The 43,202-nt window shown below is 71.8% G+C and carries 43 protein-coding genes, 1 tRNA gene and 1 pseudogene; 24 read left to right on the top strand and 21 right to left on the bottom strand.

Annotated elements, in window-relative coordinates:
• Positions 1 to 601: 601 nt before the first annotated feature.
• The 4 genes from ACIP98_RS37835 to ACIP98_RS37820 all read left to right on the top strand — a co-directional run bounded on the left by ACIP98_RS37835 (position 602) and on the right by ACIP98_RS37820 (position 4,975).
• On the top strand, positions 602 to 1,588 hold the full coding sequence (locus ACIP98_RS37835) for a polyprenyl synthetase family protein (protein ID WP_319658413.1): 987 nt from the start codon (positions 602 to 604) through the stop codon (positions 1,586 to 1,588).
• A gap of 232 nt (positions 1,589 to 1,820) precedes the next feature.
• Positions 1,821 to 3,074 (top strand): outer membrane lipoprotein carrier protein LolA, encoded by a 1,254-nt coding sequence (locus ACIP98_RS37830; protein WP_401980836.1) that lies wholly within the window; start codon positions 1,821 to 1,823, stop codon positions 3,072 to 3,074.
• A 52-nt stretch (positions 3,075 to 3,126) separates the two neighbouring features.
• Positions 3,127 to 4,092: an ABC transporter ATP-binding protein gene (locus ACIP98_RS37825; protein ID WP_401980833.1), complete on the top strand. Its 966-nt coding sequence runs from the start codon at positions 3,127 to 3,129 to the stop codon at positions 4,090 to 4,092.
• Entirely contained in the window at positions 4,079 to 4,975 is an 897-nt protein-coding gene (locus ACIP98_RS37820; RefSeq protein WP_401980830.1) for an ABC transporter permease, read from the top strand. The genes ACIP98_RS37825 and ACIP98_RS37820 overlap by 14 nt, the downstream gene beginning before the upstream one ends.
• Before the next feature lie 27 nt (positions 4,976 to 5,002).
• Here ACIP98_RS37820 and ACIP98_RS37815 read toward each other — a convergent pair whose 3' ends face one another.
• The 4 genes from ACIP98_RS37815 to ACIP98_RS37800 form a co-directional block, all read right to left on the bottom strand.
• Complete coding sequence (locus tag ACIP98_RS37815) at positions 5,003 to 5,584, bottom strand: flavodoxin family protein (protein ID WP_401980828.1); 582 nt, start codon at positions 5,582 to 5,584, stop codon at positions 5,003 to 5,005.
• A gap of 118 nt (positions 5,585 to 5,702) precedes the next feature.
• Complete coding sequence (locus tag ACIP98_RS37810; protein ID WP_401980825.1) at positions 5,703 to 6,152, bottom strand: VOC family protein; 450 nt, start codon at positions 6,150 to 6,152, stop codon at positions 5,703 to 5,705.
• A gap of 148 nt (positions 6,153 to 6,300) precedes the next feature.
• Positions 6,301 to 7,245 carry an EamA family transporter RarD gene (rarD, locus tag ACIP98_RS37805; protein WP_401980823.1) on the bottom strand — a complete coding sequence of 315 codons (945 nt, stop codon included), beginning with the start codon at positions 7,243 to 7,245 and terminating at the stop codon, positions 6,301 to 6,303.
• A 211-nt stretch (positions 7,246 to 7,456) separates the two neighbouring features.
• Positions 7,457 to 8,320 (bottom strand): SDR family oxidoreductase, encoded by an 864-nt coding sequence (locus tag ACIP98_RS37800; protein ID WP_401980821.1) that lies wholly within the window; start codon positions 8,318 to 8,320, stop codon positions 7,457 to 7,459.
• A 106-nt stretch (positions 8,321 to 8,426) separates the two neighbouring features.
• Here ACIP98_RS37800 and ACIP98_RS37795 point away from each other — a divergent pair, with 106 nt between their 5' ends.
• The gene (locus ACIP98_RS37795; RefSeq protein ID WP_401980818.1) at positions 8,427 to 8,819 is read left to right on the top strand and encodes a winged helix-turn-helix transcriptional regulator; all 393 of its coding nucleotides are present in this window, start codon (positions 8,427 to 8,429) and stop codon (positions 8,817 to 8,819) included.
• Positions 8,820 to 8,858: 39 nt separating this feature from the next.
• Here ACIP98_RS37795 and ACIP98_RS37790 read toward each other — a convergent pair whose 3' ends face one another.
• From ACIP98_RS37790 to ACIP98_RS37770, 5 genes are all read right to left on the bottom strand, one after another.
• On the bottom strand, positions 8,859 to 9,944 hold the full coding sequence (locus tag ACIP98_RS37790; protein WP_401980816.1) for a 2-oxoacid:ferredoxin oxidoreductase subunit beta: 1,086 nt from the start codon (positions 9,942 to 9,944) through the stop codon (positions 8,859 to 8,861).
• On the bottom strand, positions 9,937 to 11,862 hold the full coding sequence (locus ACIP98_RS37785; protein ID WP_319658423.1) for a 2-oxoacid:acceptor oxidoreductase subunit alpha: 1,926 nt from the start codon (positions 11,860 to 11,862) through the stop codon (positions 9,937 to 9,939). Before ACIP98_RS37785 ends, ACIP98_RS37790 begins: the two co-directional genes overlap by 8 nt.
• A gap of 208 nt (positions 11,863 to 12,070) precedes the next feature.
• Positions 12,071 to 12,730, bottom strand: coding sequence for a response regulator transcription factor (locus tag ACIP98_RS37780; RefSeq protein ID WP_319658809.1), 660 nt, complete (start codon positions 12,728 to 12,730; stop codon positions 12,071 to 12,073).
• A 120-nt stretch (positions 12,731 to 12,850) separates the two neighbouring features.
• Positions 12,851 to 14,164, bottom strand: coding sequence for a sensor histidine kinase (locus ACIP98_RS37775; protein WP_401980813.1), 1,314 nt, complete (start codon positions 14,162 to 14,164; stop codon positions 12,851 to 12,853).
• Positions 14,165 to 14,336: 172 nt separating this feature from the next.
• A complete protein-coding gene (locus tag ACIP98_RS37770) occupies positions 14,337 to 15,497 on the bottom strand; it encodes a sensor domain-containing protein (protein WP_319658425.1) in 1,161 nt (386 codons plus the stop codon).
• A 202-nt stretch (positions 15,498 to 15,699) separates the two neighbouring features.
• Here ACIP98_RS37770 and ACIP98_RS37765 point away from each other — a divergent pair, with 202 nt between their 5' ends.
• The 12 genes from ACIP98_RS37765 (at position 15,700) to ACIP98_RS37710 (ending at position 26,704) form a co-directional block, all read left to right on the top strand.
• Complete coding sequence (locus ACIP98_RS37765) at positions 15,700 to 16,068, top strand: NADH-quinone oxidoreductase subunit A (protein ID WP_319658426.1); 369 nt, start codon at positions 15,700 to 15,702, stop codon at positions 16,066 to 16,068.
• Positions 16,059 to 16,664, top strand: a complete 606-nt coding sequence (locus ACIP98_RS37760; protein WP_401980811.1) for an NADH-quinone oxidoreductase subunit B — start codon at positions 16,059 to 16,061, stop codon at positions 16,662 to 16,664. Before ACIP98_RS37765 ends, ACIP98_RS37760 begins: the two co-directional genes overlap by 10 nt.
• Entirely contained in the window at positions 16,661 to 17,725 is a 1,065-nt protein-coding gene (locus ACIP98_RS37755) for an NADH-quinone oxidoreductase subunit C (protein WP_401980809.1), read from the top strand. Before ACIP98_RS37760 ends, ACIP98_RS37755 begins: the two co-directional genes overlap by 4 nt.
• A complete protein-coding gene (gene nuoH / locus ACIP98_RS37750; RefSeq protein ID WP_401980806.1) occupies positions 17,722 to 18,684 on the top strand; it encodes an NADH-quinone oxidoreductase subunit NuoH in 963 nt (320 codons plus the stop codon). Before ACIP98_RS37755 ends, nuoH begins: the two co-directional genes overlap by 4 nt.
• Positions 18,684 to 19,229, top strand: coding sequence for an NADH-quinone oxidoreductase subunit I (locus ACIP98_RS37745; protein WP_319658429.1), 546 nt, complete (start codon positions 18,684 to 18,686; stop codon positions 19,227 to 19,229). Before nuoH ends, ACIP98_RS37745 begins: the two co-directional genes overlap by 1 nt.
• Entirely contained in the window at positions 19,226 to 19,786 is a 561-nt protein-coding gene (locus tag ACIP98_RS37740; RefSeq protein WP_319658430.1) for an NADH-quinone oxidoreductase subunit J, read from the top strand. Before ACIP98_RS37745 ends, ACIP98_RS37740 begins: the two co-directional genes overlap by 4 nt.
• Entirely contained in the window at positions 19,786 to 20,175 is a 390-nt protein-coding gene (nuoK, locus tag ACIP98_RS37735) for an NADH-quinone oxidoreductase subunit NuoK (RefSeq protein ID WP_319658431.1), read from the top strand. The genes ACIP98_RS37740 and nuoK overlap by 1 nt, the downstream gene beginning before the upstream one ends.
• Positions 20,172 to 22,178: an NADH-quinone oxidoreductase subunit L gene (locus ACIP98_RS37730; protein WP_401980803.1), complete on the top strand. Its 2,007-nt coding sequence runs from the start codon at positions 20,172 to 20,174 to the stop codon at positions 22,176 to 22,178. The genes nuoK and ACIP98_RS37730 overlap by 4 nt, the downstream gene beginning before the upstream one ends.
• Before the next feature lie 3 nt (positions 22,179 to 22,181).
• Positions 22,182 to 23,753 carry an NADH-quinone oxidoreductase subunit M gene (locus ACIP98_RS37725; RefSeq protein WP_319658433.1) on the top strand — a complete coding sequence of 524 codons (1,572 nt, stop codon included), beginning with the start codon at positions 22,182 to 22,184 and terminating at the stop codon, positions 23,751 to 23,753.
• Entirely contained in the window at positions 23,753 to 25,267 is a 1,515-nt protein-coding gene (locus ACIP98_RS37720; RefSeq protein ID WP_401980800.1) for an NADH-quinone oxidoreductase subunit N, read from the top strand. The genes ACIP98_RS37725 and ACIP98_RS37720 overlap by 1 nt, the downstream gene beginning before the upstream one ends.
• A 132-nt stretch (positions 25,268 to 25,399) precedes the next feature.
• Positions 25,400 to 26,260, top strand: a complete 861-nt coding sequence (gene htpX, locus ACIP98_RS37715; RefSeq protein ID WP_319658811.1) for a zinc metalloprotease HtpX — start codon at positions 25,400 to 25,402, stop codon at positions 26,258 to 26,260.
• A 57-nt stretch (positions 26,261 to 26,317) separates the two neighbouring features.
• A complete protein-coding gene (locus ACIP98_RS37710; RefSeq protein WP_319658435.1) occupies positions 26,318 to 26,704 on the top strand; it encodes a YccF domain-containing protein in 387 nt (128 codons plus the stop codon).
• Positions 26,705 to 26,729: 25 nt separating this feature from the next.
• On the opposite strand, the gene ACIP98_RS37705 is transcribed toward ACIP98_RS37710, so the two are convergent.
• From ACIP98_RS37705 to ACIP98_RS37690, 4 genes are all read right to left on the bottom strand, one after another.
• Entirely contained in the window at positions 26,730 to 28,112 is a 1,383-nt protein-coding gene (locus ACIP98_RS37705; RefSeq protein ID WP_401980798.1) for an FAD-binding oxidoreductase, read from the bottom strand.
• Positions 28,113 to 28,209: 97 nt separating this feature from the next.
• Positions 28,210 to 28,662 carry a flavodoxin family protein gene (locus ACIP98_RS37700; protein WP_319658437.1) on the bottom strand — a complete coding sequence of 151 codons (453 nt, stop codon included), beginning with the start codon at positions 28,660 to 28,662 and terminating at the stop codon, positions 28,210 to 28,212.
• Between the two features lies 1 nt (position 28,663).
• Positions 28,664 to 29,983, bottom strand: coding sequence for a radical SAM protein (locus tag ACIP98_RS37695; protein WP_401980795.1), 1,320 nt, complete (start codon positions 29,981 to 29,983; stop codon positions 28,664 to 28,666).
• 251 nt (positions 29,984 to 30,234) lie between these two features.
• Entirely contained in the window at positions 30,235 to 30,723 is a 489-nt protein-coding gene (locus ACIP98_RS37690) for a YajQ family cyclic di-GMP-binding protein (RefSeq protein ID WP_319658439.1), read from the bottom strand.
• 187 nt (positions 30,724 to 30,910) lie between these two features.
• Between ACIP98_RS37690 and ACIP98_RS37685 the strand changes: the two genes are divergently transcribed.
• Positions 30,911 to 30,992 (top strand) — tRNA-Tyr (locus ACIP98_RS37685).
• A gap of 160 nt (positions 30,993 to 31,152) precedes the next feature.
• Here the strand turns inward: ACIP98_RS37685 and ACIP98_RS37680 are convergent.
• Positions 31,153 to 31,700 (bottom strand): annotated as a pseudogene (locus tag ACIP98_RS37680) (site-specific integrase); the annotation flags it as partial.
• Positions 31,701 to 32,134: 434 nt separating this feature from the next.
• Between ACIP98_RS37680 and ACIP98_RS37675 the strand changes: the two are divergent.
• The gene (locus ACIP98_RS37675) at positions 32,135 to 32,416 is read left to right on the top strand and encodes a hypothetical protein (RefSeq protein WP_401980792.1); all 282 of its coding nucleotides are present in this window, start codon (positions 32,135 to 32,137) and stop codon (positions 32,414 to 32,416) included.
• A gap of 219 nt (positions 32,417 to 32,635) precedes the next feature.
• Here ACIP98_RS37675 and ACIP98_RS37670 read toward each other — a convergent pair whose 3' ends face one another.
• A complete protein-coding gene (locus ACIP98_RS37670; RefSeq protein ID WP_401980790.1) occupies positions 32,636 to 33,202 on the bottom strand; it encodes a hypothetical protein in 567 nt (188 codons plus the stop codon).
• Between the two features lie 33 nt (positions 33,203 to 33,235).
• A complete protein-coding gene (locus tag ACIP98_RS37665; RefSeq protein ID WP_401980787.1) occupies positions 33,236 to 33,934 on the bottom strand; it encodes a YncE family protein in 699 nt (232 codons plus the stop codon).
• 678 nt (positions 33,935 to 34,612) lie between these two features.
• Between ACIP98_RS37665 and ACIP98_RS37660 the strand changes: the two genes are divergently transcribed.
• The 5 genes from ACIP98_RS37660 to ACIP98_RS37640 all read left to right on the top strand — a co-directional run bounded on the left by ACIP98_RS37660 (position 34,613) and on the right by ACIP98_RS37640 (position 38,657).
• The gene (locus tag ACIP98_RS37660; RefSeq protein WP_401980784.1) at positions 34,613 to 35,044 is read left to right on the top strand and encodes a DUF4259 domain-containing protein; all 432 of its coding nucleotides are present in this window, start codon (positions 34,613 to 34,615) and stop codon (positions 35,042 to 35,044) included.
• Between the two features lie 132 nt (positions 35,045 to 35,176).
• On the top strand, positions 35,177 to 35,530 hold the full coding sequence (locus tag ACIP98_RS37655) for a VOC family protein (protein WP_401980782.1): 354 nt from the start codon (positions 35,177 to 35,179) through the stop codon (positions 35,528 to 35,530).
• A gap of 152 nt (positions 35,531 to 35,682) precedes the next feature.
• On the top strand, positions 35,683 to 36,114 hold the full coding sequence (locus ACIP98_RS37650) for a hypothetical protein (protein ID WP_401980780.1): 432 nt from the start codon (positions 35,683 to 35,685) through the stop codon (positions 36,112 to 36,114).
• Positions 36,111 to 36,410, top strand: coding sequence for a hypothetical protein (locus ACIP98_RS37645; RefSeq protein ID WP_401980778.1), 300 nt, complete (start codon positions 36,111 to 36,113; stop codon positions 36,408 to 36,410). Before ACIP98_RS37650 ends, ACIP98_RS37645 begins: the two co-directional genes overlap by 4 nt.
• A gap of 282 nt (positions 36,411 to 36,692) precedes the next feature.
• Positions 36,693 to 38,657 carry a S9 family peptidase gene (locus ACIP98_RS37640; protein WP_401980775.1) on the top strand — a complete coding sequence of 655 codons (1,965 nt, stop codon included), beginning with the start codon at positions 36,693 to 36,695 and terminating at the stop codon, positions 38,655 to 38,657.
• A gap of 34 nt (positions 38,658 to 38,691) precedes the next feature.
• Here ACIP98_RS37640 and ACIP98_RS37635 read toward each other — a convergent pair whose 3' ends face one another.
• From ACIP98_RS37635 to ACIP98_RS37615, 5 genes are all read right to left on the bottom strand, one after another.
• Positions 38,692 to 39,471 carry a hypothetical protein gene (locus ACIP98_RS37635; protein ID WP_401980773.1) on the bottom strand — a complete coding sequence of 260 codons (780 nt, stop codon included), beginning with the start codon at positions 39,469 to 39,471 and terminating at the stop codon, positions 38,692 to 38,694.
• A complete protein-coding gene (locus tag ACIP98_RS37630) occupies positions 39,468 to 40,025 on the bottom strand; it encodes a SigE family RNA polymerase sigma factor (protein WP_319658446.1) in 558 nt (185 codons plus the stop codon). Before ACIP98_RS37630 ends, ACIP98_RS37635 begins: the two co-directional genes overlap by 4 nt.
• Before the next feature lie 31 nt (positions 40,026 to 40,056).
• Positions 40,057 to 40,746 (bottom strand): hypothetical protein, encoded by a 690-nt coding sequence (locus ACIP98_RS37625; RefSeq protein WP_401980770.1) that lies wholly within the window; start codon positions 40,744 to 40,746, stop codon positions 40,057 to 40,059.
• A 309-nt stretch (positions 40,747 to 41,055) separates the two neighbouring features.
• Complete coding sequence (locus ACIP98_RS37620; protein WP_319658448.1) at positions 41,056 to 41,601, bottom strand: hypothetical protein; 546 nt, start codon at positions 41,599 to 41,601, stop codon at positions 41,056 to 41,058.
• A 344-nt stretch (positions 41,602 to 41,945) separates the two neighbouring features.
• Positions 41,946 to 42,929 (bottom strand): ABC transporter permease, encoded by a 984-nt coding sequence (locus ACIP98_RS37615; RefSeq protein ID WP_401980767.1) that lies wholly within the window; start codon positions 42,927 to 42,929, stop codon positions 41,946 to 41,948.
• Between the last annotated feature and the right edge of the window lie 273 nt (positions 42,930 to 43,202).

The following is a 43,202-nucleotide window of genomic DNA, read 5'->3' as shown; positions in this document are numbered from 1 at the left end:
GTGACCTTCTGCGTCTCGTTCGCGCCCTGCACCTCGATCCGGCCGAGCCGGTCGTGGGGGGGCGGGGGGGGGGGGGGGGGGGGGGGGGGGGTTGTTGGGGGGGGGGGGGGGGGGGGCGCGCCCCCCCCCCCCCCCCCCCCCCCCGCCGTCCGGCGGCACGTCGGGGCCTCGCCGCCGCCCGTCCGTGTGCCCGCATGGGCCCGCACCCGCTCGCCCGCACGCAGGCACGCAGGCAACAAGGCGTCCGCTGCTGGCCGCTGGTCCTCACCGCATGCGGGTCGGCAGGGAACCGCGGCTCATCCGGGTGGCCCAGTGCGCCCGCCCCGAACGGCACCGCCCGGAGCGCCTCCGGGGCCCGGAGCACGCATGCGGAGGGCCGCGCCGGGGAAGGCGCGACAACGGCGACCGGAGGCCCGGCGGCCCGAACAGGCGGGCAAAACCGGCCGTAGTGGCCTGAGGGGGCCATGCCCTCGCAGTGATCGAGAGGCGACCGGTTACGCTGCCGGTGTAGTGCTGCGCCATGCCACACGCCGCAGAAGTGATCTCAGCGACAGGAGAATCCCAGGTGACGACCGTCGTCGGGCCCTTCGGGCTGAGTGTTATGGACGAGGGACTCGAGGCCGATGTCCGGGCCGGGCTGTCGGCCGTGGAGGAAGGCATCCTCGAGGCGACCAAGAGCGATGTGCCCTTCATCACAGAGGCGGCGCGGCATTTGGTGCATGCCGGCGGAAAGCGGTTCCGCCCGCTGCTGGCGATGCTGGCCGCGCAGTTCGGCGATCCGCACGCCCCGAAGATCGTGCCGGCGGCCGTGGTGGTCGAGCTCACCCACCTGGCGACGCTCTACCACGACGACGTCATGGACGAGGCCGCGGTGCGGCGCGGTGTGCCGAGCGCCAACGCCCGCTGGGACAACTCGGTTGCCGTACTCACCGGCGACTTCCTGTTCGCCAAGGCCTCGCACATACTGGCCGACCTCGGGCCGGAGGCCGTACGCATCCAGGCCGAGGCCTTCGAGCGGCTGGTCACCGGACAGATCCTGGAGACCGTCGGCCCCCGTGACGGGCGTGACCCCATCGAGCACTACATGGAAGTCATCGCGGGCAAGACCAGCTCCCTGATCGCCGTCTCGTGCCGCTTCGGCGCGATGATGTCGGGCGCGGGCGAGGCCGTGGTCGACATCCTCAGCCAGTACGGGGAGCGGGTCGGCACCGCCTTCCAGCTCGCCGACGACGTTCTGGACATCGCCAGCGACACGCACGAGTCCGGCAAGACCCCGGGCACGGACCTGCGCGAGGGCGTGGCGACCCTGCCGGTGCTGCATCTGCGTGCGGCCGTGGCAAAGGCCGACGGTTTTGCGCCGGCCGACGACCGCCGGCTGTGCGAACTGCTGGACGGGGACCTGACGGACGACCTCCGGCACGCCGAGGCGCTCGCCCTGATGCGCGCCCACCCCGCACTGCAGCAGGCCCGCCGGGACACCGTCCGGTACGCGGACGAGGCGCGGGCGCTGCTGGCGCCGCTGCCGGACTGTGCCGCCAAGCGGGCCCTGGAGGGGCTGTGCGACGCGGTGGTGCACCGCGCGGGCTGATCCGTGCCCGTTCCCGTTCGGACGCGGGGGGCCTCACCACGCCCTGAGCCGTTGTCAGGGGCCTCATCCCTGAGGTGTACGCCGAGTTGATCCCGCCGGGCGATGTGCTCGACCGGCCGGATTGATGGGATAAGAGGCACCACCACACGGCGGATCGGGTGACAATGGCCCAAGAGGTGGACGAGTGCGACGCTGACGACAACCCGCCGTTGACGACGGAGGTAGGGACGTAATGGCACCGATCCAGCCCTTGGACGACGACCGGGACCGCCGGCGCCGGACCAAGGCGATACGTTACGCGGTTCCGGTCCTGGCGGCCGGCGCCGCCGCGGCCACCATCGGGCTCGTACCCGCGCTCGCGAGCGCGGGCAGCCCCGAGCTGCCGAAGATCACCGCCGAGGAACTGATCGCCAAGATCGCCGCCTCGGACACCCGGACGCTCTCCGGCTCCGTCCGGATCACCACCGACTTCGGGCTCCCGTCCTTCATGAACGGGGTGGGCGGCTCCGCCGGCCCCTTCGGCGGCGGCCGCGGCGAGAGCCGCGGCGGGGACGGCTCCTCCGCCGCACCCCAGGAGCAGCTGACGCAGCTCCTGGCCGGTTCCCACACGCTGCACATCGCGGCCGACGGCCCCGACCGCCAGAAGGTCTCCATCGTCGAGGACGCCGCCGAGTACAGCGTCATCCACAACGGCGACGAGGTCTGGGCCTACGACAGCGCCACCAACTCGGCCTACCACCTCACCGATGTGCCTCAGGAGCGGGGCGCCGCCAAGGACAAGGGCGAGCACAAGCTGCCCGAGGGCTGGCCCACCAGCCCGCAGGAAGCGGCCAAGCGGCTCCTGGACGGGGTGGACGACACCACCTCGGTGTCGGTGGACGGCACGGCGCGTGTCGCGGGCCGCAGCGCCTACCAGCTGGTGGTCACGCCCAAGGCAGAGCACTCCACGGTCGGCTCCGTACGGATCGCCGTCGACTCCGCCACCGGAGTGCCCCTGAAGTTCACGCTGGCGCCCAAGGGCGGCGGCAAGGCCATCGTCGACGTCGCCTTCACCAAGGTGGACTTCGCCAAGCCCTCGGCCGCCACCTTCGACTTCACCCCGCCCAAGGGTGCCGAGGTGACGACGGAGAAGGCGGGCGAGCACGCCGCGGACGGCGCGCACGGCACCCGTCCGGCGCCCGGCGAGCTCTCCGGCCTCGACGGGCTCGGCGGCGTGGACGTCCTGGGCAAGGGCTGGGACTCGATCGCCGAGCTCCAGCTGCCGAAGGACGCGCTGAACCAGAGCCCCGACAAGGCCCGGGGCCAGGGCTCGGAGGGTCCGTCGCTGCTCAGCTCCTTCGGCAAGGACGTCAAGGGCGACTTCGGCACCGGCACGGTCGTCGGCACCCGCCTGGTCAACGCCCTGATCACCGACAGCGGCAAGGTCTACGTGGGCACCGTGAACCAGGACGCCCTGATCAAGGCCGCCAACGCCGGGGCCAGGTAAGTCACGTTCGGCCGGCAGACCGGCCGGCAGGGCAGCGAGCGAGGGAGCGCCGATGGGGGAACCGTCCGCCGACGCCCGTGAGGACGCGATCTCCACGAGCGGACTCACCAAGCGGTACCGCGGTGGGCAACTCGCCGTCGACGGCCTCGACCTGATCGTCCCGCGCGGCAGCGTGTTCGGCTTCCTGGGGCCCAACGGCTCCGGGAAGACGACCACGATCCGCATGCTGATGGGCCTCATCGAGCCGACTTCCGGCACGGCGCGGGTACTGGGCGAGCCCGTGCCCCGCGCCGTGCGCAGCGTGCTGCCCCGGGTCGGCGCACTGATCGAGGGCCCGGCCCTGTACGGCTTCCTGTCAGGCCGGGACAACCTGCTGCGCTTCGACTCGGCCGACCCGACCGCCGACCCGCGCACCCGCGGGTCCCGGGTCGGCGAGGCGCTGGAGCGCGTCGGTCTGTCTGCGGCGGCGGGCAAGAAGGCGCGCGCGTACTCGCTCGGGATGAAGCAGCGGCTCGGACTGGCCGCGGCCCTGCTGCGGCCGCGCGAGCTGCTGGTGCTGGACGAACCGACCAACGGCCTGGACCCGCAGGGCATGCGGGAGATCAGGGCCCTGGTCCGCGAACTGGCGGCGGACGGCACCACGGTCTTCCTCTCCTCTCATCTCCTCGACGAGATCGAACAGGTCTGCACGCACGCCGCCGTGATGTCCCGCGGCCGGCTGATCACCCAGGGCCCGGTCGAGGCACTGTCCTCCGGCGGCCGGCTGGTGGTCACCACGCCCGACCCCGCCGACGCCGTGCGCGTCCTCAAGGAGCAGGGCGTGACCGGCCTGGCCGCCGACGGCGAGCGGGTCACCGGCGAACTGCCGGCCGACCCGGCGGCGGTGCCGGATCTCGCCGACCTCAACGCGGCGCTGGTCGGGGCCGGTGTACGGGTGCGCGGCTTCGGCGTCGAACGCGCCTCACTGGAGGACGCGTTCGTCGCCCTGACGGGAGAGGGATTCGATGTCGCAGGCTGACACCGGCGCCGGGACCCCGCCCCGAGGGGCGGCCGGGACCGCACGACGGCCCCTGTGGTCGCTCGGACTGCTGCGCAACGAGCTGGTCACCGTGCTGCGCCGCTGGCGCACCCTCGCACTGCTGGCCGTCCTGGCCGGAGTGCCGGTTCTGATCGGCATCGCGGTGAAGATCGAGACCGGCGACGGGGGGAGCGCCGGAGGCGGAGGTGGCGGCCCCGCCTTCATCGCGCTGATCACCAACAACGGCCTGTTCCTGGTCTTCACCTCGCTCGCCGCGACCTTGCCCTTCTTCCTCCCGATGGCGATCGGGGTCGTCGCGGGCGATGCCATCGCGGGCGAGGCCAACGCCGGCACCCTGCGCTACCTGCTGGTCGCCCCGGCCGGGCGCACCCGGCTCCTGCTCTCCAAATACGCCTCCGTTCTCGCCTTCTGCGTGCTGGCGACCCTCGTCGTGGCGGCCTCGGCGCTGATCACCGGCGCGCTGCTGTTCCCCCTCGGTGATGTGACGCTGCTGTCCGGCACGAGCGTGTCCTTCTCCGAGGGCCTGCTGCGCGCGCTGCTGGTCGCCCTGGCCGTCGCCGCCTCCCTCACCGGGATCGCGGCGCTCGGCCTGTTCATCTCCACGCTCACCAACAGCGGCATCGCCGCCATGGCGACCACCGTCGGTCTGCTGATCACCGTGCAGATCGTGGACACGATCCCCCAACTGCACGGGATCCAGCCCTACCTCTTCCCCCACTACTGGCTGAGCTTCGCCGACCTCGTCCGCGACCCGGTCTACTGGGACGACCTGCGCCGCAACTTCGAGCTCCAGGCCCTGTACGTCGCCGTGTTCGGCTCCGCGGCCTGGGCCCGTTTCGCCGCCCGCGACGTCACCGCCTGACGCGTCGGGCGGCCTCCCCCGGCGTTGTCAGGCGAAGAAGGCCTTCGCCCGGCCCAGGGCCGCGGTGTCCCGCAGCACGTCCCCCGGCCGTTTCCCGTGCCCGAGCAGTGCTCCGCCCCAGCGCATCCCGGCGTACGCCGCGGTGTGGCGCAAGGTGCCCACCAGGGGCGCCGCCGTGGCCGGGTCCTGGCCGCCGTGCACGGTCACCGACCACAGGGTCTTGCCGCGCATCCGTTCCAGGAAGTCCAAGCCGGGTACGCGCATCCAGTCCGACCAGTGGTCCAGGTAGAGCTTGGTGCTGGTCGAGACGGTGTACCAGTGCAGCGGCGACACGATCACCAGGTCGGTCGCCCGCAGCGTGGCGTCGAGCAGCGTCGCGGCGTGCCCGGTCGGCGCGGGAGCGACGCCGTCCCCGTCGTGCCGGTGGTCCTCGAAGAGCGGCAGCGGCAGATCCCTCAGATGCACCCACCGCCGGTCGACCCCGGGAGGCAACTGCTCGGCGGCCCGCCTCGCCAGCGTCTCGGTGTTCCCCTCGGCGCGAGTGCTCCCCACCAGGAACAGGAACGTGCGCTCTGTCTCCGACAACCCGTCATCTCCTTGCGCATGCATAAATTGCGTATGCATGGAGACCTTTTCACCGTCGCCGTCCCGTCGTCAAGACGGGTGGCCACGGGGCCCTCGGGGCCGCGCGAGGGCGCGGAAGCCGTGCCGGCCGCCGCTCGCCGCGCTACTGGACGTCGAACTCGTTGCCCTCCGGATCGGCCATGGTGACCCACTCCCCGGAAGGCTCCTTTATGTGCCGCAGCACGGTCGCGCCCAGTCCCTCCAGTCGCGCGACCTCCGCCTCCATCCGCCCCGGCCCCGGGTGGAGGTCCATGTGCAGCCGGTTCTTCACCGTCTTGGACTCGGGCACGAGCTGGAAGAGGATGCGCCGCCCCAGTCCCATGCCGCTCTCCTCCTCGTACGGGTCCTCGGGGTGGCGCACCGCCGCCAGTTCCCGCCAGGCCCTGCGGCCACCGGTCTCCGTGAGCAGGTCCTGCGTCACCGCGCCGGCCCCCAGCAGCCGCTCGATGAGTGCGCTGTGGTCCTCGGTCTCGTATGCGAGCGCCGCCGCCCAGAAAGCGGCCTGCCCGTGCGGGTCGGCCGCGTCGATCACGAGCTTCCAGTGCACCGCCATCATTCGCTCCCCTGTTCGATGTGGAACCAGTTGTATGGGTTCCCCGCCGGAGCGCGCAATGGGGCTGGTCGCTCATTCACCCGAAGGGATGGCCCGCCTTCGGTCCCGGCCCGCAGGGCCCGGAGCCGCTGCCCGCGGAGAGGGCCGTTCAGCTCGCGACGGCCCCGCGCGGCGCGGCCCCGTCGGCCGGCACGGCGGCATCGCGCAGTGCGATCCGCCCCCGGCGGGCCGTGCGCAGCGCGTCCCAGGTGAGCAGGGCCAGCGCCAGCCACACCAGGGCGAAGCCCGCCCAGCGCTCGGCCGGCATCTCCTCGTGGAACCAGAGCAGCCCGAGCAGGAACTGGAAGACCGGCGCGAGGTACTGGAGCAGGCCGATCATGCTCAGCGGGATCCGGATCGCGGCCGCGCCGAAGAAGATCAGCGGTACGGCGGTCACGATGCCGCACAACGCCAGCAGGGAGGCGTGGCCCGCGCCGTGCGAGCCGAAGGTGGCCTCGCCCCGGCCGCCCAGCCACAGCAGGAAGCCCATCGCGGGCAGGAACTGCATGGCGGTCTCGGCGGCCAGCGACTCCAGGCCGCCCATGCCGACCTTCTTCTTCACGAAGCCGTACGTGGCGAAGGAGCAGGCCAGTGTCAGCGCGATCCACGGCAGCCGGCCGTAGCCGAGGGCCAGTACCAGCACGGCCGCGGCGCCGATGCCGACCGCGGCCCACTGCGCGGGCCGCAGCCGCTCGTGCAGCACCAGGACGCCGAGCCCGATGGTGACCAGGGGGTTGATGAAGTAGCCGAGCGAGGTCTCGACGACGTGGCCGCTGTTGACGCCCCAGATGTACAGGCCCCAGTTGACCGAGATGACCGCCGCCGCCACGGCGAGCAGGGCGAGCTTGCGCGGCTGCCGCAGCAGCTCGGGTATCCAGGCCCAGCGGCGCGTCGCGAGCAGGATCAGCGAGACGACGGCCAGCGACCAGACCATGCGGTGGGCGAGGATCTCGCCCGCGCCCGCGGGCTCCAGGAGCGGCCAGTAGAGCGGGAAGAGCCCCCACAGGCCGTAGGCGGCGAATCCGTACAGCAGTCCCGCGCGCTGCTCGCTCACTCGGTTCCTCCCCTGGGCGCCGTCCGACTGCTGCGAAGGTAGCGCGGGGGAGTTCGTTCGTCATCTGCGTATCGCATGACGGTCATGACAGGCGGCGGAGCGAGGCGGTGGCGGCGCGCTGAAGCGCGGGCCCCGCGGCCGGAGGGGAATCCGCCGCGGGGCCCGCGCGCTCTCGGGACGGGCCCCGGCAGGGCCCGCCAAGCCCTTCCCGTCAGCCCTTGAGCGCCTCCGCGATCGTGTCCGCGAGCGGGGTGGTCGGGCGGCCGATCAGCCGGCTCAGGTCGCCGCTGCCGCCTTCCAGCAGGCCGGGGGCGATGCCGTTGGCGTCGCAGTCGGCGAAGATCGCGGCGACCGGTGCGGGCAGGCCGGCGCCGACGAGGACCTCCGCGAACGCCGCCTCGGGCAGGTCGGTGTAGGTGACCGTGCGGCCGGACTGCCGGGACAGCTCCGCCGCGTACTCGGCGAGCGTCCAGGCGTGGTCGCCGCTGAGTTCGTAGGCCTTGTTCTCGTGGCCCTCGCCGGTCAGGACGGCGGCCGCCGCGGCGGCGAAGTCGCCGCGGGCCGCGCTGCCCACCCGGCCCTCGCCCGCGCTGCCGACGACGCCGTGCTCCAGGTGGACGGGGATCTGGGCGGTGTAGTTCTCGGTGTACCAGCCGTTGCGCAGCAGGGTGTAGGTCAGCCCGGAGTCGAGCAGCGCCCGCTCGGTTGCCTTGTGCTCGTCGCCGAGCGCGAAGTCGGCGGCCGGGCCGCCCAGGATGCCGGTGTAGACCAGGCGTGCGACGCCCGCCTCCTTGGCGGCGTCGATCACGGCCGCGTGCTGCGCGACACGCTGCCCGACCTCGCTGCCGGAGATCAGCAGGACGACGTCGCCCTCCTGGAAGGCGCCCTTGAGGGTGGCGGGAGCGCTGTAGTCGGCGACCCTCAGCTCCACACCGCGCGCGGCGATGTCCGCGGCCTTGTCCGCGTCGCGCACGACGGCCACGACACGGTCGGCCGGGACCCCGGCGCCGGCCAGCAGCTCGTCGATGACGAGACGGCCCAGGTGTCCGGTGGCTCCGGTGACGACGATGCTCATGAGGGGTTCACTCCAGTCGGGCGGTTCCATTGAATGCGGATGCGCAACTCACCCTAGGTGGGGTACTAACTCTGGGAAAGTACCCACTTCTGGGTAAGCTAGTGGCATGGACGTAAGGGAACAGCTCGCCGCCGTACTGGGGACGCCGGACGTGAACGCCCGCGACTGCCCCTCGCGTGTGATCCTCGAACACGTCACCAGCAGGTGGGGCGTCCTCGTGCTGGCCGCACTGATCGACGGCACCCGGCGCTTCAGCGAGCTGCGGCGCACCGTGGGCGGCGTCAGCGAGAAGATGCTCGCGCAGACCCTGCAGACCCTGGAGCGCGACGGTTTTGTGCACCGCGTGGCCTACCCGGTGATCCCGCCGCGCGTCGAGTACTCCCTCACCCCGCTCGGCAAGGAGGCCGCCGACCAGGTCTGGGGCCTGGCCCGGTGGGCCGAGAGCCGTACGGAGCAGGTCGCCGCGGCCCGCGAGACATACGACGGGGCCCGGGCCTGATCGACAGGCCCGGGCCCCGGACGAGGCGGGAGCGGCGCGTCAGCCGACGACCGTCCAGGTGTCGCCGCCGGCCAGCAGCGAGGACAGGTCGCCCTTGCCGTGCTGTTCGACCGAGCGCTCCAGCTGCTCCGACATCAGGTCGTCGTAGACCGGTCTGACGACGCTGCGGAGCACGCCGATCGGCGTGTGGTGCAGCGTGTCGGGATCGGCCAGGCGGGACAGGGCGAAGGCGGTGGTGGGCGACGCCGCGTGCGCGTCGTGCACCAGGATGTCGCCCTCGTTCGCGTCGGTGACCTCGACGACCTTCAGGTCGCCCGTGGCCGGGTCGCGTACGACGCCCTTGGCGCCCCCGGCGCCGAAGCGCACGGGCTGACCGTGCTCCAGGCGGATCACCGCCTCCTCGGCCGTGGCACGGTCCTTGAGCGCCTCGAAGGCGCCGTCGTTGAAGATGTTGCAGTTCTGGTAGATCTCCACGATCGCGGTGCCCGGGTGTGCCGCCGCCGCGCGCAGCACGCTCGTGAGGTGCTTGCGGTCGGAGTCGATGGTGCGGGCGACGAAGGAGGCCTCCGCCCCGATCGCCAGCGACACCGGGTTGAAGGGCGCGTCCAGCGAGCCCATGGGCGTGGACTTGGTGATCTTCCCGAGCTCGGACGTCGGGCTGTACTGGCCCTTGGTGAGCCCGTAGATCCGGTTGTTGAAGAGCAGGATCTTCAGGTTCACGTTGCGCCGCAGCGCGTGGATCAGGTGGTTGCCGCCGATCGACAGCCCGTCGCCGTCACCGGTGACCACCCACACCGACAGGTCGCGCCGCGAGGCGGCGAGCCCGGTCGCGATGGCCGGGGCGCGGCCGTGGATGGAGTGCATCCCGTAGGTGTTCATGTAGTACGGGAAGCGGGAGGAGCAGCCGATCCCGGAGACGAAGACGATGTTCTCCCTGGCCAGGCCCAGTTCGGGCATGAAGCCCTGGACGGCGGCGAGGATCGCGTAGTCGCCGCACCCGGGGCACCAGCGCACTTCCTGGTCCGACTTGAAGTCCTTCATGGACTGCTTGGTGTCGGACTTGGGCACCAGTGACAGCGCCGGCGCCCCCGGGCCGGGATGGTCGACGGCAGGAGCCTCAGACATCCGCACTCTCCTCCTGGATGGCGGCAGCGAGCTGCTCGGCCTTGAACGGAAGGCCGGTGACCTGGGTGTGGGAGCGGGCGTCGACCAGATACTTCGCCCGCAGCAGGTGGGCGAGCTGGCCGAGGTTCATCTCCGGCACCACCACCTTGTCGTAACGCTTCAGGACCTCACCGAGATTCCCCGGGAAGGGGTTCAGATGGCGCAGGTGGACCTGCGCGACCGCGCCCCCTGCGCCCCTGATGCGCCGGACGGCCGCCGTGATCGGCCCGTATGTCGAGCCCCAGCCGACGACCAGGGTGCGCGCGGCGCCGCCGGGGTCGTCCACGGTCACGTCCGGCACCTCGATGCCGTCGATCTTGGCCTGCCGGGTGCGCACCATGTGGTCGTGGTTGGCCGGGTCGTACGAGATGTGGCCCGTGCCGTCCTGCTTCTCGATGCCGCCGATCCGGTGCTCCAGCCCCGGCGTGCCGGGCACCGCCCAGGGGCGGGCCAGGGTCTCCGGATCGCGCTGGTAGGGCCAGAACTCCTCGGTGCCGTCCTCGGCCACATGGTTGGGCGTGGTGGCGAACTGCACGCGCAGATCCGGCAGTTCGTCCAGCTCAGGGACGCGCCAGGGCTCCGAGCCGTTGGCCAGGTAGCCGTCGGAGAGCAGCAGTACCGGCGTCCGGTACGTCAGGGCGATCCTGGCCGCCTCCAAGGCGGCGCCGAAGCAGTCGCCGGGGGTGCTGGGCGCCACGATGGGCACCGGCGCCTCGCCGTTGCGGCCGTACATCGCCTGCAGCAGGTCGGCCTGCTCGGTCTTGGTCGGCAGGCCCGTCGAGGGCCCGCCGCGCTGGATGTCGATCACCAGCAGCGGCAGTTCCAGCGACACCGCCAGGCCGATCGTCTCCGACTTCAGCGCCACACCGGGGCCGGAGGTCGTGGTGACGGCGAGCGAGCCGCCGAAGGCCGCGCCGAGCGCCGCGCCGATGCCGGCGATCTCGTCCTCGGCCTGGAAGGTGCGCACACCGAAGTTCTTGTGCTTGCTCAGCTCGTGCAGGATGTCCGAGGCCGGGGTGATCGGGTACGAGCCGAGGAACAGCGGCAGGTCGGCCTGGCGGCTCGCGGCGACCAGGCCGTAGGACAGGGCCAGGTTCCCGGAGATGTTGCGGTACGTGCCGGCCGGGAAGGCCTGCTCCGCCGGGGCCACCTCGTAGCTGACCGCGAAGTCCTCGGTGGTCTCGCCGAAGTTCCAGCCCGCGCGGAAGGCGGCGACGTTGGCCTCGGCGAGCTCGGGCTTCTTCGCGAACTTCTTGCGCAGGAAGTCCTCGGTGCCCTCGGTGGGCCGGTGGTACATCCACGAGAGCAGCCCGAGCGCGAACATGTTCTTGCTGCGCTCGGCCTCCTTGCGGGTCAGCGGGAAGTCCTTGAGCGCTTCCACGGTCAGGGTGGTCAGCGGCACCGGGTGCACCGCGTAGGCCGACAGCGAGTCGTCCTCCAGGGGCGAGACGGCGTAGCCGACCTTCGTCATCGCGCGGGTGGTGAATTCGTCGGTGTTGACGATGATCTCGGCGCCGCGCGGCAGGTCGCCGATGTTGGCCTTCAGTGCCGCCGGGTTCATGGCGACCAGCACGTTCGGGGCGTCACCCGGGGTGAGGATGTCGTGGTCGGCGAAGTGCAGCTGGAAGCTCGAGACGCCCGGCAGGGTGCCTGCGGGCGCCCTGATCTCGGCGGGGAAGTTCGGCAGCGTCGAAAGATCGTTGCCGAACGACGCCGTTTCCGAGGTGAACCGATCTCCCGTGAGCTGCATGCCGTCGCCGGAGTCCCCCGCGAAACGGATGACGACCCGGTCGAGTTTCCTGGTCTCCTTGGCCGGTTTGCGCTGCTCACCCAGAACGGGCTGATCGGTGCCTGACGCGCTGCTGACCTGGCTGGTCACTGAAACGGACCTCCTTCAGGCGGCGGCACACGGCCGGAGCCGTGACCTTTTGTCCCACGCGCCATCGTACGTGGGTAAGGGTCGCCTTCCCGGGTGTTCCCACAGGGTGAAATCCGTGCGGGGCACGAAGGCCCCACGCGCGGGGACGCCTGGCGTCCTCCCCGCAGGTCCGCGCACCCGCGACCGGATCTGACAAGATGTCAGCAGGCTACGAGTTCAGGTACGTCAGCACGGCCAGCACACGCCGGTGGTCCCCGACGCTGGGCGCCAGTCCCAGCTTCAGGAAGATGTTGCTCACGTGCTTCTCCACGGCCCCGTCGCTCACCACGAGCTGCTGGGCGATGGCGGAGTTCGTCCGCCCCTCGGCCATCAGCCCCAGCACCTCGCGCTCGCGCGGCGTCAGCCCGGTCAGCACGTCCTGCTTGCGGCTGCGGCCCAGCAGCTGGGCCACCACCTCCGGGTCCAGCGCGGTACCGCCCGCGGCCACCCGGACCACGGCGTCGACGAACTCCCGGACGTCGGCCACCCGGTCCTTGAGCAGGTAGCCGACGCCGCGGCTGCTGCCCGCCAGGAGCTCGGTGGCGTACTGCTCCTCCACGTACTGCGACAGCACGAGCACACCCAGCCCCGGATGGTCGCGGCGCAGCCGCACCGCCGCGCGGACGCCCTCGTCGGTGTGGGTGGGCGGCATCCGCACATCGGCGACGACGACATCGGGCAGCGCGTCCTCCGCCGCGAGCTCCGCGATCACCTTCAGCAGCGCCTCGGCGTCCCCCACCCCCGCCACGACGTCGTGCCCCCGGTCGGTCAGCAACCGGGTCAGCCCCTCCCGCAGCAGCACCGAATCCTCGGCGATGACCACCCGCACCCTGTCCTCCACGCTTTCGGCCCCCAGGTCGACGTCGACGTGTCCCTCCCCAGCATTCCAGCTTCCGGCGGAAGGCACACGGCCTTGCCGCGCCGGGGAGGGCGGGGACCGGATCGTCGCTCAGGTGCGCCAGGGCAGTTCCGCGGCGACGGTCGTCGGACCGCCGGCCGGGGAGTCCACGGCCAGCACGCCGTCCACCGCGCCCAGCCGCTCGGCGAGCCCGGCCAGACCCGACCCGGCGGCGGTGCTCGCGCCGCCGCGGCCGTTGTCGACGACGTGGATCATCAGCCGGTCGCCGGAGCGCCACAGGTCGACCGTGGCCCGCGAGGCCCCGCTGTGCTTGCTGATGTTCTGCAGCAGCTCGGAGACGGTGAAGTACGCGATGCCCTCGATCGCCGGCACCGGGCGGCCGGGCAGGTCGACGCTCACCTGGACCGGCACGGTGCAGCGGGCGGCCAGCGACGACAGGGCCGCGTCCAGGCCTCGGTCGGTGAGGACCGCCGGGTGGATGCCGCGGGCCAGGTCACGCAGTTCCTGCAGGGCGAGCTTCACCTCGCCGTGCGCCTCCTCGACCATGGTCGCGGCGGCCTCCGGGTCCTCCTGGAGCTTCTCCTTGGCCAGGCCGAGGTCCATGGCGAGGGCCACCAGGCGGGCCTGTGCGCCGTCGTGCAGGTCGCGCTCGATGCGCCGCAGGTCGGCTGCGGCGGTGTCCACGACCACCCCGCGGTCGGACTCCAGCTCCGTGACACGGCTGGCCAGCCGGGACGGGCCGAGCAGCCCGGCGACCAGGCCCCGGTCGACGTACGCCATGGCGCGGATCAGCCACGGCGTGGCCAGCACCAGCAGCAGCCCGACCGCGGAGGTCGCCGCCTGCTCGAAGGGGGAGTCCAGGTACCAGCCGCGGCCGTGCCCGTCCCCGTACAGCTGCAGACCGGGCTGGTCGGTGTAGGCCGGGAAGACCCACCGCCACAGCGGATAGGTGAGCATGCCCCACCCGTAGGTGAAGAACGAGACGGCCACGGAGAAGGTGAAGACGCCCCACGGGAAGTGCACGAAGCAGTAGAGGACGTGCCGCCAGGACGTGCCGTTGGTGAGCTGGCCGCCCAGCCACGCCAGGAAGCCCTGCCCCGGCTGCCGACGCAGCGGCGCCGGCTCGGCCACGTCCAGGTGCAGGCACTTGCGGGCCCGCTCGCGCTCCACCATGCCGAGGCCGCGGCAGCCGGCCAGCGCCACCGCGAGGACCGGCAGGCCGAGGAAGGTCACCAGCAGACCGGCGCCCAGGGACAGCATCGTCACCGCGAAGGTGAAGCCGATGATGCCCATCGGCAGATTGAGCAGCAGATAGAGGAGTTCGCGCCAGGTGCGGGCCTCGATCGGCGCGCGCACCGCCGCGGGCAGCCGGTGCTCTCGCGGCTCCGGAAAACCGTATGCCATGGTCACGTCCGTCCCTCTCTCCGTGTGCCTGTGGTGCCCTCGTGCCACTGGTCCGTGCACGCTTCCAGACTCGCCGCCCCGGCCACCGCGGCCCATGGTGCGGATCGGCCTCTTCGACCTGGGGAAAACCCCACCTCGGCCCCCCCGGGCCGCCGGCCCGGCCCGGCCCGCGTCAGTCGCGGTCGCGCCAGGGCAGCTCGGCCGTCACCGTCGTGGGGCCGCCCTGGGGGGAGTCGACGACCAGCAGGCCGTCCACGGAGCCCAGCCGCTCGCTGAGCCCGGCGAGACCGCTGCCGCTCGCGGTGCTGGCCCCGCCCCTGCCGTCGTCCCGCACCTGGATCATCAGACGCCCGTCGGACCGCCACAGCTCCACCGCGGCATGGTCCGCCCCGCTGTGCTTGCTGATGTTCTGCAGCAGCTCGGAGACGGTGAAGTACGCGATGCCCTCGATCGCCGGCGCCGGCCGGGACGGCAGGTCCACGCTCACCTGGACCGGCACGGTGCAGCGCGCGGCCACGGACGACAGGGCCGCGTCCAGGCCTCGGTCGGTGAGGACCGCCGGGTGGATGCCGCGGGCCAGGTCGCGCAGTTCCTGCAGGGCGAGCTTCACCTCGCCGTGGGCGTCGCCGACCATCCTGGCCGCCGCCTCCGGGTCCTCCTGGAGCTTCTCCTTGGCCAGGCCGAGGTCCATGGCGAGGGCCACCAGGCGGGCCTGTGCGCCGTCGTGCAGGTCGCGCTCGATGCGCCGCAGGTCGGCGGCGGCGGTGTCCACCACGGTGCCCCGGTCGGACTCCAGCTCGGCGATGCGGCGCTCCAGCTCGTCCGAGGGCGACAGCAGGGCGCGCACCATCGCCCGGTCCGCGTTCGCCAGCCCCCGTGCGATGAAGGGCAGCACCGGCCACGCCACGAACAGCGAGGTCAAGGCGATGGTGAAGGTCGCGATGCCCCACGGCAGCCGGGCGAGGAAGTACAGCCCGTGCCGCCACGCCACCGGGTCCTTCAGCGACGTCCACAGCCATGGGAAGAAGCCCATCCGCCCCGGCCGCAGCGGGCGCGGCTCGTCCACCGCGACCCCGAGCAGCCCACGGGCCCGGATCCGCTCCAGCCACCCCAGCAGCCGGCAGCCGGCCAGCCCCAGCGCCAGCAGCGGCAGGCCGACGACCGTGACCGACAGGCCGATGCCGAGGGACAGCACGACGACGACGTAGACAAAGCCCACGAGGTCGACCGCCAGGTTCGTCAGGAGATACGAGATCTCCTTCCACGTCACCGGGTCGAAGGCGAGCCGCGCCGGTGGGAGGGGGGCGTCCCCGCGCTGGGAGTTGGTGGTCATGGGGCCAAGCCTGCCGGTGGGCGGGGGGCTGCCGCCATGGGGTGCGCCTGCGGGGACGAGGTGGGGTTATCCGTACCCCGCTCACACGGGGTGGCTGCGACGCCTGAGGCAGGGCCTAGACTCCGTTCGTACAGATCGTCTAAAGATCCGCCGGGATCGCTGGACAACGCACGAACGACGAGAGAACGAGGGGCGGACGGACGTGGACTACTTCCACGGCTACTCGGTCGTCGGCCTGGTCGCGGTGCTCGGGGTGCTCTTCGTGGCCGTGGCCTTCGGGGCCGGCCGTCTGCTGCGGCCGGTCGTGCCCACGCAGGAGAAGATGCTCACGTACGAGTGCGGCGTCGACCCGGTCGGCGAGGGCTGGGCGCACACCCAGATCCGCTACTACGTCTACTCCTTCCTGTACGTGATCTTCGCGGTCGACGCGGTGTTCCTCTTCCCGTGGGCGACGGTCTACGCGGCCCCGGGATACGGCGGCACGACGCTGGTGGAGATGTTCGTCTTCCTCGGCTTCCTCGCCGTCGGCCTGCTCTACGCATGGAAGAAGGGGGTCCTGGAATGGACGTGACCACCCCCGAGCCCCAGTACCTGCCCGAGCCGCGCCGGCTCGGCACGCTGGCCCGCCTCGCACCCGAACCCATGAAGGTGGTCCTCAACTGGGGCCGCCGCTACAGCCTGTGGGTCTTCAACTTCGGGCTCGCCTGCTGCGCCATCGAGTTCATCGCCGCCTCCATGGCCCGGCACGACTTCATCCGGCTCGGCGTGATCCCCTTCGCACCCGGCCCGCGCCAGGCCGACCTCATGATCGTCTCGGGCACGGTGACCGACAAGATGGCGCCCGCCGTCAAGCGCCTGTACGAGCAGATGCCCGAACCGAAGTACGTGATCTCGTTCGGCGCCTGCTCCAACTGCGGCGGGCCCTACTGGGACTCGTACGCCGTCACCAAGGGCGTCGACCAGATCATCCCCGTCGACGTCTACGTGCCCGGCTGCCCGCCGCGGCCCGAGGCGCTGCTGCAGGGCATTCTCAAGCTGCAGGAGAAGATCGCCCGCGAGTCGCTGGGCGAACGCTACGGCGAGGGCGGCGCCCCGCAGGTGTCGGCCGAGGCGCTGCGCAGCGGCCTGGTGCAGGCACCGCCGCCGCCGGGGGAGGCCGCGAAGTGACCACCCCCTTCGAGCGGCTGACCGGTCCGGCGGCCGTCGCCGAGGTCTTCGGCCCGGAGGCCACGGCGGAGGAGGCGTACGGCCTGCTCACCGTGGACGTGCCCGCCGGTGCCTGGACCGGCGCCCTGCAGGCCGCCCGCGACGTGCTCGGCTGCACCTTCTTCGACTGGCTCAGCGCGGTCGACGAGCCCGGCGCCGGCTTCCGGGTCTGTGCCCACGTCGTCGCCCCGTCCGTCGGCTCCGTACGGCGGCTGCTGATCCGCACCACCGTCCCGCACGACGCGCCGGTGCTGCCGACCGCCACCGGTGTCTACGCGGGCGCCGCCTGGCACGAGCGCGAGACCCACGAGATGTTCGGCGTCGGCTTCACCGGCCACCCGCACCTGGCGCCGCTGCTGCTGCCCGACGGATTCGAGGGGCATCCGCTGCGCAAGGACTTCGTGCTGGCGGCGCGGGTCGCCAAGGCCTGGCCGGGCGCGAAGGAACCGGGGGAGCCCTCGGCGGGAGCGGCGCACGGCGGCCCCAAGCGGCGCCAGATGCTGCCGCCGGGCGTGCCCGACCCCAACGACTGGGGCCCGATGAAGGGCCAGCTCCCGCCCGCCCCGGCCCGCCCCGCCCGAACCCCGCGCGCGGCCGGTACCACGGGCGCGGCCGGTGCCCCCGGAGCCGCCGCTGGGGAGCGCCCCGCGCGGCGCACCCGCAGCGTCACGGAGGGCTCGGCCAGCCAGGCCGCGACCGCGGACGCCGCCTCCGCCGGTTCCGCGCGGCGCACCCGCGGCGTCACGGAGGGCCCGGCCGAGACGGCCGCGGACGCCCCCGCGGCGCCCCGCAAGCGCACGCCGGACGCCCCCTGGGAGGTTGCCCGGGACACCCCGGCACCCGCGCCCGCCGCCGCGCCGGCGACCCCGCCCGAGGGGGAGCCCGGGAGCGAACCCGCGCCGCCCGCGGAACCCGGGGACCGCCGCGGCAACGGCGACGGCGACCGCAACGCGAACGGCAACGAGCACGGCAACGAGAACGGCAACGACGGCGACACGGCAGAAGGAGGCGGCACCCCGTGAGCGACGCACTCGACGTGATCCTCCGCCTGCTCGCCGTCCTCGCGGTCTTCCTCGTGCTGCCCCTCGTCGTCGGCCAGACCGAGCACAAGGTGATGGCCCACATGCAGGGCCGCCTCGGCCCGATGTACGCGGGCGGTTTCCACGGCTGGGCGCAACTCGTCGCCGACGGCGTGAAGTTCGCGCAGAAGGAGGACGTGGTCCCGGCCGACGCCGACCGCAAGGTCTTCCAGCTGGCTCCGGCCGTCGCGCTGCTGCCCTACCTCCTCGTCCTCGCCGCGATCCCGCTCGGCCCGAACGGCCTGGTGGGCCAGACCATCGACGCCGGCCTGTTCTTCGTGCTGGCCGTGATGGGCGTCGGCGTCCTGGGCTCGCTCATGGCGGGCTGGGCTTCGGCCAACAAGTTCTCCCTGCTCGGCGGCCTGCGGACGGCCGCGCAGCTGATGTCGTACGAACTGCCGATGCTGCTCGCCGCCGCGTCCGTCGCCATGGCCGCCGGGACGCTCTCGCTGCCCGGCATCGTGGAGGCGTACCAGTGGTGGTGGACGCCGTGGCAGCTGATCGGCGCCGTCGTCTTCTTCACCGCGGGCCTGGCGGAGCTGCAGCGGCCGCCGTTCGACATGCCGGTGGCCGACTCGGAGATCATCTTCGGTGCGTACACCGAGTACACGGGCCTGCGGTTCGCGCTGTTCCTGCTCGCCGAGTACGCCGGCATCGTCGTGCTGTGCGGGCTGACCACCGTCCTGTTCCTCGGCGGCTGGCACGGCCCGTGGCCCGACAGCCTCGGCTGGCTGTGGACGCTGGTCAAGACCGGCCTGCTGGCCTTCGTCGTCATCTGGCTGCGGGTCACCTACCCCCGTATGCGCGAGGACCAGCTGCAGCGCTTCGCCTGGACCTTCCTCATCCCGCTCGCCCTCGCCCAGATCGCGCTCACCGGCGTGGTGAAGGTGGTGACCTCCTGATGGGCATCCCCGGTTCCGGCCTGGCCAAGGGCCTGGCCGTCACCCTCCGCACGATGACGCGGCGCTCGCACACCGCGCAGTACCCGGAGGCGCAGCCCGAACTCCCGCCGCGCAGCCGCGGCGTGATCGCGCTGTTCGAGGAGAACTGCACGGTCTGCATGCTCTGCGCGCGCGAGTGCCCCGACTGGTGCATCTACATCGACTCCCACAAGGAGACGATGCCGGCCGCCGCGCCCGGCGGCCGCGAGCGCAGCCGCAATGTGCTGGACCGCTTCGCCATCGACTTCTCGCTCTGCATGTACTGCGGCATCTGCATCGAGGTGTGCCCCTTCGACGCGCTGTTCTGGTCGCCGGAGTTCGAGTACGCGGAGACCGACATCCTCGACCTCACCCACGAGCGCGACAAGCTGCGCGAGTGGATGTGGACGGTGCCCGCCCCGCCGCCGCTCGACCCCGCCGCGGAGGAGCCCAAGGAGCTCGGCGCGGCGCGCAAGGCCGCGGAGAAGGCCTCGGCCGCCGCGCAGCAGGCGGAGGACGAGGCGTGAACCTCTCCGCAGCGGCCCACCCGGGCTTCCTGTCCCCGACGGGCGTCGAGATCGTCTTCGTGCTGGTCGGCATCGCCACGCTCGGCGCGGCCGCGGTCAGCGTCACCACCAAGCACCTGGTGCACGCCGCTCTGTGGCTGGTGGTGGCGCTCGGTGGGGTCGCCGTCGAATACCTCCTGCTCACCGCCGAGTTCATCGCGTGGGTGCAGGTACTGATCTACGTCGGCTCCGTCGTCGTCCTCGTCCTGTTCGGCCTGATGCTCACCAAGGCGCCCATCGGCCCCTCCCCGGACGCCGATTCGGGCAACCGGATCGCCGCGCTGACCGTCGCGACCGCGTCCGCCGGCACCTTGGTGTGGCTGGTCGTCGACGCCTTCCGGTCCACCTGGATCGACGTGGACCACGGCGTGCAGGGCTCCACCGAGGTCACCGGGCAGATCCTGTTCCGGCACTGGGTGCTGCCCTTCGAGGCGCTGTCGGTGCTCCTGCTGGCCGCCCTGGTCGGCGCCATCGTGCTGTCCCGCAAGCAGTCCCGTCAGCAGCCCGGGGAGCGCTGATGCATCTCGCCTATCCCGCCGTCCTGGCCGTCCTGCTCTTCTCCGTCGGCCTGTACGGGGTCCTGGCCCGGCGCAACGCCATCCTCGTCCTGATGTCGGTCGAGCTGATGCTGAACGCGGTCAACCTCAATCTGGTCGCCTTCGACGTGTGGCTGCGCGACACCTTGCACGCGGGGCAGGCGCTGACGCTCTTCGTCATCGTCATCGCCGCCGCCGAGATCGGCATCGGGCTCGCCATCGTCCTGCTCGTGTACCGCAACCGGGGCACCTCGGACATCGACCGGCTCACCGAACTCGTCACGGGGGACGGCGAGGACGATGGGGGCGTGTCCACCGCCGCACCGAAGACGCCCGAGAGCCCCGAGAAGAACGCCGAGGCCGCCGCGTGACCCTGACGACCCTCGCCGTCCTCGTCCCCCTCCTGCCCTTCCTCGGCGCCGCCGGCGCGCTGCTGCTCGGCCGCACCGCGCCCGGCTTCGTCCGGCCGCTGGCGGTCCTGCCGACGGCGACCGCCTTCGTGCTCGCGGTGATCGTCGCGACCCGCCAGGGCAGCGGCGCGGCCACCGACGCGGCCACCCGGCTCACCCCGACCGGCTCGGTGCCGATCGACCTCGCCCTGCACCTCGACGGCTTCTCGGTGCTCATCGCCGTGCTCGTCGGCCTGGTCGCGACCTGCGTGCAGCTGTACTCCACCGGCTACCTGCGCGACGACCCGCGCTACGCCTCCTACTCCGCGCTGGTCTCCCTCTTCACCGCCGCCATGTTCCTGGTCGTCTACACCGGCGACCTGATGGTGCTGCTGGTGGGCTGGGAGATCATGGGCATCTGCTCGTACTTCCTGGTCGGCCACTACTGGGAGACCGAGGTCGCCCGCGCCGCCTCCCTCAAGGCCTTCCTGGTCACCAAGCTCGGCGACGTCCCCTTCCTGATCGGCGTCTTCGCGCTGGCCGCCGACGCCGGGACGTTCCGGATCAACGGCATCCTCACCGCGGCGACCCACGGCGGCCTCGCCCACCCGACCGTGATCGGCCTGCTGCTGCTCGCCGGTGTGGCGGGCAAGTCCGCGCAGTTCCCGCTGCACACCTGGCTGCCGGACGCCATGGCCGGCCCCACGCCGGTGTCGGCGCTGATCCACGCCGCCACGATGGTCGCCGCCGGCATCTACCTCGTCGCCCGGCTGCTGCCGGTCTTCGAGGCGTCCGCCGCGGTGCTCACGGTGCTCGCGGTGACGGCCGCCGTCACCATGGTCGGCTCGGGCCTCGCGGCGTTCGCCCAGGACGACATCAAGCGGGTCCTGGCGTACTCCACGATCGGTCAGCTCGGCTACATGGCCGGCGCCCTCGCCGTCGGCGACCGCGGCGCCGCCGTCTTCCACCTCCTGTCGCACGGCGCCTTCAAGGCCCTGCTCTTCCTGGCCGCGGGCGTGGTCATCCACGCCGCGGGCACCAACTCGCTCGCCGCGATGTCCCGCATGAGCGACATCGGCAGGCGTGCGCCGGACGCCATGTGGACGATGGGCATCGCCCTGGCGGCCCTGGCCGCGATCCCTCCCTTCTCCGGCTTCTTCTCCAAGGAGTCCGTGCTGCGTGCCGCCGAGCACGCCTCCTCCGGCCACGCCAAGGGCGTCCCGGCGGGGGCCGGCTGGCTTGTCCTGATCGCTGCCCTGGTCACCGCCGTACTGACCGCGGGCTACGCCACCCGGCTCTTCCTGCTCGCCTTCCGCGGCCGCGGACCCGCCGCTCCCGAGGCGCACGCCAAGGAACCGGCCGTGATGAACGCCGTGCTGTGGGTGCTGGCCGTCCCCACCCTCGCCTTCGGCGCGGTCTCCCTGGTGCCCTCCCTCCTGGATCTGCCCGCCTGGTTCGACGGCCGAGAACTCGCCCCGACCCTGGTGACCTCGATCCTCGGCGTCGGCCTCTCCCTCGTCGGTGTGCTCGCCACCTACGGCGCCTGGCAGGCGATGTCCGCCCGCCGCGCCGCGCCGCTCGGCGCGGTCGTGACCGCCGGGGCGGCCGCCGAGGAGGAGCCCGCCCTCACCGAGGCAGCCGCGCTGCAGACGCACGAGCAGGTCTACGGGGACGTCGCCGCCGCCCACGACCCCGCCGACCCCGGGCGCCTGCTGCTCGGCCCGCTCTTCGGCCCCGCCTCGCACGGCTTCCGCCTCGACGCCGTCTACTCGGCGCTGTTCGTCCGCCCGGTGCTCGCCGCCTCGGGCCTGGTGCGCTTCCTCGACCGCGAGGTCGTGGAGACGTACGTGCGCGGTGCGGGCGGCCTGCCCCGGCTGATCGGCGCGGTGGTGCGGCGTACCCAGACGGGCAATGTGCAGACCTACATCAGCGTGCTGCTGGCCGGCTCCGTGATCCTCGCCGTCCTCGTCGCCGTCGGAGCGTGAGCCGTGAACGACACCGTCCTCCCGTACGTCCTCGCGGCCGTCGTCGTCCTGCCGCTGCTCGGGGCCGCCGGCGCCCTGCTGCCGCCCCCGCCCGGCCTCAAGGGCAAGAACCCCGACCAGGCCGTGCTGCGCCACGGCGTGACCGTCACCGGTCTGGTGCTCGCCCTCACCGTCGTCCTGGCCGCCGGGTTCGACCACGGCCGGCCGGCGACGATGCAGGCGACCACCGACATCAACTGGATCCCGGCGCTCGGCATCCACCTCCACCTGGGTGTCGACGGCATCAGCCTCCCCCTCCTCGTCCTGACCGCGCTGCTGACCTTCCTCTGCGCGCTCTACAGCTACTTCAAGATGCCCGCGGGCCCGTCCCCGAAGGCGTTCGTCGCGCTCCTGCTCCTGCTGGAGTCGGGCACGCTGGCGACCTTCGCCGTGCTCGACCTGGTGCTCTTCTTCCTGGCCTTCGAGACCGTCCTGATCCCGATGTACTTCCTCATCGCCCGCTGGGGCGGCGAGAACCGGGAGAAGTCCGCCCTCCGCTTCATCCTCTACACACTGCTGGGCTCCGTGGTCATGCTGCTCGGCCTGCTCCTCATCGGGGTGAAGGCCGGCACATTCGACATGGTGGCACTCGCCACTGACAGTGGCCCCGCTGCCGCACTCAGTCACTCCACGCAGCTGATCGCCGTCCTCGCCATTGGCATCGGTCTCGCGGTGAAGGCCCCGATGTGGCCGCTGCACAGCTGGCTCCCCGACGCCCACACCGCGGCCCCCACGGTCGGATCGGTGCTGCTCGCCGGCGTCCTGCTGAAGATGGGCACGTACGGCTTCGTGCGGATCCTGCTGCCGATCGCCCCCGACGGCATGCGGACCTTCGCGCCCTATCTGGCCGCCTTCGCCGTCGTCGGGATCATCTACGGATCGCTGGCGTGCCTGGCGCTGGCCCGCAGCGGCACCGGCGGCGACCTCAAGCGCCTGATCGCCTACAGCTCCGTCGGCCACATGGGCTTCGTCCTGCTGGGCATCGCCACCCTGACCCCGACCGGCGTCAACGGCGCGCTCTTCGCCAACATCGCCCACGGCCTGATCACCGGCCTCCTCTTCTTCCTGGTCGGCGCCCTGAAGGACCGCTACGGCACCACCGACCTGGACGGCCTGGCGGGCCGTACCGGCGCCGCGCTCTACGGCCGCGCCCCCCGCATGGGCGCGCTGCTCGCCTTCGCGGCCGTCGCCTCCCTCGGCCTGCCGGGCCTGGCGGGCTTCTGGGGCGAGATGCTGGCCATGTTCGGCTCCTTCGAGCCCGCCGCGGGCCTGGACCGGGGCGCGTACCTCACGTTCACCGCGATCGCCGCGTTCGGCACCCTGCTGACCGCCGCGTACCTCCTGGTCGTCGTGCGCCGGGTCTGCATGGGCGACCGCGACACCGTCACCGGTGCACCGGCCCTCGCCGACGTACGGGGCTACGAGTTCGCCGCCTGGACCCCGCTGGTCGCCCTCACCGTCCTGGCCGGCCTGTGGCCCGCCGTCCTGCTCGGCCTGACCGACCCGGCCGTGCGCTCCCTGCTTGGAGGCAGCTGATGAGCCCCCTCGCCACCTCCGTCATCCAGTCCGTCGACTGGGCGGCGATCGCGCCGCCCGCCATCGCCGCGGCGGCCGCGCTGGTCGTGCTCGTCACCGACCTGTTCCTGCCCGAGGGCCGCAAGCAGGTGCTCGCCTGGATCACCGTCGGCGGCCTGGTCCTGGCCGGGCTCGGCCTGCTGCCGCTGCTGGACGGCGACCGCACCACCTTCTGCCTGGCCGGCCGTCCCGGCGAGTGCTCCTACGTCGCCGACCACTTCACCCTGGTCGTGCAGTTGCTGGTGCTGGCCGGGGCGCTGGTCGCCGCGCTGCTCTCGGTCCACCTGACGGACCGGATGCCGGCCGGCGAGTTCTGGTTCCTGCTGCTGTCCTCGGCCGCCGGGGCGGCGCTGCTGCCGGCCTCCCGCGACCTGGCGACCCTCGTCATCGCACTGGAGGTCACCACACTGCCCTCCTTCGCGCTCGTGGGCCTGCGCCGCGGCGACCGCCTGTCGGGCGAGGCGGCGCTGAAGTTCTTCCTCACCTCCGTCGCCGCGACCGCGGTCACCCTGCTGGGCGTCAGCTTCGTCTACGCCGCCACGGGCAGCCTCCACCTGAACGCCATCGCCCGTGGCCTGGACGCGGTCGATCCGCGCCTGGACGCCCTCGCCGCCGCGGGCGCCGCCCTGACCGTCGTCGGGTTCGCCTTCAAGCTCGCGGTGGCCCCCTTCCACTTCTGGGTGCCCGACACCTACACCGGCGCCCCGCTGCCCGTCGCCGGCTACCTGTCGGTCGTCGGCAAGGCCGCCGGCTTCTCCGGCCTCATCCTGGTGACGGTCGTCGCCTTCGAGCCGTACGCGCACGTGTGGGGCCCCGTCGTCGCGGTCCTGGCCGCGCTCACCATGACCGTCGGCAACGTCGCCGCCCTGCGGCAGCGCCCCGGCCAGTCGCGCAGCGCGGTGCGCCTGCTGGCCTGGTCCTCCATCGGCCAGGCGGGCTACCTCCTGGTGCCGATCGCCGCCGCCGCGTACGCCGACCCGCAACGCCAGGTCGGCATCACCCTGGCGTACGCCCTGATGTACGGCGCCGTGAACCTCGGCGCCTTCGGCGTCGCCGCCCTCGTCGCCCGCACGGCGCCCGGCAACCGGCTCACCGACTACCGCGGCCTGTACGCCCGCCACCCGTTCGCGGCGCTCTCCATGGCCTTCTTCCTGCTGTGCCTGGCCGGTCTGCCGCCGGGCGTCATCGGCCTCTTCGCCAAGGTCGCCGTCTTCTCCTCGGCGGTCGACGCGGGCCTGGGCTGGCTGGCCGCCGTCACGGCCGTCAACGTCGTCATCGCCCTGGTGTACTACCTGCGCTGGACGGCCCTGCTCTTCACCCGCGCCGAGGCCCCGGCCGCGGGGCCGGCGGCCGCCGAGCGCACCCGTACCCCCGCCCCCCTGACGGCCGCCATCGCGCTCACCGCCGTCATCGGGGTCGCCCTGTCGGGTGCGCCGCAGCTCGTCCTGCGCTTCGCGTCGAGCACGCTGCTCTGAGCACTCGCTCCGAGCATCCTGTGGAAAGCGCACAAGGGAACTAACGTCCCCCCGGTGGCGTTGGCCCTTACAGGAGGTTCTCCTAGGAAAACGGAGAAAACGTCTTCCTGCTGCACATCTTGGAGGGTGACCGTGCACCGCCGGCACAACGGGCTGAAGACCGCCGCGCTCCTCGGCGGACTGTCGGCACTCATCCTGGTCATCGGCAGTTTCTTCGGCCGGACGGGACTGGTCGTGGCGCTCGTCATCGCGGTCGGCACCAATGCGTACGCCTACTGGAACAGCGACAAGCTCGCCCTGCGGGCGATGCGCGCGCGGCCGGTGAGCGAGTTCGAGGCCCCGGCCCTCTACCGGATGGTCCGCGAGCTCTCCACCGCCGCCCGGCAGCCGATGCCGCGGCTCTACATCTCCCCGACCGAGGCCCCCAACGCCTTCGCCACCGGCCGCAACCCGCGCAACGCCGCGGTGTGCTGCACCGAGGGCATCCTGCGCATCCTGGACGAGCGCGAGCTGCGCGGCGTCATCGGCCACGAGCTCAGCCACGTCTACAACCGCGACATCCTCATCTCCTCGGTCGCCGGTGCCCTGGCCTCCGTCGTGATGTTCCTGGTCAACTTCGCCTGGCTGATCCCCATCGGCCGCTCCGACGACGACGAGGGCCCCGGCCTGCTCGGCATGCTGCTGCTGATGATCCTGGGCCCGCTGGCGGCGTCCCTCATCCAGCTCGCCGTCAGCCGCTCCCGCGAGTACGAGGCCGACGCCTCCGGCGCCCGCCTCACCGGGGACCCGCTCGCCCTGGCCTCCGCCCTGCGCAAGCTGGACGCGGGCACCAAGCGCCTGCCGCTGCGGCCCGAGCCGCGGCTGGAGACCACCAGCCACCTGATGATCGCCAACCCGTTCCGCCCGGGCGACGCGTCCAAGCTCTTCTCGACCCACCCGCCGATGGCCGAGCGCATCGCCCGGCTGGAGGAGATGGCCGGTCACCGCCCCTGAGTGCCGGTCACCGATCCCTCGCGGGCACCGCCCGCGCTCCCGTGGGAGGCTGACAGCATGAAGCCGATCAACCTCGTCCTGAACGTCGTGTGGCTGATCATCTGGGGGCTGTGGATGGCCATCGGCTACGCCCTGCTCGGCCTGCTGATGTTCGTCTTCATCGTCACCATTCCGTGGGGCATCGCCTCGCTGCGCATCGCCAACTACGTGCTGTGGCCGTTCGGCCGCACCACGGTGGAGCGCCCCGGCGCCGGCGTCGCCTCGACCATCGGCAACATCATCTGGCTGATCTTCGCGGGTATCTGGCTCGCCATCGGTCACGTCGTCGCCGGCATCGGCTTCTGCCTGACGATCATCGGAATCCCCTTCGGCATCGCCAACTTCAAGATGGTGCCGATCTCCCTGGTGCCGCTCGGCCGCGAGATCGTCCCCGTCGAGGAGTGAGGCGCGGCGGTCCGCGGGGGAGGGCTCAGCCGGGCGCGATGTTGTGGTTGAGCCGGAAGACGTTGTCCGGGTCGTACTCGGTCTTCACCCGCGCGAGCCGGCTGAGATTGTGCGCGCCGAACCCGGCGATGACCCGCCCCGCGCCCTCGTCGCCGATGAAGTTGAGGTAGACGGCGCCGGTGGACCACGGCTTCATGTCCTCGCGCACGTCGTGGGCCCACTGCCGCGCCCGGCCGTCGTCCGCGGGGTTCTCCCACAGCCCGAAGGGGTGGGCCACCCAGGCGGCACGGCGCCAGGGCAGCGGGTAGTCGTCAGGGCCGTGCGTCATGGCGCCGCCGCAGGGGAAGAGGACCTGCTGCGAGGGGGAGGGGACGACCATCGCCCGGGACCTGGCGCAGAAGCGTTCCACGGCCTCGTCCGGCAGCGACTCCAGGTACTCCGCGGACCAGTAGTTGCGGTAGCCCGGCGGGTCGTCGAACATGCCCTGCAGCTCCGCGTACGGCAGTTCCGCGATCATGCTGCCCTCGGGGGAGAGGGCCAGCAGCGGCGCGATCAGCTCCCGCGCCGGCTCCTCCTGGCCGATGTACGTCACCAGGGCGGCCGCCACCATGGTGCCGGCCATGTGCGGCGGGACGAAGTCCTCCGGCGGGGCCGTCACATAGAGCATGGCGCCGCCGACCTCCGGTGGCGCCGACTCCATGAAGTCCCGGTAGGCGCGCAGCAGTTCCGGCCCCGCTTCGGGCGGCCACAGCAACAGGGCCGCGGTCATCCGCGGCACCTGGTGCAGCCGCAGCGTCAGCGAGGTGACGACGCCGAAGTTCCCGCCGCCGCCATGCAGAGCCCAGAACAGCTCGGGGTTCTCGTCCTGCGCGGCGCGCACCATGGTGCCGTCCGCCGTGATGAGCTCGACCTCCTCCAGGCTGTCGCAGGCCAGCCCGAACCTGCGCTCCAGCCACCCCGAACCGCCGCCCAGGGTGAAGCCGCACACCCCGGTCGTCGACACCCGGCCGCCGGTGGTGGCCAGGTCGTACGGCTGCGCCGCGCGGTCCAGATGACTCATCAGGGCGCCGCCGCCGACCCGCGCCGTACGCGCCCGGGGATCCACCACCACCGCGTGCATGCGCCGCAGGTCGACCACGAGACCACCGTCGGTCAGGGACGTACCGGCGACGCTGTGGCCGCCACCGCGCACGGCGATCTCCAGCTCGCGCCCGCGCGCGAAACCGACCGCCGACGCCACGTCCCCGGCCGACGCGCAGAGCGCGACGACCGCCGGACGCCGGTCGATCATCGCGTTGAAGACGGTGCGGTTCTCGTCGTACGCCGGATCGCCCGGAGTGACGACCTCCCCGTCGAGGCCGGAACGCAGCGCATCCAGTGCCGTGTCGTCGAGGACCCGGGGTGCCATCGCGTGCCCCTCTCTCCTCCTCCACGGTAGGACGGGGCCCCGGCGGCGGCACGTCGGGGCGGGGGCCCCGCCGGGCTCCGGGCGGGGCCCGGGCGGGCTAGGCGGACAGCCCGGCCGCCAGGGCGGCCCCCAGCTCCCAGCAGGCCTCCAGATCGCCCTTGGAGGGCTCGCCGGTGACCATGACCTCGGCCGCCGCCTGCTCCCAGCCCAGACCCGTGGTGATCGACCGGATCCCGCGCACGGTCCCCGTCAGGTCGCTCCCGCCGTGCACCCAGTAGCCGAAGGGGCGGCCGCGCGTCGCGTCCAGGCACGGGTAGTAGACCTGGTCGAAGAAGTGCTTGAGCGCCCCCGACATGTAGCCCAGGTTCGCGGTCGTGCCGAGCAGGTAGCCGTCCGCCGCCAGCACGTCGGAGGCGGTCGCGGACAGCGCCGGCCGCCGTACGACGTCCACACCCTCGATCCCGTCCGTCGTCGCGCCCGCGACCACTGCCTCGAACATCGCCTGGAGATGGGGCGAGGGCGTGTGATGGACGATCAGGAGCGTGGCCACCTCAGCCGACCGGGGCCGCGGCGGCGGGGATGCTGTCCATGAAGGAGCTGACGGAGAACACGGCGTTGCCGGGACCGGCCGGACCGTACCCGGGCGGCGAGGACAGGCCGTACTCCTCCAGCGTCGCGCGGTACACGTCCAGCAACCGGATGTGGTACTCCAGCGGCGCGCCCTCGGGGTTGGCCTTGCCGAGCGGCGTCGTCGGCTCCGGGCACCAGGTGGTGAAGCGCGGCGTGATGCCGCGCGACATGAAGAAGCGCAGGCCCTCGGCGGTGGAGTCGATCGCCTCGCCGACACTGGTGAAGCCGAACGGCTCGGCCATCTCCACGCCCGCCACGAAGTTCGGGATCACATTGCGCGGGCCGAAGATCTCGGCGGAGTCCAGGATGCGGCGGTGCCACTCGTCGCGGCCGACGTGCTGCTCCTTGCCGGGGCAGTACAGCTCGAACAGCCGGCGGTCCCACACCTCGTAGTTGGGGTGGTAGATCTGCACGCCGTAGTCCTTGAAGCGCTGCACGTCCTCCTTGGGCAGCGCCTGGGCGACGACCTTGCCGATCCAGCGGCCGGGGAAGCGCTCCTCGATGGCCTTGGCGTAGTGCCCGTAGAAGTCGGCCTCGTCGCGGCCCGCCACCTTGCTGGTGATGGCCCCGCCGGTGAGGGTGTACGCGGTGGAGGTCTTCGCCGTGTCGTACTTGTCGATGATCTCCAGCGCCTCCAGCACCTCCTCGACCGGCTTCACGCCCGTGTACGGACGGCCGGCCGCCTTGTGCTGGCGCCAGTTGTGGTTGATGTCGCAGTACTGGCACTCCGCCTTGGCGCCGAAGTACTGGCAGACGCGGAAGACCGTCAGGTAGATGAGGTAGCCCCACTGGATCGTCGGCGCGACCTCCATCACCGACTTCCCGTTCTCCAGGGTGTGCCGGTAGTAGTCCGGCATCGGCGGCAGGCCCACGTCCGCGATGCGCACCCCGTCCAGGTACAGCCCCAGCACCCCGCGGCCGCCGGCCTGGACCCGGTACGGCGAGGCCGGGTTGACGCGGACCGACACCACGGTGCGGCGCAGGTCGTACGGACCGCCGGTGAGCACGATCTCCTCGGGCGGGCGGTTCAGCGCGGCGGCGCCCAGCTCCGGCAGCGTGCGGTGGTCGAAGGAGAAGATGAAGTACGACTTCGGTTTCACGTCGCCGTCGTCACCACCGCTGAGCGCGGAATCGTCGAACGCGATCCCGCCACGCAGCAGGTCCTCCTTGATGACCGCTTCGCGTGGCACGTGCGGGAAGCGGCCCATCAGGTCTTCCACCACTGCGGTGCGGTTCTGCATTGCCCGGCTCCATCCTCGAGACGACTGCCCGGGTCCCACGTGGAGGGTGGGCCCGAGGAGACCTTCAACGAACGACCCTACGCATGCCGGGGCGGTTCACGATGGCGGCCCCTCCCGTTCACCTCGGTCTGCGTACGGGGAGGAACCCGCCCGAATCCACCCGTGCCGGCGCCCCGGCGACCTCGCGGACCCGTCGGCCTACGACAAAGGTCCCGGCCGCCTCCTCCGGCCGGGACCTCGGCGTGCCGCGGTCAGCGGTAGTTCACGAACTGCAGGGCGAAGTCCAGGTCCTTGCCCTTGAGCAGCGCGATGACCTCCTGAAGGTCGTCGCGGCTCTTCGAGCTCACCCGCAACTCGTCGCCCTGCACCTGCGCCTTTACGCCCTTGGGCCCCTCATCGCGGATGATCTTGGCGACCTTCTTCGCGTTGTCCTGGGAGATGCCCTCCTCGATCGACGCGAAGATCTTGTACTCCTTGCCGGACAGCTGGGGCTCGCCCGCGTCCAGCGCCTTCAGCGAGATCCCGCGCTTGACCAGCTTCGTCTCGAAGACGTCGAGGATCGCCTTGACCCGCTCCTCCGAGTTGGCCTGCATCGCGATCTTGTCCCCGGACCACGCGATCGAAGCGCCGACGTTCTTGAAGTCGTAGCGCTGCGAGATCTCCTTCGCGGCCTGGTTGAGGGCGTTGTCGACCTCCTGCCGCTCGACCTTCGAGACGATGTCGAAACTGGAGTCGGCCATCTTCTGTTGGCTCCTTGGCTCTGATCCGTCAGGTCCGCGACCCACCACCGGGCCGCTCCCGCAAGCCTAGCCATCCGACCCGCCGGAGGCGCTGATCAATAGGGTGGCGGAGCACCCCCACGCATCGGGTATTGTTTACGACGTCGCCACGGGGACCACGCAAAACGGCCTCTGGAGACACTTCCCAGGCGGTGTGCCCGAGTGGCCAATGGGAGCGGACTGTAAATCCGTCGGCTTAGCCTACCCAGGTTCGAATCCTGGCGCCGCCACAGGAAATGAAGGGCCCGTGACCAGCAGAGATGCTGTCCACGGGCCTTCTTCGTACTCGAACGGCAGGCTGCCCCAGATGTGGGGTATGCCCCGTTCTGTCTCACCCGATTCCGCGTGCTGACCAGCTCTTGTGGGACATGTGTGGGACGGAGATTCCGATCACCCCCAGTTCTCCAGTGCCCTGTCGATCCGGGCGTTCGCCATCGTCGTCGCCCCGTCGAGACACTTTGCGTAGACCTTCAGTAGTACGGCGACGGTGTGGCCGGCGCGCCGCGCGACCTCCATCGGGTCCACCCCAGAGTTGAGCCACAGGGATACGCACGCGTGCCGCAAGTCGTAGGGGCGAGCTGCCATGCCGACATCTGTTGTTCCGCCGTGAGTGCCGTCTTGCGGGCCCGCGCCCAGACCTCCCCGTACCCGCTCTCCTGCACCAGGCCGCCCCGGGCGGTCCGGAACAGGCGCCCGTCGGGGGTCGTGCCGTAGGTCTCCAGATGCTCGCGCAGCATCTCCACCAGCGACGGAGGGATCGGGACCGACCGGACTTCCTTCCTCGGGCGTCGCTTCAGACCACGCTCATCATGTGCCTTGCCGGAGTCCGTCCAGGAACTCCCGACACGCGGCCGTGACCCGTCGAGTCGCAGCGTTCCCCAGCCCTCGGCAGGCAGGTCACAGTTCGCACGGCGGAGCCATACGACCTCACCCGGGCGCATGCCGCGTACTCGCGGTCGGGGCCCCTAGGGTCTGCACGAGAGCTCTGCGGGTGGAACTTGTCAAGCGATGCTCACGAGCCCCGTTGATGGCGCGTCAGACTGGAGCGCACGTGGGACGGGCATGGGACGACAGGGCGGTGTCCCTCAAAATTGCCAGTCCAGGGGACATGGGTCGCGCGGTCTGTAAAGCCGACCGTCAAGCGGAATCGGACGTTCACACTCAAAGGCTGCGGCGCAGGACGTCGCCGCTGCTCAGGCGCAGGCGTTGCCGCGCCCTGATGCTGGTCGGTTGACCCGGCAACGTGGGCAGAACGGGGCCGGCTTTACGACTGCGGGCGGATGGGCTGATCCACTTGCTGATCGGTGGTCATGGGTGAGGCCGTTACCGTACGGAGTGACTCTCATGACCGGCGGCTGCAGGGGCGGAGCGTGTGAAGAACCGACTACCGGTCCAGAACCGGGGGGACAGGGATGTCTGCCTGTTCATCGAGCCGTACGGCGAGGATTTTTGGATGAAGCCGGGAGACTCCTTCACCGTCGTGCCGATCCGAGAGCAGAGCAATGTCGAGTTCTCGGTGGTCGTGGCGGCGGACCTTCTCACAGTGTGGCTCTACGAGGACGGCGACCCCTACAACGCCATACTTGACTACGAGGTGGTTGACGCCCACGGCTCCAAGCTGGCGTGCGGGCACCAGCGACCGGCTGATGTCTGAAGCCGATGAGCGGCAAGCCTTGCGGTAGCTCTTGGGTCTCCCATGCCGTGGGAGTGCGTGGGGCCGGTGTGGGACGACCGTGTGGTGTCGGTGGAAAATGCCAGGTCAGGGGCCATGAGCCGCGCGGTCTGTAAAGGTGACCGTCAAGCCGAATCGCCTGTTCACCTCATTGAGTCGGGCCCGGCGCCAGCGCGCCGGGCCCGATGAGGATCGTTGTGCTTAGCCGACGACCTCAATGACGATCTCGGCGCTTCCTGAGACGTGGTCGGAGTCTCCTGCGTAAGTGACGCTGTATAGGTGCGTACTCGGCAGGGGCGGGCGATCAACGAATTTGAAGGTGCCGTCGGCTGCCACACGAGCGGTAGCGATCGGCTCGTAGTCGCGCGAGACCGTGACCCGGGCGTGCGCCGGAAGCGGAACCAGGGAGGTCAGCGTTCCGTGGACGGTCAGTCGCTGTCCGAGCGGGGTTGTCTCCGGTCCCTGCAAGGTGATGTCGCCGGAGGCTTTGCGGACGTCGGTGACGACGTCGAGGATCACCTCGCCCGAGTACGGGAAGCGGGTTGCGAACAGGCGGTTGCCGTCTGGAGCCCAGGTCACCCCTCGCGCCAGCAGGTCCCAGCGAGGCCAGGAGAGCGCGATCTTGCGGAATGACGCGGTCGAGCCAGGCTGGTAAAGGTAGATGTCGGAGGGGCCGCCGATCGTGATGCCCGCGGCAACCATGCCGTTGGGGGCGATGGCCACCGAGCTGGGATAGGTACCGGTCTCGTATTTACCGATCTCGGTCAAGTCGGAGATACGCCACTGCTGGTGGGAGTCGGGTCACGCCGCGGTGACGGCGGTCTCGCCGTCCGGGGTGATGGCCAGGTCGTCGACGCGGAAGGCAGCGTCCGTGTACGCGACCTCCTGGGCGGATCCGGAACTCACGTCGTACGTACGCATCCCCGGTGCACCCGTACTCTCCGCGGCGACGAGCCTGTCAGGGCGAGCCGGCGAGGAGGCGAGACGTGGTTTGCCGTACCACACAGGGTTGCGGTCCAGTTCGACCACCGGATCGGTGTCGGCGACGCTGATCGAGCCGATGCCGGCGTCGAAAACGGTCGCTTGGTAGGAGAACCAGAGCTTCCCGCCCGCTACGGCGAGGTTTTCCGGCTCCGTGTCGGATCCCGTGGCGAACCGGCGGGTCTCGGTCAGGGTGGTGGTGTCGATGGCAGCGATTGCGTCGGCGTCCGGCAAGGCTACGTACAGGGTCGACTCGTCACCGGACAGCGTCATGCCGCGGGCGCCGTCGAGCCCTTCGACCGTCTTGAGCACGCGGCCGTCGTGATCGGTGGCCACGACGGCGTCATCGCCAGGTGCGCTGACGTATACGTGGTGGTTGTCGGCGAGCGTCTGCCAGTGCGACGTGACCGGCAGGATGACGCTGTCCGCGGCCTGTGCCGGGCTTGGGCTCGCAAACAAGGTCAGTGATGCGGCGAATGTGGCAAGTGCAGTTGCCCCCGCCAGTCTGCGTATGCGCAAGTGTGTTCCCCCTACCGGACTTGATTGACCACAGGGCGTGATCAACTGACGGAGGCTAAGGGTTGACACTGAACTGCGGGCGACACTCCGGTGTACGGCCAGTGGCCTCATGTTGCGATCAGGCGCGAGGTGCCAGGCCCGCGCATGGGAACCCGGGCCCCCTGTCCCTCTATGAACGCGCAGCTTGCCGAGGCTTGTCGAAGTGGATCCTCAAGACGTTGGCGGACACACGTCTGGGAGAACAGGTACGTCAAACCCAGGTGGGTACGGGGCGCCGTCGTGCAGCCGTGGGACTGGCGTGGGGCAGGTGGGCCTACAACTGGGATTACCGCTGGTCAGGGCGCCATGCCACGCGGTCTGTAAATCCGTCGGCTTAGCCTACCCAGGTTCGAATCCTGGCGCCGCCACAGTGGAAACACAGCCCCTGAACTGCGGAAACGCAGAGCAGGGGCTGTTTTGCCTGCTTCGGCCGGTGGGGGCCCCTGTCTCGCTCCGTCCCGTTCACGCATGAACCCTCCGAGCGGCTGTGGACAGGGATCCGGGGGCCGGCCTGCGGCTGCGGGACATGTGTGGGACGGGCGGACCGCGCCCGGTGAGTGTCCGAGCCCGGTCGTTGTCGTGGTCGCATTGTCGGTGGCTCGTGCGAGGCTCCCGGCCCAGCCGTACGAGGAGATCATCATGGGTACCTGGGCTACCGGCGCATTCGACAACGACAGTGCCGCGGACTTCGCCCACGCTCTCGACAACGCCCAGCCCGAAGAACGTGAAGCCCTGGTCCGGGGCGTACTCACCCGTACCGTGGAGGCCAGTGGCTGCCTCACGGAAGCGGAGGAGGCTGTGGCCGCCGCGGCACTGATCGCGGCGCAGTGTCCGGGCGGGGAACCAGTCGACACGCCCTACGGCCCTGAAACACCCATGCCGAACTTCCCCCTCGACCTCCGGACCCTGGCGGACGAAGCCCTTGCCCGCGTCGTCAGTGACGAATGCGGATCGGCGTCGAACTGGATCGACCCACGAGACGGCAGGCAATGGCGTACGACGCTCAACCGGCTTCGTGGCGTGCTCCTCCCGCCGCCACCAACCATCCCCCTCTTTGCTGTCGAGCCGTAGCGCAGGGCAGCGAGTTGTGTGAGGCGGGTGTGGTCGCTGTCGACGCCGAGGCGTTCAGCGGCCCAGGACACCGCCGGCCGGGGCGGCCCAAGTGCCTGGTGCTCGGGGCCGCGGCAGGTCTAACCTCGGCGGATGGCCTTGGAATGGGAACAGGTAGTTGTCCACTCGGAGGATCCGGCGGCCCTCGGGCAATGGTGGGCCGAGGCCCTCGGCTGGGTCGTGGTCCACTCCTCCGACGATGAGTTCGAGATCCGCCCGGAGCCCGATCGCCTGCCGGGGCTGGACTTCGTCCGGCTCGCTGAGAGCAAGAAGGCCAAGAGCCGGCTGCATCTCGACTTCAGGCCCGATGACCAGGATGCCGAGGTGGCTCGCCTCGAGGCGCATGGCGCGAAGCGGGTCGACATCGGCCAGGGCGACCAGTCGTGGGTGGTCCTGGTGGACCCCGAGGGCAACGAGTTCTGTGTCCTCGGTCAGCGGCAGCCGTAGGAGCCGTAGGGGCCGTAAGGCTCGGTAGCGGGGTACCCGGCGCGGACGGCGGTGTGAATCAAGGGGATCCGTCCGCGCCGCGGGTACGGTGACGTTCCGGTCCCGCGAGCCGTGAGCTCTTCGTATGACGCCGAGCCGATCGAGCAGCAGCCGTGACTGACGCGGCCTCACGCGCGGAGGAACGGGTCGCGCGCGTACGGGACGACCCCGCCGGACGGTACGCGCCGGCGCGGGAGTTCTACCAGGTGGCCTCGGGGCCACGGCGCCGGTACGGACATGCCGAGTTGAGCTTCATGCGCTGGTCGCTCGCCCGCGTCGTGCTCGCGCCGGAAACCGCCGAGCGGCCCGGCAGTCCCTGGTGGCGGGCCGTCAACGAACGCCTGCTGCGGGACAAGACCGAGGCCCACCTGCTGTGCGCCGGGAACACGGCCGCGGCCGGCGCCCGCAGCGTCGAGTTCCGGGTCCACTTCTCCGCGCACCCGACCCCGGCCGCTGGTACCGCGCGCACAACGCCAGCATCGTCGCGGGCTACCTGGAGCGCGAGGACCTGGCCGCCGCCGAGTCGCGGGTGGAGCGGTTCATGATGAACGTCGCGCTGCTGCGCGTCCTGTTCACCCACGCGATGCTGGCTCGGCCGCGCCTCGCGCTCGGCCGGGCGGCCGCCTTCGGGCCCCTGCTGGCCGACCCGCGGCACCGGGCCGTCCGGATGTTCCTCGACCTCGGCCGGTCCTTCCCGCCCGACTATCCGGTGACCACACCCATCGACGAGACCGTCCTCGACGAGCACGCCCTCGCCCGCATGCTCGACTACGGACTGATCGTCCCGCGGCTGCCCGCGCTCTACGCGTTCTCGGCCGAGTCGCTGGGCCACCGCGGCTGACGGACCTGCTGGACGACGGTGTCCCGGCCTACGCGTGGCCGCGCAGGGAGCGGCGGACCCGGTACATCGGCAGCACGGGTCCCCATCTGCGCGTGATCGCCCGCGCCAGCGGCGCGCGCCTGTCCTGGGAACCGTCGCCCCTGGCCCCCGCGCGCCGCCGCGAGCCGCCCGGTGGGCAGAACCGCTGACAGGGCCGCGACCCGAACGTTATGAAGGTCCTTTGCAGTCGGGTTGTCACGGACGGATGGGGTAGGCGAATTGACCGGGTTGACCGAGAGGACATTGACATCGCTGGCCGAGTTGATCGTGGACAGCGTCGCGCCACGGTTCCCGGCAATCTCGCCGGACGGCCGCGCGGTCGCCTACGCGGCGAGCACGATAGGCGTCCGGGAGCGCCCGGCCAGCACCCTGTGGCTGGCGTCCGCCGACGGGAGCGCGCCTTCCCGACGGCTGACCGAGGGGACGGGCCGGTACGGCGCACCGCGGTGGGCGCCGGATTCGGCGTCGCTGTTCTTCACCGCGGGCGGCCAGCTGCACCGGATACCGGTCGGGGGCGGGGAGACGGAGACCCTCACGTCCTGGGCGAGCGGTATCGCGGGCCAGTTGCCGCTGGCCGACGGACGCACGGTCGCCGTGATCGCGGAGGACGAGCCCGACGCGGAGGACGAACGCAGGGAGGCCGAGGGGGACGACGCCGAGGTGTGGGGCGAGCGGGTGCCCTTCGCCCGCCTGCGGCTGCTCGATCTCGGCAGTGGTGAGCTGCGCGTGGTGGACCAACTGGGCGACCGGCACGTCGTGCACATGGCGCAGCGCCCGGACGGCGGCCCGCTGGCGGTGGTCAGCTGGTCGAGCCCGGACATCGATCCCGGGTTGTCCACCGCCGAACTGCACGTGGTGGACCCGGTGTCGGGGGCCGTGCACGACCTCGGCCCCGCCGGGCTGGATGCGAGCTCGCCGGCCTGGTGGGCCGCCGACGACGGGTGGCACCTGGCCTACCTGACGACCACTCCTCCCGGCACCGTGGGCGGCAGCGCGGTCCTGGACGTCGCCGTTCCGGAGGCCGGCCCCGCCGCGGAGCACCGCAATCTGACGGCGGACATGGTCGTCTGCCCGACCGAACTGGTGCAAGCCGCCGACGGCCCGCCCTTGGCGCTGTTCGCCGACGGCCTGGACACCGCTCTGTTCCGGCTGGACCCACGGGACCTGCGGTTCCGGCGGCTGTTCAGCAGGCAGGGCATCGTCCACGCGCTCAGCGTGAGCGGGTCCGGTGGGACGATCGCCGTGATGGCGGGCACGGCCCATGAGCCGAAGGACGTGCACGCCGGGTCCCCCGAAGGTGCGCTGGCCCGGGTCAGCGACACCAGGCCGCAACTGCGCGACGTCGTGTGGGGGAGTCAGGAACGGCTGTCCTACAAGGCGTCCGACGGCCTCGCTCTGGACGGGCTGCTGCTCCTGCCGCCCGGCCGGAGCCGCGAGGACGGCCCTTTCCCGCTCATCACGATCGTGCACGGCGGCCCGTACGGGCGCTACGCCGACGAGTTCCAGTTCCACATCGACCTGCCGCCGGGGCAGTGGTTCGCGGCCGCCGGGTACGCCGTCTTCCTGCCCAACCCGCGCGGCGGCGAGGGCCACGGCCATCCCTTCGCGGCGATGGCGGCGGGGGCGGCCGGCGGTGCCGAGTGGACCGACATCACCGAGGGCATCGACCTGCTGATCGCGGAGGGCGTCGCGGACCCGGACCGGCTCGGGATCGGCGGCTGGAGCCACGGCGGGTACATGGCGGCGTGGGCGGTGGGGCAGACCGACCGCTTCAAGGCCGCGGTGATGGGTGCCGGGGTCAGCGACTGGGGCATGCTCGCCGCGACCGGCGAATGGGGACCGGCCAACGAGGCCGGCGTCAGCGGCAGCGTCGGCTGGGAGGGACCGGGCCCGCACCCGCACGACCGGGTCAGCCCGATCTCGTACGCGTCCAGGATCCGCACCCCGGTGCTGATCCTGCACGGGGAGCACGACACCAATGTGCCCATCGGCCAGGCCGTCCTCTTCCACCGCGCACTGCGGCACTTCGGTGTCGAGCACGAGTTCGTCACCTACCCCCGCGAGGGCCACATGATCGGTGAACGCGGCCATCTGCTCGACCTGCTCCGGCGCACCCGGGCGTGGTTCGACCGCCGGCTCGGCAGCCCCGGTGCCGGCAGCCCCGGTCAGGACGGGCGGCCGGTGGACGGGCAGGGCAAACCGGCCTGATCCGGGCCCGCGGAAGTGCCGACCGCCGGCCGGCTCAGCGCCAGTCGGTGTAGTGGCCGAGCCGCCGGTCGCCGGCGTCGTACTCGTCGACCGAGGTGATCGTCAGTCCGCCGGGGACGGGGGCGGCCCAGGCGCGGTACCCGGTACCGGGGAGGGTGATCACAAAGGCCTTCACCTGGCTGCCGTCGGAGAGGTGGAGCACGCCGTAGGCGACCTCGGGGCCGGGGTGGGAGACGATCAGCCGGGTGCCGGTGGTGCCCTTGTCGTGCAGGCCCCACAGGCCGGTGTTTCCGCCGGCCTGTGGGTCGTCGGTGCCGGTGACGGGCTGGCAGTCGCTCCAGGGGCCGCCCTGGTGGTCGATGCGTACCCCGCCGATGTACATGCGCTGGCAGAGCAGGGCGTCGCCGGGAGTGGTGCTGCCGTCGGGGAGGACGAGCCGGGTGTAGCCCTCGGGCAGGGTGCGGTGGAACTCCAGCGCCACCGACCAGGGCTGACCGTCCGTCGTCCCCTCGGCGACGCGGACGGTGACCGTGTCGGGGGTGCGGGCCGTGCCGGTGGCGGTGGGGCTCGCGGAAGGGGAGCCCGTGTGCGCGGGGCCGGCCGAGGGGTGCGAACCGAGGAACGGCAGGGTCAGGGCGGCGGTGAGCACGCACGCGGCTCCGGCCGTGGCGGCGGCCGCGGCCCGGCGGCGCCTCCTGCGGGTGCGCGCGAAGGTCAGGATCCGCTCGACGGGCGGCCGGGACGAGGGGTAGGCGTCGCGTGACCTGGCGAAGGCGGCGCGCAGCCGGTCTTCCTGCTCGGGGTCGGGAGTCATCGTGCCTCTAGGGGGCGGCCGGGCCGGTGGGGAGGGGCGAGCCTGGCGTCGCTGCGCAGTCTGGCCAGGGCCCGGGACGCCTGGCTCTTCACGGTGCCGACCGAGCAGCCGAGGACGTCGGCCACTTCCTCGGCGGACAGGTCCTCGCAGTAGCGCAGCACCACGACCGCCCGCTGGCGCTCGGGCAGGACGGACAGCAGGCGGGCCAGGGCGTCGTTCCCGTCCACGGCGCCGACGCCCGCCCCGTCGTCGGGGACGGGGCGGGTGTCGGGCACGGAGGCGAGGAGGAGATGGGCGATCCTGCGGCGGCGGTGCCGGCTGCGGTTGGTGTTGACCAGGGCGCGCCGCACGTACTGCTCGGCGGACTCGGGCCGCAGTCGGCGCCAGTGCGGGTACACCCGGGCTAGTGTCGTCTGCACCAGGTCCTCCGCCTCGTGGAAGTCGCCGGTGAGCAGGTACGCGGTGTGGGTCAGGGATCGCCAGCGGGCGGCGACGAAGCGGGAGAACTCCGCGTCCGGTCCGCTGTCGGCGGCCCTGCGATCACGTGACTGCACGGCAGGAAGTGCCCGTCCTTCGCCTCGGTGGTCAGTGCCAGAAGGTGTCGTGCCTCAGGCGCTTGCCCTGGGCGTCGTACTCGTCGACCGCATCGATCGTCTGGCCGTCGGCTATGGGCGCGGCCCAGCCGCGGTAGTCGGTGCCCGGCAGGGTGACGGTGTTCGCCCGCACCCGCGTGCCGTCGGAGAGGTGGAGCACGCCGTAGGCGACCTCGGGGCCGGGGGTGGAGACCATCAGCCGGGTGCCGGTGGTGCCCTTGTCCTGCAGGCCCCACAGGCCCAGGCTCCCGCTGCCCTGGGAGTCGTGGGCCCCGGTGACGGGCTGGCAGTCGCTCCAGGGGCCGCCCTGGTGGTCGATGCGCACGCCGCCGATGTACATGCGCTGGCAGAGCAGGGCGTCACCGGGCACGGTGTCGCCGCCGGGAAGCGTGGGCAGCGTGTAGCCCTTGGGCAGGGTGCGGTGGAACTCCAGTGACACGGACCAGCGCCGGCCGTCCACCCGGCCCTTGCCGATCAGCTGGGTGACGACCCGCGGCGCCTGCCGGTGCGCGCTGGCAGCGGCGGCGGAGCCGGGAGCGGGCGCCGCGGCCCGGTGGACGGCCGGGCCCGAAGCGGCCGGGCTCGGCGCGGCCGCCATCGCGGAGGCGCCGAACGAGAGCGCGCCGACCACCGTCGCCATGACGGCGGCCAGGGCGGCCTTCCTTGCTGAACTGAGAGCCATGGGGAGTTTCTCCTTGCAGCCGGTGCCCGGCACTGCGCCGGGCGGTCCTCGGCGGCCGGCGCGCTGGGCCCGCGCGCCGGCCTGCGGCGGTCACCGGATGTGGTGGCCGCCGTGGGGACGTCCGTCCTTAGGTACTCCCAAATGTGCGTGGCAGGTTGCACGCCCGGCGCGGCCAATGCGTTTCCGGTCCGGGCGCGGAGGATCCCCGACCGTGCGAAGTCCACCGGCGACGAGCGGAGTTGACGCCGGAGAACCCGTCCGTGCGACGCCGGCAGGGAGGGGACGCTCCGTGGGCCGGCGGTGCGCGCCCTACGCCCGCAGGGAGGTGTCGCCCGTCGGGTCGGCGTAGAGGAGGCCGAGCAGGCCCTCGCGGTGGAGGCCGGCGATGGGGCCCAGGAGGTCGGGGTGGCGGAGCAGCGGGGCCGCGCTGTGGTCGCGGGGGCTGGGGATCGTCAGGCGGCGAGCGTCGCCCACGGCGCCGGAGCCGCCCGCGCCGTGGTGGGTCGCGGCCAGGCAGGCCGCCGCGGCCGCGGCGAGTTCCACGTCGGCGAGCAGGCAGGCGGCCCAGCTCACGACGGTCTCGTCCACCCAGGTCCGCCAGACGCGGTCGTCGTCCGCCGTCGGGTGGACGTCGGCGCCGGTGACCGCGTCCAGGCGGCCGGAGCCGCCGGGGCCGAGCATGGTGAGCAGCTCGGCGTCGAGCGGGGTGGGGTAGCGGAGGGCGGCGGCGATGGTGGCCGCCTGCCACGCCTGGGCCTCGGCCAGGGCGTGGTTGAGCGGGCCGGCCGCCGGCGGGAACGCCGAGAGCAGCCAGCGCGTGGCGGCGGCGATGAATGGCGAGAGATCAGTGGGCATCGTGAACCGTCCTTCACATGTGCCCGCCGTGGTCCTCTGCCGGCGCGTCATTGCGGTCGCGAGCACTGGCGCGCCCGCGAGGGGCGTGCCTGGCCGGCCAGCGTAGGACGCTCGCCGGGGTGCCGACAGGACGTGGCTCACAGCCGTCCGCCGCCCCTTCCCGCCGCCCGGTTCCGCCCGGGCCTCCCGCAGGCCCTCCCCGGCGCGGCATTTCGGGCACTTCGCCCGTTCGGGAACCGCGTCCCGGCGCGACCGCGACGTGGCGAAGGTCACCGCACGCCGGCGCCGAGGAGGCCGCGCGGAGACCCCGCCGGACGAGGCCCGGGACGCGACGCGCCGGGGCATCACGACGCCGGGCGGTGGCGGTAGCGCCGGATCCAGTAGACCGCCGCGGCCAGCAGGGTCCACCCGATGAGCACCAGGAACGGGAAGGCGTACTGGTGGCTGTAGAAGTAGATGGCGTTGTGCTGGGCGTTGACCGACGCCCCGGGCGGGAGCCAGCGCCCGATGGCGCCCAGCGGCTGCGGCAGCAGCGGCCAGGACACCGCGCCGCCGGAGGACGGATTGCCCAGCACGACCATCAGTGCCCAGGTGGGCAGGATCGCCCAGCGGCCGAAGAGGATGTGGAACATCGTGAAGACCAGGGCCGACGTCACCATGGTCATGGTCAGGATGCCCCAGGACTCCCAGAACGGCAGGTGCAGCACGTCAAGGCCCCAGTCCACGACGGCGCAGATCGCGAAGCCGCCGAGCGCCGAGTAGGCCACGATCGCCGCCAGGCGCTCCAGCGGCCGCAGGTCCGGTGCGTGCACGGTGAGTTGGCCGGATCCGACGAAGCCGATGATGATGGCGGCCAGGGTGATGTAGAAGATGGCCAGGCCCTGCGGGTCGCCGGGCTGCAGCGGTTTGAGGCTGGTGACGGTGAGCGGTACGCCGGCCTGCGCGGCCGCGCCGGGCGCCGCGGTCGCCAGGACCCGGGCCACCGAGGCGCCGGCGGCCGGCACGAGTTCGAGGGTGACGCCTCTGCCGCCGGGCCCGGCCTGCAGCACGGCGAAGATGCGCTGCCGTTCCACGGCCTCGACGGCCGCGGCGCGGGTGGCGAAGCGCCGTTCCTCCAACTGGGTGCTCAGCCCCGCGTCCAGGCGCGCCACGAAGGTCCCCACGGCGGGCGCTTCGTCGACGACCCCGACCGGCACGCGGTGCGGCGTGGGATGGGCCATGGCGAAGCTGTACGAGCCGGCGAAGAGCCCGGCCATGACGGCCAGGATCGGGATGAGGACGAGCGCCGGCAGGAACCGCGAACAGACCGACTGGCGTTCCGCGTTCATTCGCGCATCGCATCCTCCGCGATTCCGGCCGCTCCTCGTGCGCCCGGGCCCGGGCTGCCTGTGCGCCACGCGGGCCCGGCGGGAATGCCCTTTCCGTACAAAGCATGCGAAAGCTGTCGTGAGTCAAAGTACTGCCCGGGTTCCGCGGTCGCCACCGCGGCCGCGGGCGCCGGAATGCCTAGACGAGTCTGTCCGAATGGCTGCGGGCATGAAGAGAGGGTGTTCAAGATCCGTTTGTGACGACAGAACTGAACACCCTCGTGACCGCACTGT

This window comes from Streptomyces sp. NPDC088354 (assembly GCF_044753585.1).
Taxonomy (GTDB): domain Bacteria; phylum Actinomycetota; class Actinomycetes; order Streptomycetales; family Streptomycetaceae; genus Actinacidiphila.
This window is presented reverse-complemented; position numbering and strand designations above follow the sequence as displayed.

Excerpts from the sequence above, each read along its gene's own strand:
- ACIP98_RS37835 (WP_319658413.1), top strand. The coding sequence starts at position 602 with ATGGACGAGGGACTCGAGGCCGATGTCCGGGCCGGGCTGTCGGCCGTG.
- ACIP98_RS37830 (WP_401980836.1), top strand. The coding sequence starts at position 1,821 with ATGGCACCGATCCAGCCCTTGGACGACGACCGGGACCGCCGGCGCCGG.
- ACIP98_RS37825 (WP_401980833.1), top strand. The coding sequence starts at position 3,127 with ATGGGGGAACCGTCCGCCGACGCCCGTGAGGACGCGATCTCCACGAGC.
- ACIP98_RS37820 (WP_401980830.1), top strand. The coding sequence starts at position 4,079 with ATGTCGCAGGCTGACACCGGCGCCGGGACCCCGCCCCGAGGGGCGGCC.
- ACIP98_RS37815 (WP_401980828.1), bottom strand. The coding sequence starts at position 5,584 with ATGCATGCGCAAGGAGATGACGGGTTGTCGGAGACAGAGCGCACGTTC.
- ACIP98_RS37810 (WP_401980825.1), bottom strand. The coding sequence starts at position 6,152 with ATGGCGGTGCACTGGAAGCTCGTGATCGACGCGGCCGACCCGCACGGG.
- ACIP98_RS37800 (WP_401980821.1), bottom strand. The coding sequence starts at position 8,320 with ATGAGCATCGTCGTCACCGGAGCCACCGGACACCTGGGCCGTCTCGTC.
- ACIP98_RS37795 (WP_401980818.1), top strand. The coding sequence starts at position 8,427 with ATGGACGTAAGGGAACAGCTCGCCGCCGTACTGGGGACGCCGGACGTG.
- ACIP98_RS37790 (WP_401980816.1), bottom strand. The coding sequence starts at position 9,944 with ATGTCTGAGGCTCCTGCCGTCGACCATCCCGGCCCGGGGGCGCCGGCG.
- ACIP98_RS37775 (WP_401980813.1), bottom strand. The coding sequence starts at position 14,164 with ATGGCATACGGTTTTCCGGAGCCGCGAGAGCACCGGCTGCCCGCGGCG.
- ACIP98_RS37770 (WP_319658425.1), bottom strand. The coding sequence starts at position 15,497 with ATGACCACCAACTCCCAGCGCGGGGACGCCCCCCTCCCACCGGCGCGG.
- ACIP98_RS37760 (WP_401980811.1), top strand. The coding sequence starts at position 16,059 with ATGGACGTGACCACCCCCGAGCCCCAGTACCTGCCCGAGCCGCGCCGG.
- ACIP98_RS37745 (WP_319658429.1), top strand. The coding sequence starts at position 18,684 with ATGGGCATCCCCGGTTCCGGCCTGGCCAAGGGCCTGGCCGTCACCCTC.
- nuoK (WP_319658431.1), top strand. The coding sequence starts at position 19,786 with ATGCATCTCGCCTATCCCGCCGTCCTGGCCGTCCTGCTCTTCTCCGTC.
- ACIP98_RS37720 (WP_401980800.1), top strand. The coding sequence starts at position 23,753 with ATGAGCCCCCTCGCCACCTCCGTCATCCAGTCCGTCGACTGGGCGGCG.
- ACIP98_RS37710 (WP_319658435.1), top strand. The coding sequence starts at position 26,318 with ATGAAGCCGATCAACCTCGTCCTGAACGTCGTGTGGCTGATCATCTGG.
- ACIP98_RS37705 (WP_401980798.1), bottom strand. The coding sequence starts at position 28,112 with ATGGCACCCCGGGTCCTCGACGACACGGCACTGGATGCGCTGCGTTCC.
- ACIP98_RS37695 (WP_401980795.1), bottom strand. The coding sequence starts at position 29,983 with ATGCAGAACCGCACCGCAGTGGTGGAAGACCTGATGGGCCGCTTCCCG.
- ACIP98_RS37690 (WP_319658439.1), bottom strand. The coding sequence starts at position 30,723 with ATGGCCGACTCCAGTTTCGACATCGTCTCGAAGGTCGAGCGGCAGGAG.
- ACIP98_RS37660 (WP_401980784.1), top strand. The coding sequence starts at position 34,613 with ATGGGTACCTGGGCTACCGGCGCATTCGACAACGACAGTGCCGCGGAC.
- ACIP98_RS37655 (WP_401980782.1), top strand. The coding sequence starts at position 35,177 with ATGGCCTTGGAATGGGAACAGGTAGTTGTCCACTCGGAGGATCCGGCG.
- ACIP98_RS37645 (WP_401980778.1), top strand. The coding sequence starts at position 36,111 with ATGATGAACGTCGCGCTGCTGCGCGTCCTGTTCACCCACGCGATGCTG.
- ACIP98_RS37635 (WP_401980773.1), bottom strand. The coding sequence starts at position 39,471 with ATGACTCCCGACCCCGAGCAGGAAGACCGGCTGCGCGCCGCCTTCGCC.
- ACIP98_RS37625 (WP_401980770.1), bottom strand. The coding sequence starts at position 40,746 with ATGGCTCTCAGTTCAGCAAGGAAGGCCGCCCTGGCCGCCGTCATGGCG.
- ACIP98_RS37620 (WP_319658448.1), bottom strand. The coding sequence starts at position 41,601 with ATGCCCACTGATCTCTCGCCATTCATCGCCGCCGCCACGCGCTGGCTG.
- ACIP98_RS37615 (WP_401980767.1), bottom strand. The coding sequence starts at position 42,929 with ATGAACGCGGAACGCCAGTCGGTCTGTTCGCGGTTCCTGCCGGCGCTC.